Origin of the sequence: Polynucleobacter rarus (assembly GCF_003072505.1) — a bacterium.
Lineage (GTDB): Bacteria > Pseudomonadota > Gammaproteobacteria > Burkholderiales > Burkholderiaceae > Polynucleobacter > Polynucleobacter rarus.
In genome coordinates this window covers 1,743,193-1,784,444 of sequence record NZ_NTGB01000001.1, presented here as the reverse complement: position 1 = coordinate 1,784,444, position 41,252 = coordinate 1,743,193, and the positions used below count along the sequence as shown (strand labels likewise).

The following is a 41,252-nucleotide window of genomic DNA, read 5'->3' as shown; positions in this document are numbered from 1 at the left end:
ATACAAATTCGTTCTTAAAAGAAATTCTACAAATTCTTCCATTAGTAGGTTTAAGAGCTCTTGAGAAACCAAAAACAATATTAGTGAATACAAAGTCTGATATCTCAAATAACTCTACTCTAACTCAAACTTCAACTTACGACACCATCGTTATTCCAGCTTTGGAAGAAGGTTTTGAAAGGGTTTTTATCGGTGAGAATAGATGGTATTCAATCCGAATAGCGGCAGGGTCTATTACTAAAATTAAATATATCGCTGCTTATCGCTCTGCTCCAATTTCAGCAATCACTCATATAGCTGAAGTCGAGAGTATTGAACTTTACGGTGATTCTGGGAAATATTTACTAAACTTTAAAACTCCTGCCCTAGAGATATCACCTGTTAAATACGACGGTATTAAAGGAAATCAATTACAGGGTCTTAGATACACAACACGTGAAAAACTTTTAAAAGCAAAAACAATATCTGATCTTTTACCTTGGGGTTAATATCCTTGATATTATTTCTCTTTATTGAAGTTACAAAAATGAAATCACAAGCGAACTGAGTTCGCTTATACATAACTGACTTAGATTAAAACTTCACTGATTTCTCTTTCACGTTTTGTAAAAATATTGCGCTACAAATATTTACAACTACTAACTGAAATCGGGTAGTTTAAATAGCAACACCTCAAATCCTTTGTATTAAGCGATTTTCTCGCTATGTGAATAAGCAAGCTACAGATCGCTTAAATAACTGCGTGTAGGGCTTGTTATAACTGTGGGTTATTGACTACAACCACATAAGAATATTACGAAAATCCTATCACAGCTCAATATGACTTTGTAAGTCATTGATTATTGGAAACTCTTTTTCTGGCAGATTTAGGTAGGAATTTTACCAATAAGAAAACATACTAATAACAACAAAATCTTATATGGAGGTAGGAAATGGCTCAAGCAAAAACATTAAATCAAGCAGAAATCGATATGGTTTTACGCTACATCAGCACTAAACAGAAATACAAAATCCGAAACAGGGCGATGCTATTGACAAGTTATTGGAGTGGGATGCGAGTAGGGGAGATTGCCGCACTGAGAATATGTGATGTGCGAAACGAGGATGGTTCAGTCAAAAGCGAGATACGTTTATCTGCAAACCAAACCAAGGGAAACAAAGGGCGAGTAGTATTTGTCAATGAGAAACTTCGCATTGAGTTAGCCTCTTACTTGAAGCATTACTCAGTCAAAGACTCTTCATTGCCTTTGTTTGCCACAGAAAAATCCAAGGGTTTTAGTGCGAATACATTGACTCAATGGTTTTTTTGGTTGTATCGCAAGGCTGGGGTTAGTGGTGCGAGTAGTCATAGCGGAAGGAGGACATACGCTACAGTGATCGCAGGTCAGGGAACAAGCTTGCGTGTGCTGATGCGCTTAATGGGACATAAGTCAATATCCACCACAGCTATCTATGTGGATGCTAACGACGATATGCTTCGTAAAGCTGTCGAGTTAGTATAAAAAAAAGCCCGCTTAAGGGAATAAGCGGGCTCGAATGTCAAGCGTCAAATAAATCTACGCTTTGATTTTCTCTAATGCGTTTTACCATACTAAGCATCAATAATCTCGTCTAATGCTTTGTAGTAAGCACGATTGTCGTAATCGTTCTCATATACTGTTTGCAACACTTCATGCAATACACGATCGTCTAACTCAACTCCCTCACTTTGCAAAATCTGCTTAGCGTGAGAAAGAAAACGGTCTGGCGGTGCAGGCAATACTTCAAGTGCTAGTGCCCTACTTAATAAACCACCATCTATCTTTTCAATCTCATTCGTTGTAAAAATAAACAGCTCTCTTTCCGCCATTTTATCCAAACAAACACGCAAGGCACCTTTTGCTTTAGGGTCAAAGTTCACTTCTTCCACCACTGTATAGTTAAGCTTTTGCCCATTAGTAGTAAAGTGCTTGTCAAACTGTGAAGACCGATAAAACTTCTTATGCACCTCATTGGCATTGTTTAAATCTTCAGCGTTAACGTAGTTAACAATCACATTTGTGCCATCGATTGCTTTGGGTATCAAGTCTGCCAACAAACTCTTACCAGTTCCATATCTGCCATACAACACCAAAGGCAACAATGACTTGCCTTGTGTATAGCGTTTTATTTCTGTTTCCAACTCTTGTGTCGCAAAAACAAACTCATTTATTGTTTGCGGACGATACTTGTAAATCGTATTCATTTATAATATCCTTATGTAGTAGGCTAAGTGCGCCAACACTTAGCCTGTTATTAAATCAACTTTTTTAAGTTAAGCAGCCAACAACTCGCCTACTGTCTCCGTAGGCGTTTTGCTTTTTACAACAGACTTTGCGTTAGCAAGTGCTGAAACTTTGCGTTTCGTATTAATGCTCTTTTTAGCAAGTTCCTGCTGTTTGCTAAAATACAACGCTAACTGCTGTTTAGCCCACTTAGTCATAACTGCCGAATACGCAGGCACAGTGCCGAGTGCCTTAATATTTCCCTGCTTGTCAGCTTTGCCAATAACAAAAACAAAGTCTTTGTTATAGGTATCTGCTACAAAACTTTCTGCAACCTTAAAAGTTGCCAGCGGATTTTCTACTGCATTTGCTAATGTTTCTTCTACTACGTCCATGTTGCTTGCAATAGTTGTTTCTTTTGCTACAACCGTCTCCGACTTAGTAAACTGCTTCTTACAAGACTCAACACCACCACAGTCCTCAATAAACTGCGCTAACTGCTTTGCACTTATTTCCTGCTGTATCGCCGCTTGTAAAGTTCTGCTGTAGTTCATACTGCGTTGTCTATCAGTGCGAAAAACATAACGCACAAACAGTGTCAGTGCCAGTGTGTTAGTTTGCACACGAACCTTGTCAGCCTCTAACTTGTGCTTCATTTGTTTCACTGTTTCAGCTAATACAGTTTTATTGCTACTAGCCTGCTCATACATCTCCAAAACTTCTGCTAAAAGTTCATACAAACGCTGATTACTGCGTGCGTATTCATTCTGCTCAAAGCTTTCGCGTTGTTTTACCAACGTGTCAGCTTTGTTAACGATTGTTGTAGCAGATACCACAGATTTACTACCAGTTTGCTTAGCCATAATGTTTCCTTTATATGTAAATGGCGTTAATAAAAATGTGCTCGCACTAATGCTTACACAATGACTACATACAAGCGTCGAAAAAAACCACGCTTGTTTTACTACTAAAAACTTTTCATATTTTTAAAGAGGGATAAACACATAAGTTGTTGTTTATCAATGATTAAAGTATAAGACCAACAACACTTACAACGTAATATGACATAATAGGTTTATATTAAATGTTGGAGTTGTTGTGAATCTTATTAACTCAGTGAGAACTTTTAAATACAAGTCGCCAAGATTTGGCAGGGGTGAGAAGAATAGGCTACCAATCAGCCACAGTAAAGTGTCCCCTTATTATTGGTGGTGGGCATACTTACAGAAAAATGAAGATTATCGACTGTGTTGTCAAAACGGCGGTAAAGGGAAACTGGCTGGTCTCTATGCTGATTTTGGTGACTTGTATGAGTTGGAGTTTAGGCTATGGTGGGGAAGACTAAAACGAGGTGCTTATCTTTTTGGTGAGCAGGAAAGGAATAACTGGATTATTCAAGTCAGTAATATTGAGAAATGTGCCGAAGTCCTTGAAAATCCCACTTTGATATTGGCACGCATACCAATCAATGAAAGCAAGTCTCAGCTGCTTAAATCATTCAAGTTCCTTTTGCTTGACAAGCATCAAACAACAAAAGGAAGAAGAAAGGTAGTCAGCACTGCACTCTATCAGTTCTGCTCGACCCCTATTGTGTTGGCATTAGAGCAGACATTAACCGTTTATGAAGCATGGCAAGAGTCGATCAAATCAAACCAAAAGAAAACTTTGGCTGATATTGGAATCGAACTAAGACTTGTAAGAAAGTTTATGCCGACTTCCAAGGACACACCAAAAGAAATAACGGCAAAACGAAACAAAATGAGTGCCACTGTGAGTCGGTATATTAGAGACGCTGAAGCTATGATTGCGAATACAGCATTAGGTAGGTTTCCCGACAAGACTCGTCCCAAAACCTTAAAAAAGGCGAGCCATGTTGATACACCCAAAATGGACATTTATCGATATTGGAAAAAGCGAGTCAAAGCCAACCCAAAGATAGCCTTGGCAGATATTGGTTTTGAGTTGCAGCTTGGTGACCCAAGTTGGCTTCCATTACCAACCGACTCCAAAGAAACAATCCAAGCAAAACGAAACAAAATGAGTGCCACCGTTAGCCGTTATATAAAAAATGCTGAATCCTTGATTGAAAATGCCTAGCTTACTAACTCAAGCGTAAAAAAAATCTACACTTGAGTTTTTCCAACAACTCATGTGCTATTAACTTGGGTTTCTTATCCCCTAAAACTTTTTTAGCACTGTCATTTATCGAATCAGAATCAAACGAGATATTAGAGGATTAATTAGGAGATAGAAAAGAATTGCTTAGCATTGCCGCGAGCAGGCTCGTTCGCTGTGCGTCATTGGTAGCAGAGAAGAGGTAGATTTCCATCCGACATGAATTTTAGTAAAGCGACAACAACACCTTATAAACGCAAAGCAGGACGACCTTCTGGCACGAAGAATAAGTTATAGTTTTATTTAATAACTTAATAAAAGGGAAATAATGGAAACAAAATATGCGCGACTAAATCTTAAATTAAAAAACGATAAAGTCACAAACGAGGATTTAGAGAAGTGGCAGAAGACTCTTTACGAATCAGCTTTGGAGGGTCTTGCAGATGACGTAGAGGTTTTCTATTTAGAAACAGAAAAGGTGATTGGCGTAAGCGTTCCCTACTACGATGAAGGATTGAGCCTATTAGAAGCAGGTATGGCATTAGGTTACTGTCAGCGAACGATAGAGGATAACTATGTGAATATTTTTAATCAAAGTTGGAACTCTTTACATGAATCTGATGGAACAGTAATAGAATCCACACTTTAAGCGTAGATTTTTTTGACGCTTCCAATGACACATTTTTAGGTAATTTTAATTATTAAAACAATATAAATGTTAAAACTGTTCGCCAGGCAGGTATCTTGTTTTGGACAGAAAATTAACATTTGAAGTGTTTAGGCGAACTTTGGCGCCGAGTGAAGGCACAGGCTTGATAGCTGAGGAAACTATAAAAATTAATTCAGTACATCAAAATCACGTAAGATATTTTTGGTTACATTAGAAATAGAGTTCTTAGCGCATTGTAATTTTGCAATTTGTTTATCGTCTTTCATAACAAATAAATTAGCGCTAGAGTTTTCTCTGATGTCCTGTTTTTTTCCAATATTTACATAATTTCTGACAGTTTCAAAATCAAGGGAGTATGTGAAACTGTTAATTTTGAATTGTAAATTTATGTTTTCATTACGTGTACCATCATCATTGAGTGGCATTGGTTCAACCTCAGCATTTATTAGTCCTTTGGGTTGAATAAGTTGATTTGGATATAAAAGTTCAATCTTATCTAAAGTACCAAATCTATACTGTAAGTATTTGTCGTCACTTGAAGCACAGAACGAAATTATTTTTTTAGAATTTGTTGTACAAGTAAATACTACTCTTTCCTTTTCAGAGCAATGCGAAACTACTTGTGCCAGCACATTGTTAGATATAACTCCTACGAAAAAATAACAAAAAATAATTTAGTCATCAACTTCTCATTTTTCATATTGAATCCCCTGAGTTAATAAACTTATTTCTTTTTAACAATCTCGATTTCCACATCATTTAAATAAAACTGGTAAAGGAAACCATCACCATAATTTGATTGAAATATATTGCCTGAAACCTTTAATACATCACCTTTGTACCATTTTTCCTCTGGCAGCTTAGTTTCTGACCCAAAAGCCAACATTGTTAGCGGACTGCTATCTGTATTGACAGGATGACAGCTATTCGCTGCCGTCTCCCCTTGCTTTGTATTTGCTATACAAATCCAATTCTCAATGCTAGTGTTGGCATCTTCAACTTCGGTTTTGCCCTTTTTTACATTCCACTTTTGTAAAAATTTTATTTTATCTGCTTCAAAAACATCACCTTCTCTCGTACCTCTTAAATTAGCAGGCATTTGGGGAAACTTTTTGAGTGTAGTTTGAAACTCTGTTTGCTCGGCAGGTATTGGAAATTCACTAGCATTAGCATTAACATTAACATTAGCATCAACCTGTGGAGCAAGCAGTACTAACTGTTGCTGATTTGATTTATTGTCGCATGCTGAAATAAATGCCAAGAATGTTACAGAGAGAAGAGCAATTATTTTTCTCATTAAAAAATCCTAGATAAGTGTTTGTTTCATTAATTTCTTTTTTCAGACTCTGTGAGTCTTCGTAAATTTGTCATTTTCACCCAACCTATGACATCACCTTTCATATTCTTAGAAAAATATATCACGCGGGCAAATGAATTATTAAAAGAGAAATCGGTATTTGGATATGTATCAATTATTTGAACAGTATCGCCTTTAACAATAAAAATATCTGTTTTACAAGATTCGTCAGGTAGTGAGTGAAAGTATAGCCTTCCCTTTTCTGTAACTTGTAAGTAGTCTTTGTCGCGTTCGGATTGGTTATTTGCCTCTTCAATTTTCTTTAATGACTGAAGTTCTGTGGAATTTCTATTTTGTTGTGGTACCCAAGAGCATTTGTTTATTAAATTAGTTGTTTCGGCATTTGCTATAAAAGTTGATAGACTTAAAAATATAGTAAAAAAAAGTTTTCATTTTGCTTCTTTCAATGTTTTTTTATGCCAATCACAAATATCACGCGCTAGTTTCTTTCCTTGCTCAGAGCATAATTTACTATTTGAAACAAATTCTTCTATAGGTATAGTGGGTGAGTTAGGCTCAGCCTTTGCGGCGCTATGTATACATTTATTCCTAAATACTCGCCAATTATCTAAATCAGAAATTAAGTCATTACGTTCTTTCCACATAATTTTTTTGTCAAATTTATTCCACTCTTTAATCAAATCAGCTAGTGTTGTTTTGAGCTTAAGCTTTTTTACTCCGACCCCCTTTAGATGCGAAAGCAACCTATCGGAAATAATGCTTTCGCACAATGTTATAGCTTCTAGATAAAAAGCGGCTTTTATTGCTATATTTATTTGCTTAAATGCGTATGTGTAACTTGCCCTCTTTGTTGAATTTGGTATATTTTTCTCCATTTTTATATCTTTCTGATTTGTAAGTAATCGCTACTTAACCAAAATGTTTTTTATTTAGATAATGTATGATAACCCACAAAAAAAATTCAAGCCAACCTTTCTGCTGCCATTGTTGCAGTTAATTTGCTGTAGTGCCGTTCAATCATTGCGGCACTATTGCCCATTTGCTTGGCGAGAGTATGAATGTCAGTGTGGTTTTCCAACAGTTCAAATGTAGCGTAGGTATGTCGCAGGCTGTATAAAGTTCTTGTCTGCCCTTCATTGCTCTTCAACAAACCGCAATCACGCATTAACCTCCTAAAAGTGCCATTTAAACTGGGCGGTTGGTAGTTGTTGCTGATGCGAAACAACTTGTGTTTTACTCTCGTCTTGAATAACTCTTCAAACTCAATATTGCAAATGTCAGTTTGTCTCTTGTGTAATCGCTCTAATACCTCAACTGCTTTGTGCTTGGCTATCAACCAACGACCACCCGTCTTGCCATCTACCCACAAGCGCAAGTAGCGCACTTGTTTGTCTGTATGCCACTCGATGTTGTTCCAACATATGCCCATAGCTTCTGTTCCATGCCTGATGCCTGTGTATAGCAACATTTCTATGTAGTCGCGAAGCAATAATCGCATTTCACTATCTATACCTACTCTGCCACCAACGCACCAAGTTTTCATGTATGTAAGCAAGCTATCAATCTCAGTTCTGTTAAATGCGGGTCGAGGATTACTTTTAATGCCTTGCGTAGTTAGCCGAGGAATGGTTGCGTTCTCACTCAAATAGCCTCTATCAATCGCTGTTTTAATCAATCTATTCCAAGCGCTCGCAAAGTTGTTGAGGGTCGATGCTTTGGGCTGTTTGTTCATTTGTCTGTTGCGCCAGACCTCAAACTCAATAATGTCTTTGTGAACAAGCTCTTCCATGCGCTTGTCAGCGAAGTAGGGTAGAAAATACTTTTCAATACAAGTGACATAGCTATCTAACGCACCTCTGCCACGCTTTAAGTCTATTTGGGCTCGCAGTTCTATCAGCGTCCCGTGCGCTATTTGTGCGAAAGTTTGTGCTTTGTGTGCTAAACCCAGCTTCTGTCTAAACCGTGCTTCGTCATATAGCAAGCAAGCAACGATAACAGCTTTCTCTATGCTTGCTTTGCGTGTTGATTGTCTGTGCCACTGTCCATCAGCTAACTTGTAGCGACATTGATAAAGGGGACTGGCACTACGGCGATACACAACAACTTCGCCATCGCGCAAGTAAATGAGGTTGGGGTTAGATGTATGGTTTAGTGCGGAGTATTGGTTTAACTTTGCGTATGTCATGCAACAAAGTGGGGATAGCGTGAGGTTAAAGTAAGCAAGCGTAAAAATAATTTACGCTCGCTAGAAAAGAAAAAAGCCACAGCATTGACGCTATGGCTCTTGTTTGGTGGGTCGGGCGAGATTCGAACTCGCGACCAACGGATTAAAAGTCCGCTGCTCTACCGGCTGAGCTACCGACCCCAATTTGGGTAAAAGAAGATTATAGCAACTTTTTTCAACAATCGCCTATTTTTTTGAAATAAATTTGTAGCGTTTGAATTAACTTTTTAAAAAAAATATTAAGTTTTTATGATAAATTAACAACTTATAATCAAAATAGAAGACAAACAATGAGCGACTTACACAATTCAACCACTGAGATAAAGAGTACAGCAGAAGATAAAGATGGCTTAATTGAACATGCTATCGAAAAAATTATTTTTGGTAGTAGATGGATTTTGAGTCTGTTTTATCTAATGTTGATATTGACACTAATACTAGTCGCAATAAAGTTCGTTAAAGAATTCGCTGAGTTCGCAACAATATTTTGGTCTATCGGTGAAGCTGAATTTGTTACGGGTGTTCTATCCATTGTAGACAAGACTTTATTGGCAAATTTATTGATCCTAATTATTTTTTCAGGTTACGAGAATTTTGTTTCTGTTATTGGTGTTGCTGAAAAAAGTTTTGATCGTCCAAAATGGATGGGAGAAATTGATTTTGCAGGATTAAAATTAAAATTAATTGGTTCTATTGTTGCCTTATCTGGCGTTCATCTTTTAGCTGCATTTTTAGAGATTGAAAATCTTGATAAAGAAAATCTAGGATGGATGATTGGTTTGCACCTTACCTTTGTAGTTACAGGTGTTTTATTTGCAATTATGGAAAAGATTGGGCATTCTGCAAAAAACCACCATCAATAATATCGATTTTAGTTAGGGGGATTTTTTATTAAAAAGTTCCCCACCCCTTTAAAGACAGCTTGTGAAATTTGAAATTGAAAAGTTTCATTCATTAGTTTCTGCTCTTCTTCGGGATTGCTAATAAAAGCCGTTTCCACCAAGATTGACGGAATATCAGGAGCTTTTAGAACTGCAAAACTCGCCTGTTCCACCTTTTTACTGTGTAAATTTGCGAAACTTCCAATCTCTTGGATGATTGAACTTCCCAGTTTTAGAGAGTCTTTAATCTGAGCTGTAGTTGACATGTCCAATAACAATTTGGCCACTTCAACGTCTTTTGTTTTAATATTTAATCCGCCAATTAAATCAGCAGAATTCTCTTTATTGGCCATCCACCTTGCGGTAGTTGATGAAGCTCCTTGTTGAGATAAAGCAAATACGGATGCGCCCTTAGCATGTGGAAGTAAATAAGCATCTGCATGAATAGATATGAAAAAGTCTGCTTGTACTTTACGTGCTTTTTGAACTCTGGCTCCTAGGGGCAGAAAATAATCTGCATCTCTAGTTAGTAGTGTTCTAAAGTCAGCGGCATCATCAAACAAATCTCTTAATTTCTTGCCAATTGATAAGACAATATCTTTTTCCATGACGCCCGTTGAGCCAACGGCACCTGGGTCTTCACCACCATGACCGGGATCAATGGCAATCGTAATCATGCGTGTAAATCGACGTTTTGTTGATTTAGGTATTGCCACAAAAGTTTCTGGTAATTGATTCTGAGGGATTTGCCTTAACTTATCTTTTGTGATCTGTGCAATTGCGTCATCCTCTTCAAGAGGGTTCATGTTGTCTCTTAAAAAGATGGTCATTAGATCAGGGGGTGATTTAGGAATCAAATCAAATACTAGTCTGTTTTTATAATTGCCAACTGGGTCTAATTTAAAGAGCTGCGGAATAATCTCTTCCTTTAAATCAAAGACTAATCGAACTACTTTGGGTTGGTATTGACCGACTCTAACACTAGCAATATAAGGATCATTTTTTTGAACTTTCGCAACGATATCTTTGATAGTTGAATTTAATTCTAGACCTTGGATATCAACAACGAGACGATTAGGATCGGTAATTAATTGATGTTTAATTTCTAAGATTTCGTCAGTTTCAAGAGTCACTCTTGTATATTCTTCAGCAGGCCAAATACGAATACCCAATAAACTGGCTCCCTTGGCTAATTCTATTGGCCCTAAAACTAAGGCAGTCGGGACAAATGCTGAATAGCTGATTAATTTCAACAGTGAATGACGTTTTTCTTGATTCATTCTTTTAAAGTTGTAAGGCTCTCTAATAAAATGCTGCCGTGCTTACTGCTTGCTGAAATTGTTACTTCTCTGGATGATTCGCTGTGATAGATAAGATTATAAATAAGGTCTGGTTTTGGTAGAGTACCATTGGCTTTTTCTGGCCATTCAATGAGACACACACCAGGATTAGTTAGGATATCTTTAAAGCCTGCTTCTTCCCACTCTCTGGAACTGTTCATTCGATATAAATCAAAGTGATGAAAGTCATAAGGATGATTCTTAATTATTATTTTGTAGGGTTCGCAGAGGTTATACGTCGGACTTTTAACTTTACCCATAAAGCCAAATGATCTTAGTAAGTAACGGACAAAAGTGGTTTTTCCAGTTCCCAAATCACCGATAAGCCAAATATGAGTGATTGGATGGGTTTGAACGTGACTCTGAAGTGATACGCCAAGGTTTAAAGCTGATTTTTCACAATCAGTCTCAGTATTCCAATATAGTGGCGGGGAATTACTTAAAATAGGCATTAATGACATCCGAAAATGAAAATTACACTGAAATCTTACACTGGCTGAAAGGCCAAGCAAAAGAATTGGGTTTTAGCGACGTAAAAATATCCGACCTGGATCTTACCCAAGAGGTACCTTATTTTCAAGAATGGTTGAGAAAAGGTCACCATGGTCAAATGCATTATATGAGTCGGCATGCGAATTTGCGAGCTAACCCTAATGATTTATTACCGGGTGTAGTTCGATCTATTTGTTTTCGAATGGACTATTTACCCAGAGTTAAAGACGATAACAACGTAAATCATTTAACTGAAGATTTTCGTTCCAAAGAGCTTCTTCAATTAAAAGATGCCTCTCAGGCAATCGTTTCAGTCTATGCAAGAGGCCGAGATTACCATAAGGTCTTAAGAAAAAATCTTTTAGTGATTGCTAAGTTATTAGAAGAAAAAATTGCTGACTTAAAGTATCGTGTTTTAGTCGACTCAGCTCCGGTTTTAGAGGTCGCCCTTGCGACTAAATCAGGACTTGGCTGGAGAGGTAAACATACCCTTAATTTAAATCGCCAAGCAGGTTCTATGTATTTTTTAGGGGAAATCTTCGTTGATATCCCATTACCTGTTGATGAACCAGTCTCTAATCATTGTGGCAGCTGCCAAGACTGCATTGATTTGTGCCCAACCAAAGCAATCCTTGCGCCATTTCAAATTGATGCTAATCGATGTATTTCATACCTAACGATTGAACATCCGGGATCTATTCCTTTAGAACTTAGGTCTTTGATGGGAAACCATGTTTATGGTTGTGATGACTGCCAATTGGTTTGTCATTGGAATAAGTTTGCTAAAAATTCTACCTTAGCTGATTTTGACGTGCGAAATCAGTTGGATTGTAGTTCGCTGGAGGAAGTATTTGGCTGGAAGAAAGAAGATTTTGATAGCAAAATGCAAGGTAGTGCAATTTATAGGATTGGGTATGAGCGTTGGATGAGAAATGTATCGGTAGCGCTCGGTAATTATTTGAGAAGTGAGCAAATCTCAGTTAGTCAAAAATCAAAAATTACTGAACTATTAAAAAATCAATATGGTTGTATTTCAGAACTAGTCGATGAGCATATAGCTTGGGCTTTAAATCCTTAAAAGCCATTAAAATACCGACATGGAAGAATTAAAAAACTCAAAAACGGAAAGTTTGTCTACATCCTCTTTTAGAAGTGCATTTTGGTTAGGTGTTAAAAATGGCTTAGTAGGGCCTGCGCCGGTTCTCGTGGCGGGTATGATGGGGTTTGGAGCAATGAGTCATGGTGTTGGCTTAGATCCATTTTTTGCTACGTTTATTTCTCTATCTGTCTTTGCTCTTCCTGGTCAGGTTGTATTTGTGGAGATGGTATCGGTTGGGGCCTCGGCCAGCGCAATAGCCTTTGCAGTCGCCATCACATCAGCTCGTTTTCTGACGATGACTCTAACTTTATTTCCCCAAATCCCAAAAGAATTGAAAGAGCCTCCCAGGCTCTTAACAGTTCATTTAGTTGCAATGAGTGCTTGGACCTATTGTATGTTGGAGTTTCCAAAGCTTAAAAACGAATTGCGATATGGCTATTTTGTCGGCATTGGGACGATTTGTTTATTGATTAGTTTGCCAGCAACACTCATTGGATACTGGCTTTCTGATGCAGTACCAATTTGGGTAACTTATGCATTGTTATTCGTAAATCCGCTTTTTTTTCTGATGTCTTTTACTGAGGTTCCAATTCGCAGTAATCAATTGGCGATTGTGTTTGGAGGGGTATCCAGTATTTATTTTTTTCAATATTACCCTTCTAATGCACTTTTAATTAGTGGAGTAGGGGTTGGTTCATTAATTTATTTAATTGATTTTTTCTTCAGGAAGTTTTCAAGGAGTAAAAATTAATGGATGCTTTTTTTACTGAAAACAAATTGTGGAGCGCATTAATTTTCGTCATTCTAGCAACTTATTTTTGGCGAGGATTGGGAGTCTTAGCCTCAGGAAAAATTGATAAAGACGGTGAAATTTTTAAATGGTTATCGGCTGTTACCTATGCGATTCTTGGCGCTCTCACTTTTAAATTAATTTTGTTACCGGTCGGTTTGTTATCTCAGGTATCAATGTCTTATCGTATTTTTGTCTGTATTGTCTGCTTTTTATTAATGATCAGTAAGAAAGGTCGCTTGGTACCAGCTCTTATTTTGGGCTGTGTATTAATCATGTTGTACGACTTCATTAAGGGCTATTTCTAAAAACCTTAATTTTAAAAGGCCTTTTAAACCTACGTTTAATAAAACACCAATGAGAATCATTCTCATTAATATAGTGTTTTATTCATTCAAAACGAGGTAAAGATGCAAAGTAAAAAGTTAATAAAATCCATCATCATCGGGATGACGATTGTTGGGTTTGCTGTTCACGCGGGAGAAAGTAATTTTGGTTGGGTTTACGGTTTAGATTTACAACCAAAAGGAAAATGGGAGGTTGAACAACGCCTTCAACTTACTAGAGGTCATGCCACTGGTACTTATGATTACTGGCAAGGACGCTCAGAGGTTGAGTATGGTCTCACCGATAATATTCAATTAGCTGGATACTTAAACACTTACTCCATTCAATCTGCAAAAAACTACACTAACCCAGATGCTTGTTCTGAATCCTTGAGTTCCTGTACTGGAGGATATGGCGTATCAGGGGCATTCGTCGAAGATCCAAGTTATAGTTCAAAAGGTATTGACGGTATTTCGCTAGAAGCAATTTGGCGGATTACCAATCCCCTGACATCACCTGTTGGAGTTGGAGTCTACTTTGAACCAACTTTTGGTCGTTTAAAAGACGCAATCGAAACGCGCCTTATAGTCCAATCGAATTTTTTAGATGATCGCTTACAGCTCGTAGGAAATTTAGTTTTTGAAGCAGAAAAACTAAAGTTTGATGAAGAACCAATTGAAGAAATTGTTTTAGACTTCGTTGGCGGTCTTTCCTACCGAGTTGCACCTAATTGGAGTTTAGGTTTTGAATATCGTTTTCATAATGATTATGACGGATTTAGCTTTGCTTCACAAACTCAAAGAGCGCATTTCATAGGACCAAACATCCACTATGCAAATAAAGATTTCTGGGTAACGATGGCCATGAGAACGCAAATCGGTGGTGATTGTTGGGCCCCTGGTGACGCAGAGTGTTCTGATGGCATGGTGTGGGATAGCCACGGAAGAAATGAATATATGTTGAAGGTTGGTGTTCCTTTTTAAAAAGGCGTTTTCATCTTGAGAAATTCATTATTACCGCTCACGATTTCACTCTCCCTGCTTGGGGGAGTGAGTCCCACGGTCATTGCAAAAACATATATGTCAGCTGAAGAAGCAAAACAAGTCATGTTTCCTGGTAAATATTTTTCGAAAGTTCAATTTGAGATATCAGCCGAAATTCGTAAACAACTGAAGAAAATATCTGGAATTCATCATCCACTAACTAATAGTCAATTTTGGTTAGCGGGTGATGGATCTTGGTTCATTGTTGATGAAGTAGTTGGAAAGCATGAAATGATTACTTATGGATTAGGAATCGACCATTTTGGAAATGTTAAAGAAGTTCAAATTCTTCAATATAACGAATCCTACGGGCATCAAATTAGAGAGCTAAGCTGGCGCAAGCAATTTATCGATAAAAATTCAATCCATAAAATTCGGCTCAATGAAGACATTGAAAATATTTCTGGAGCGACATTATCATGCAAGCACGTCACAGATGGCATTAGACGATTAATGGCACTTCATTCACTGTTACTGAAAAAATTAAAATCTCATGATACGTTGTAAACCGTTGTTGGGAACTTTTATCGAAATTCAAATTGATTTTGAATCTGATTCCCCTAAAGATAAAAAAAAATTAAATTTAGAGTCTGTGATTGCGGCTGCATTCAGAGAAATTGAAAGAGTGGATTATCTGATGTCGATTTTTGAACCACGTAGTGATATTTCAATTATCAATCAAACTGTAAGCTTACTTAACAAACCCTCTTTAGAAATACATCCTTGGACATTTGAAGTTCTTCAAACCGCAAAATATCTTCATGAAATAACGAAAGGTGCTTTTGATTGTGGAGTTGGCCATGTATTAAGTAGGTGGGGATTGCGACCTCATATGGAAGAGTTTAGTCACCTCTTAGGTAATTATTCCATCGCAAATATTGAGTTGGAGGGAAATCATTCAATCAGAATTCATCACCCTGTTTTATTGGATTTAGGTGGTATTGCTAAAGGTTATGCAGTTGATCGAGCAATCAATCTTCTTAAAAGTTACGGCGTTGAAAATGCAATTGTGAATGCTGGCGGAGATTTAAGAATTTTAGGAAGTGTGCCAAGGAAAATATTGCTACGTCAGTTAGGTGAAAAAACAGAGTTAATTGATTTTGGAAAACTATCAAATATCGCAGTTGCTAGTTCATCCAGTTTAATCAGAGATGAATCGGCAGTAGTTCAATCTAAACATCTGATTAATCCTTATCAACAAATACCCATCATTGGTGAAAAGGTGTTCACTGTGACGGCTAAAAGTTGTATGTTGGCTGATGCATTAACTAAAGCCTTAGCGGTTGATCAAAATCCGAGTGCTGATTACTTTGAAATATTGGATGCTAAAGGATACCTAGTCCAAAGGAATGCAGACAACTCAAAAGTATATTTAGTATGATGAAAAAATTTCAACGAATTAGTACCTTTTCAGTTGGATTTGTTTGTTGCTTAACAGGCGTTTGGAGTTTTTTTTATCAGGATATTCTTGAACGATTTCCAAGCGAGTATCGCGAGTGGATAGTTATTCACGGTATTACTGGGCAGATACTATTCATTATCTTTGGTATGAGTTTGAATGGTCACGCACTTCATTATTTAAAAGATGGGAAAAAGATGAAGTGGGGATTAATTTTTTTCGTAGCGTTATTACTTAATTTTGTGACTATATTTTTCTTATATTATGGAAATTTAGAAGCAAGAGAAATAATGCATGTTTTACATGTACTGATGGGGTTTTTAATATTCTTTTCTTTCCTATGTCATCTCCATTTTGGAAAAATTTATCGTTCGATGAAAAAACCTAAATATAATCACTAGGAAATACTTTAATTCAGCTTAAATTTAAATGGAGAATCCTAATGCCAGCAAATCGTGTGTATTTAACCCAAGAAGACGTTTCAAAAATTTTACAAGCTTCACAGCAGTTCGCAAAAGATAATAATTGGGCAGTAACCATCTCTGTAGTTGATGATGGGGGCCACTTATTAGGCCTTTTACGTTTGGATGGTGCCGCTCCTGTTACAACTTATATTTCTCAAGAAAAAGCCAAAGCGGCTGCTTTGGGTAGAAGAGAGTCAAAAATATATGAAGACATTATTAATCAAGGCCGTACTGCCTTTTTAGGTGCAACCCCTGTATTACATGGTGTTTTAGAAGGTGGCGTGAATATTGTGATTGACGGAAATACCATTGGTGCGGTTGGTGTTTCAGGTGTTAAATCCTCAGATGACGCTCTCATTGCTAAGGCTGGAATTGCAACTTTAGGTTGAAAAAAGCATTTGCCCTCATAATAGAGGGCTGTGATAGAAAATACACCCCCAAATACTTCAGAAATGAATACTCCAGAGAACGACTTAGCCGTTGTCCCTGGAGTTACTTTCTCTTCTTTCCTTAAGTCAGATTTGATTTTAAAGGCGGTTGAAGAGCAGGGCTATACCATTCCTACCCCTATTCAGGCTCAAGCGATTCCTCATGTTTTAGCCGGCCGAGATGTGATGGGTGCTGCTCAGACTGGCACTGGTAAGACGGCAGCCTTTGTCCTACCTATACTCGAAATGCTCTTGCCAATGGCAAATACGAGCTCCTCACCAGCGCGTCACCCTTTAAGAGCTTTGGTTCTAACCCCTACTCGAGAGCTAAGTGATCAAGTTGCTGAAAATGCTTTTAAATACTCTAAATACACCCCTATTAGGACAGCTGTAGTTTTTGGTGGAGTTGATATTACCCCTCAAACTCAACTGCTGAGAAATGGTGTAGAGCTTCTGATTGCAACGCCTGGCAGACTTTTAGACCATATTAGTCAAAAAACAGCGAATTTAAGCCAAGTCCAATTTTTGATTCTTGATGAAGCAGATCGTATGCTTGATATGGGATTTTTACCTGATTTACAAAAAATTCTTTCCTTGATTCCGAAAAATCGTCAAACATTATTGTTTTCAGCGACCTTTTCCCCAGAAATTAAAAAATTAGCTCAGAGCTACTTAATCGATCCAATTACGATTGAAGTGTCCCGTCAGAATGCGACTGCTGATACGGTAACGCAGGTAGTTCATAAAGTCAGTACTGATAAAAAATTACAAGTTTTAAAAAATGTATTGCTAGCCAGAAAAAGACAAGGTTTGCCAAACCAATGCATCATTTTCTCGAACAGCAAAATTGGCTGTTCAAGATTGGCAAAGTCGCTTGAAAACGCAGGTATTAAAGCTGCCGCGATTCATGGTGATAAAAGTCAATTAGAAAGAATGAGCATATTAGATGGCTTTAAAAAAGGCGATATTGATGCTCTCGTTGCAACAGATGTAGCAGCTCGTGGATTGGATATATCGAGTATGCCCTGTGTGATTAATTATGAACTCCCTTATAGCGCTGAAGATTATGTCCATCGTATCGGTAGAACCGGTAGAGCAGGAGCTAAAGGTGATGCAATTGCTTTAGTAGATCCGTCGGAAATGAAGTTACTGCAAGACATTGAGAAGTTAACTAAAAAACCCTTGATCCAAATTCCAGCCCCTGATGTTTCTGGGGATTTATCAGCGGATCCACTTTTTTATCTTCCTTATCAGGGATCCGTTGCAGGAAGTGCTGATTCAGTCCCCCCGAATTCTAATCCTAAGCCAACTTCAACTGTTCGAACTGTAGGTGCTTTACTCGGCAATAAAAAGAAGAGTTAACTAACCAGTCGGTATGCCTAATCGCTTTTGGTCACGCCAAGCCTTGACTGCATAATGCAGCCAACTAGAAATTGTTTTGGGTTGGTCTAAAGGCAGATTTAAGCCTAAATGCTCGGCTATTCTTGCTAAATTTCCTAATATTGCTTCGGTTGTTTGTGGCCATAGAGGCTCTGCTTTATTTTGTTTTGAAAGTTTATTGCCTGTTGGATCCAGAACTAAAGGGATGTGTCGATAAGTTGGGGTGTGAAACTCTAAAACTTGCTGGAGCCATATTTGTCTAGGTGTATTTGTTGCTAAGTCTGCTCCACGCACAACATGGGTAATATTTTGATAATGATCATCAATGACCACTGCTAACTGGTAACTGAAAACACCATCAGCCCTCTGCAATATAAAATCTCCCACTTCTTTATTGAGCCATTGTTGATTCACTATGGTATTGTCGGGAATTTTTATACGTAATGCCCCTGGAGTTTGATGATTTGGAGGATTACGTCTACAAAATCCTGGATAAACTATTTCTTGGTGGGGGAAGATGATTTCGCCAAGTTCCTCATAGTAGTTCTGTATTTTTTTCCTGGAGCATCCGCAGGTATAAATAACACCTTTTTCTTGAAGAGAGTTTAAGTATTGTTGATAAACAGGTATTCGATTTGACTGAAAGATTACCTTTTCGTCGCTGATCAGTCCAAATCTGGCTAATTGGTTCAGAATTCCTTCGCTGGCATCAGGTTGTGCTCTGGTCGTATCTATATCTTCAATTCTTACTATCCAAACTCCGTTAGATGCTTTGGCATCCAACCAACTTGCGAGCGCAGTTGCCAAAGATCCAATGTGTAAAAGCCCCGTAGGGGAAGGGGCAAATCTGCCACGGTAATTGGTTAAATCCATATTAAAATTGAATGATGTCAGATCCAAAATTTATACATTTACGCCTTCATTCCGAATATTCTATCGTTGATGGAATTGTTCGTTTAGATGATGCAATAAAACAAGCTGTTAATTATCAAATGGGGGCCTTAGCATTAACCGATTTGAGCAATTTATTCGGCCTCATTAAATTTTACTCATCAGCTCGTAAAGAAGGTGTAAAGCCAATTGCTGGTGCGGATGTTTGGATAACGAATCCAACCGATGCTGCGAAACCCTTCAGAGCTTTATTGTTGGTAAAGAACCATACAGGTTATTTGAATTTGTGTGAAATTCTCAGTAAGTCTAGTCTCGAAAATCAAGTGTTGGGAAGACCTGAGGTCCATCCTGATTGGTTTGCACTACATAGTACATCCTCACTTCAAAAGACTGGTCAAGTATTGCTGTCAGAAGGGTTAATTTGTCTTTCAGGTGGAGTTGATGGGGATGTTGGAGTCGCGTTACTCAATGATCAAATTGAGCTAGCCGATCAATCTGCCTTAGCTTGGAGTACCATTTTCCCGAATAATTTTTATTTAGAGGTTCAAAGAACTGGTCAAGCTAAAGAGGAAAAATATATTCATCAAGTCGCAGATTTGGCAAACCGACTAAATTTACCTATCGTTGCTACGCATCCCATTGAGTTCATGCTTGAGGAAGATTTTAGAGCACATGAAACAAGAGTATGTATTGCTGATGGGGATAAGCTAGGCAATCCTAAGCGTAATGTTCGTTTTACTTCTGAGCAATATTTCAAGAGTCCAGATCAGATGCTGGAGTTGTTTGAAGATCTCCCAAGTGCGATAGAAAATACAATCGAAATTGCAAAACGCTGTAATTTATCTTTACAACTAGGTAAACCGAAATTACCCGATTTTCCAACACCAAATAATTTGACTCTTGCAGAGTATCTTGGCTCCTTAGCGAGAGAAGGTCTTGGACAACGGATGTTGCATTTGTATCCTGATGAGGAAAAAAGAAATTCGGTTTACCCAAAATATTCAGATCGCTTAGATTTTGAAATCAACACCATTGTGCAAATGGGATTTCCAGGCTATTTCCTAATTGTGGCTGACTTCATTGCCTGGGCAAAGAATAATGGCGTACCGGTAGGTCCTGGTAGGGGATCAGGCGCAGGATCTCTCGTTGCGTACTCATTGGGTATTACTGATTTAGATCCATTGGAATATAACTTACTCTTCGAACGCTTCTTAAATCCAGAGCGTGTTTCGATGCCCGACTTTGATATCGATTTTTGTCAATTAGGTCGTGATCGAGTCATTCAGTACGTTAAAGATAAATATGGCCATGAATCAGTTAGTCAAATTGCTACCTTTGGTACGATGGCAGCCAGAGGTGCGATTAAAGACGTTGGTCGCGCGATTGAGCAACCGTATTCCTTTGTTGACGCTATTTCAAAATTAATTGAAGCGAAGCCCGGGCAGCAAATTACGATTGCTGAAGCAATCAAGGCAAAGCCTGAATTAGATGATTTGTACAAACAAAACGAAGAAGCGAGACAATTGATTGAACTTGCTCAACAGTTAGAGGGAATTACGCGTAACGTGGGTATGCACGCTGGGGGCGTCTTAATTTCCCCAGGTAAGCTGACTGACTTTTGTCCGCTTTACGTACAATCTGGAAATGAAGAAGGCGCTGGTGTCATCAGTCAATTTGATAAGGATGATGTGGAGGCTGTTGGCTTAGTCAAATTTGACTTTTTGGGTTTAACTACCTTAACGATTTTAGATTTAGCTGAAAAATATATTCATCAACTTTATCCAGAGTTAACGAACTGGCGAGTTGGTAACGTGCCATTAGATGACCCTTTAGCTTTTGAAGTCCTCAAGTCTGCAAATACCGTAGCGATTTTTCAGTTAGAAAGCCGCGGCATGCAAGGCATGCTTAAAGATGCTAAGCCGGATCGATTCGAAGATATTATCGCCTTAGTGGCTTTATATCGTCCTGGTCCAATGGATTTGATTCCATCCTATATCGCCAGAAAACACTTACGTCAAGAAGTTGAATATGCGGATCCTCGAGTAATACCTGTTCTTGAAGAAACCTACGGCATTATGGTTTACCAAGAACAAGTAATGCAAATGGCACAGGTGATTGGTGGTTACTCATTGGGAGGTGCTGATTTATTACGTCGTGCTATGGGTAAGAAAAAGCCAGAGGAGATGGCTGAGCAAAGTAAGATTTTTGCTAAGGGCGCCATCGAAAATGGTTTAACGCAAGAAAAAGCAGATGAGATCTTTAAACTCATGGAAGCTTTTGCTGGATATGGATTTAATAAATCTCATGCAGCAGCTTATGCCTTACTTGCCTACCATACGGCTTGGTTGAAAGCCCATTATGTTGCTGAATTTATGGCAGCTAACTTATCCCTTGCTATGGACGATACGGATAAAGTACGTGTCTTATTTGAGGATGCGCGGGCGAATCAAGTCGAGATATTACCCCCAGATATTAATCAAGGTGAGTATCGATTCGTACCGATTCGCCCTGATCCAAAAGATGCAACCCAAAAAGTAATGCAGGTTAAGTATGGCTTAGGAGCGGTGCGAGGTACTGGCGAAAATGCGATTTTAGAAATCGTTCGAGCTCGACAAGAAAAACCTTTTACACACCTATTTGATTTTTGTATGCGGGTTGACCGCCGAGTCGTTAATCGTCGCTCCATCGAAGCGTTGATACGAGCTGGAGCATTTGATGCCATTGCACCCAATGGTGTGCAAGGTCGCTCGATTTTATTAGAGTCTTTGGCCAATGCCATGACTGCCGCAGAACAAGCGATTGCATCAGCAAATCAAGTTAGTTTATTTGAGATGCCTGGCGAAGAAGAGGGTAGTGAACCTGAATATGTTCAAACCGCCGAGTGGGGTGATAAAAAACGCTTACAAGAAGAAAAACTAGCTCTTGGCTTTTGTATCTCTGGTCACTTATTTGACGCCTACGCTGATGAGGTACGAAAAATTGCTCGCGTTCCTTTAAATAAAGTCAGTATGTATTCTGGTGAAAAACTCGTCGCTGGAATCATTGTTTCGCAAAGAACAAATAAGACTAGAAGTGGAGTGATGTATTCACTGATGATTGATGATGGGACTGATCAGCTTGAACTAACTGTCTTTGAAGATGTATTTGAAAACTATCGTGATTGTTTTAAAGAAGATGAATTACTGATTGCTAAAGTACAAACGAAAGTGCAACCTGCTAATGAGAATTTTTCAGGTAGCATCCGACACATTGTGCAAGCAGGTATGAATATTGCAATGGCCAGATTACGTTATGCCCAGTCCATTCATTTTGCAATGACAACGCAAGTTAATATAAGACAACTCAACGAAAAGTCAGAGAAGTTCTTTCACCAAGTACAAACACTGACACCTATTGGTGGCAAAAAACTCAATGATGGTCTTCGTATGACGGCAGAGCTCACCTCAACAACGGGAGTTTGTGAATTAGAGTTTCCACAAAATTGGCGACTGTATCCTGATGACACAAATATTCAAGTATTTAATAATTTATTACATCAGGTAGGCGTTCGTTCAAACTTAAAAATTATTTATACCAATTAATAAGTGTTCGACAGCTTTTCTAATTAGTTGATATTTAGCTGAAGAATCTTTTGAAGTGCTTGAATGACCCGGGTTGAGTCTAGTTCTTCAAGACATAAACTTCGACTGTTTGCGTGATCATCGCATCCAGCTTTTCTGCAAGGTACGCAAGCATTGGGTCCTTGCAAAATAGTCACATTGCTAACAGTTTGCGAAAGGGCTCTAATTTGGTAGGGTTGTTTACCGCTAAAGCCGTTGGGCCATGGACCAAAATTGGTTGGCGGAGTAGCGCCTAAAAGTGCAACGGTTGGAGTGTTACATGCTGCGGCCAGATGCGTCACAGAGGTATCCACTCCCACGTAAGCCCTTACTTGTCGCAGTAAGGTGGCTAACTCACTGAAACTCACTTTACCAGTCAAATTGATTAGTTGATCCTTTGCTTTTTGACTTAGTCCTTTGATAATCTCTTGTGCCAAGTCGACATCTACTTTAGCAGCACCCCCACTAATCAATACTGGAATATGCTGATCAGAGAGAAATTCAATGACAGATAGCCAGTGGGACAAGGGCCATTTTTTATAGGCATTGAGGGGGCTCGGATGAATAAGAACGCTATTAGGCGCAATTTCGTTTGCTACAAGTGATGGTGATACTTTGCTAGGGGCATCAATCACGATTTCCTGAGTGATTTGTTTACCTTTTGTAAAGGGATCTACTAACCGCAATTTTTCTGTTACAACATGTTGTTCAAAATAATTAATCGGTACTTGATACTGCGTTATCCACTTTTTCCAGCCATGATCTTCCTGTCCAACATGCATTACACCGACTCGTTTGGTGGCAGCAAATAAGCCATATAAGTAGGAGCGATCACTTGGCTGAGTAATAATTGCCAAATCATACTTAAAAAAAACTTTTTTTAATAAGTGTAGGTACTCTTTAATTTTTGGCTTTGGGCTTGAGCCAATAATTTCGTGTAAATGTGGATTACCCTCTAGAATACCAATTGCACTTTTAAACCCTAGGAAATCGATTTGTGCATCTGGCCAAATTTCATGGGTGCGTTTAATCAAGGGTGTTGTAATGAGAGTATCACCTATTTGTCTTGTAGCGATAATCAAAATTTTCTTAAAATGCTGAGTATCGATTGGAGAATTAGGGGAAGTTTTCATTAATTAAGAGTTTAATTGATTAACTTGAGATAATAAGTACTATGAAGCTAGAAAATCAACAAGTTTTTATCCGTGTTCTGAGTTATTTAAAGCCATTTCAATCGATGATTATTTTGGCATTGCTAGCTATGGCAGTCGTAGCAGCCACAGAAACATCCATTCCAGCCTTGATGAAGCCACTTTTAGACCGTGGCTTTACTGGGGGTTTTGATGAGAAATTATGGCAAGTCCCCGTCTTTTTAGTGGGTATTGCATTTATTCGTGGTGCAGCTCAGTTTTTATCTAACTATTGGCTCAATCGAGTCATTAATAATGTTTTGTTAGTTTTACGTGAACAAATGTTCAAAAAACTCTTACAAGCATCTACTGAATTTTTTTTACAAAGTACCGCAGCTAATTTAATCAATACGGTTGTTTTTGAAGTAAACAACGTATTAAGCATTTTAAGTAGTGTAGCTATTAATTTAGTGCGAGATTCCTTGCAAGTCATTGGACTTTTGGCTTATCTGTTTTATTTGAATTGGAAACTTACCCTAGTTGTTTTTATTATTTTTCCAGTGATTGGTTTTATTATGAGCCAGATTAATCGTCGTTTGCGCTTAATCAATCGTAAACAACAAGACTTTACAAGTCGCTTGGCTTACGTAGTTGAAGAGGCTGCAGCGGGTCACAAAGTAGTTAAATTAAATAATGGTCAAGATTATGAAATGCAACGATTTAAGATCATGGCTGAAGAGTTAAGGGCTTTCGCTATTAAAGCTTCAATCGCTGGGGGCTTAAATCAGCCACTTACGCAGTTGATTGCTTCGATAGCACTATCTGTGGTCTTACTGATTGCCATTGTCCAATCGAGCTCCATGGGGACTACGGTTGGCGAATTTGCAGCATTTGTCACCGCTATGCTGTTGATTATTTCTCCCTTAAAACATTTAGCCGACATTAACCAACCTTTACAAAGGGGCTTAATTGCAGCTGAAATGATTTTTGGTTTAATTGATCAACCTGCTGAAGTTGAGCTTTTGGAAGACAACACGATTCCTTTGACTGTAGCAAAAGGTCAAATTGAATTCAAAGATATCGCTTTTGCCTATTCAAGCAATGTCTCGGCTACGATGGATAACCAAACGAGAGAGGTTTTAAGGGATATTCAACTTAGTATTCAACCTGGTGAAGTCATTGCATTTGTTGGACCTTCAGGAAGTGGGAAAACCACTTTAGTGAATCTTGTACCTCGTTTTTTTGAGCCAACAAAAGGAGGTATTTATCTTGATGGAGAACTGATTTCTCACTATCGCTTAAATGATTTACGCAAACAAATTGGCTTTGTGAGTCAAGACGTTATTTTATTTAACGATACGATTGCTGCGAATGTGGCTTATGGGGCGGTTCAAGCCCAAGATATTAACCGCGTGAGAGTTGCTGAGGCGATTGCTGCAGCGAACTTGACCGAGATGATTCGGGATTTGCCAGAAGGTATCGATACCTTAATTGGTGATAACGGTAATCGGTTATCGGGTGGTCAACGTCAACGGATGGCGATTGCAAGGGCCGTCTATAAGAATGCACCGATTTTGATTTTAGACGAAGCAACCTCCGCGCTTGATTCTGAGTCAGAAAGACAGGTTCAAGAAGCTTTAGAGTCTCTCATGCAAGGTCGAACTACGCTTGTCATTGCTCATCGGCTATCGACAATTGAAAATGCGGATCGCATCGTTGTTTTGGAGCACGGCAGAATTGTTGAACTAGGTACCCATCATGAATTGATTGAATTGAATGGCCTTTATTCTAGCTTGCACCGCCTGCAGTTTGCCGGTCGTGACTAACTAGTTTTAGCTAAGGACAATATCGTATTTTTCTTGAGAAAAACTTCCTTCAGCTAAGAGTAAAATAGGCTTGCCCACAAACTCACATAGCTCCGCTAAGTATTGGCTTTGTTCTTCTAGGAAGGTATCAATTACATCTGGGGATGCCACAATCCGAAATTGTTTGGGATTAAATTGTCGATGTTCCCGAATGATTTCCCTTAAGATTTCGTAACAAATAGTTTGTGGTGTTTTGACTTCACCTTTTCCGCTGCAAATTGGACAAGGTTGGCAGAGTTGGTGGGCTAATGATTCTCTGGTTCTTTTACGGGTCATTTCGACTAAACCGAGTGAAGAAAAAGAGCTGACCGAAGTTTTAACGCGGTCTAGTTCTAAGTTTTTCTTTAATTCGTTCAGAACTAATGTTTGATGTTCTTCGATATGCATATCGATAAAATCAACGATGATGATGCCACCTAAATTACGAAGACGTAACTGCCTAGCGATCGCCTTTGCCGCCTCTAAATTTGTTTTATAGATCGTATCAACAAATGTTTTTGCACCAATGTAGCTTCCAGTATTCACATCAATTGTTGTCATCGATTCTGTTTGATCAATCATCAAATATCCACCGGATTTGAGATTGACTCTGCGATTGAGTGCTAAGTTGATTTCGTTTTCTACGTCAAACAAATCAAACAAGGGGCGTTCACCACGATATAGAACAATTTTATCAACGATGTTTGGTATAAATGTATTTGTAAATTCTCGTAATTTTTTAAAATTCTCAGCGGAATCTATACGAATTTGCGTTGTTTTTTCTTCGGCAATATCGCGCATGACTCGTTCTATCAGCGTTAACTCTTGATAGACCATAGAGGTGACTGGTAAACGAAGTGTATTACTGTGAATTTTTTCCCAACTCCGGACCAGGTAATTTAAATCTTCCCTCAGATCTTCATCACTAGCTTCTTCTGCACTCGTGCGAACAATAACACTGCCTTTGAAGCTGCCAGGCAATATCGTTTTGACACGATTTTTGAGAGTTTCACGATTCTCTTCCTCAGTGATTTTTTGTGAAATACCGATTTGCCCATCTTTTTCATCATTTGGCAAATACACTAAGTTTCTTCCAGCGATACTAATGTTCGTTGTTAACCGTGCACCTTTGGTCCCTAAAGGGTCTTTCAAGACCTGAACTAAGATTGTCTGACCATCAAAAACGACTTTTTCAATGGGCTGTTCATGGTTCCCATGAATATCAGCGATATGAATAAACGCAGATTTATCTAGACCAATATCAATAAATGCAGATTGCATCCCTGGTAAAACACGTACTACTTTACCTAGGTAAATATTTCCCACGTACCCTCGATTTTGGGCGCGCTCGATCAAGAGCTCCTGCACCTCGCCCTGACTAATCAGGGCAACTCGAGTTTCTTGAGGGGTAAAGTTGATTAATATTTCTTCGCTCATTATCTAAGAATAAATGGTATTTGCGCATAGTCAAGTAGTTGTGTTGTTTCATGGATCGGCAATCCCATGACTCCACTGTAACTTCCATCAATGCGGTCAATTAAAGCACTGCCTAGTCCTTGTATGCCGTAGGCGCCAGCTTTACCCATGGGCTCATTGGTTTTAACATAAGACTCTAGACGCTCAAGAGAATTATTAGCAAAATGTACTTGGGTAGAAGAGACCTTGATGACGGGCATGCTTTGAGGGTCTGTCTGGATTGCTATAGCCGTGTGAACCCAATGGAACTTACCATTTAAAAGGGTTAATATTTCTAAAGCATGCTGCTCATCTTTAGGTTTACCAAGAATCAAATCTCTGACATTGAGTAAGGATGTTTGCTGGTCACGCATACAAACTGTCGTATCAGCACATAAGATCGGCTTCCAAGAAACCTCTGTACGTTGGGATAGTCGTCTCACTGAGGCGTCTAACTTAGCAAGCGTAACTCTTTTTACATAATCGATGCCCATTTCGTCGGGCTGGACTTCTTCTAAAGACTCTGTATCTTCATTCGCATCTGGATAGAGGATTTCGAATTGGACTCCCAAATCTTGAAGAATTTGAGCGCGTCTGGGACTTTGAGAGGCTAGGTACATTTTATTCACGATGATAGGGGTGTCCTTGCAATATAGTATAAGCACGATATAACTGTTCAATCAAGATCAGCCGTGCCATGGCATGCGGTAAGGTCATACTAGAAAGGCGGATTGAACTCGTGGATTTTTGTTTCACTTCTTGCGAGAGTCCGTCTGCTCCACCGATTAAAAAAACAACATCTTTCCCCTCCTGACGCCAATCCTGCATCAATTGGGTAAGCTGCATTGTTGTTATGTCGCGACCTCTTTCATCCATCGCGACAATCGTGGCATTTTTTGGTAAAGCCTCAAGAATCTTAAGGCCTTCTTTGATCGGAGAGAGATCAGGTTTTAATTCTTTGACTTCAATGGGGAAGTCTTTCGGCATTCTTTTAATGTAGTCATTAGCAGAGGTCTCTACCCAACTAGGCATTTTATGTCCAACTGCAATAATCTGCAGCTTCAATTAGTCCTCGTCGTCGTCAAAATCCATTGGACCACTGGTCGGGCCGGATTGCTTGTTAAGTTTTACACGAACTGGTTTACCACCCCACATCCCTTCCAATTGGTAATACACTCGGATAGCAGGAAGTAAAATATGGACTACGACATCACCACAATCGACGAGTACCCACTCGCCTGTTTCTAGGCCTTCTATCGAGATGACTTCACCACCTTTTTCTTTTACCGCAGTACTAACAGAAAAGGCTAAAGCCCTAGTTTGACGGTTGCTATTACCAGTTGCAATCACGACTCGATCAAACAAGTTAGTGAGTTTGGTAGTGTCAAAAACACGAATATCTGAAGCTTTTACCTCCTCTAGTGCGTCGATTACAGTTCTTTGTAGTTTTCTTAAATCCATACTAAAGGTTGATCCTTTTTTAGTTAAAGCTTGCGTAAATATTTTGAGCGAAGATGCATTCTAGGACATTTGGAGAAAGGGCGCTCATTAAATTTTCCTTCGTCCGGTCACGATGAAGTTGTTCTCTTAATTGAGTTGATGATAAATCAACATGAAAACTTTCATCAAAAAATATTTTGCCAAAGGGTTTTTCCTTGAGATCACGCACATCATGCGTCATCCGTTGATCAAAAATTGCGATAATCTCATCTAGGGTTTCAGGATGCTGAGGGTCAAGGTAGGCCTGACCTTTACTAGGTGAGATCCTTCGACTTGCAACTGCTAGATGGAGAAAATCTGGCAACTTTTGCCAATCATTCCAAGAGGGTAAATTTTGATAAGAATCTGCTCCCATGAGCCAAACAATGGCTTGGTCTTTACCATATATATCACGAAGTTCCCGCGCTGTATCAATTGTGTAACTAGGACCGACTCGGTCTAATTCAAGCCGGCTAACTGAAATTTCTGCTGGACAAGGAGATGCACCATAAAGCGCTTTTAAATCCATTGCGGCGGCGTCAGTCATCTGAAAGCGAAGTTCCGCAGGAGTAATTAAACTACTTTTTTGCCACGGTTGACCCGCTGGAAGCCAAATTAACTGGGTAAGTCCAAGTGCATCAATAAAGTTTTTAGCGAGCCGAATATGCCCCCAATGAGGCGGATCAAAAGTTCCCCCTAGAATTCCGATCATGCCAGCCAGTCTCTAGGTTTCAAAAAGTAATTCATTAAACGATCTTCTGGTGAATTAGGTGGAATTGGGCGCTGATACTGCCACCGAGCGATGGGCGGCAGTGACATCAAAATCGACTCCGTCCGTCCGCCTGATTGCAGACCGAAATGCGTTCCTCGGTCAAATACAAGATTGAATTCAGTATATCGACCACGCCGATATTCCTGAAACTCCTTTTGTTCTGGACTGTAGGGATCTTGATAGTGTTTTTTGGCAATCGGTAAATAAGCATCTAGCAGAGAGTTACCAATGGCCTGGGTCATTTCAAAACTTTTCTCGAAACCAAGTTCCGTAAAGTCATCGAAAAACACGCCACCAATCCCTCTAGGCTCTGCGCGGTGAGGTAGATAAAAGTATTTATCGCATTGCTCTTTAAATTTGGGGTAGTACTTTGGATCAAATTTATCAAGGGTGTTTTTACAAGTTTGATGAAAATGCCTGCAATCTGCTTCATCGCCATAATAAGGCGTTAAATCCATTCCGCCACCAAACCACCAAACCGGATCAACCCCCGCTTTTTTTGCTAAAAATACCCGAATGTTCATGTGGACAGTCGGTATCATTGGATTTAGAGGATGGAAAACGAGAGAAACACCCATGGCTTCGAAGCTTCCACCTGCAATTTCAGGACGAATTGCTGTCGCAGAGGGTGGTAGTTGTTTGCCACTAACATGAGAAAAGGCGACGCCCCCACGCTCGAGAACATTACCGCCTTCAAGAATCATTGAACGCCCATTACCTTGTAATGGACTGTCGGCAGGTTTTACCCATTCGTCACTAATGAATGGCTTACCATCAAAATCCCCAACGGTCTTGGCAATTTTTTCTTGCAGTCCCCGAAAATAATTTTTTAATTCACTGATTTCAATTGTCATGATGTTATTTTTTAATTGCTAAGTGTCCAATATCATTTCTATATTGCGCACCATTGAATTGAATTTCCTTTACAAACTCGTAAGCTCTTGTTTGGGCTGCCTTTACATTGCCATCAAGACCAACCACACATAAAACTCTACCACCACTTGTCCTTAAAACGCCATTTTCTAATGTAGTACCTGCGTGAAAAACGACATGATTAGCATCTTCTTCTGGAATATTGGTGATTTCATCACCCACTCTGGGGGTGTCTGGGTAGTTATAAGACGCCATTACAACGCCAAGTGCAACTCTTGAGTCCCAATCTAAATCTACTTGATCAAGGGTGCCATCCGTTGCATGAAACAATGCATCCAAGAGGTTGCTCTTGAGTCTTGCCATAATTGGTTGGGTTTCTGGATCACCCATACGGCAATTAAATTCAAGCGTTTTAATCGATCCATCGGGATGAATCATGAGGCCAGCATATAAGAATCCTGTGTAAGGAATACCATCTTTAGCCATTCCTGCCACGGTAGGTTTGATGATTTCTCTTAAAGTTTTGGCATATAAAGCTGGAGTCACAACGGGAGCCGGTGAGTATGCACCCATGCCACCTGTGTTAGGCCCTTGGTCATGATCTTTAAGGCGCTTATGGTCTTGGCTAGTAGCTAAAGGAAGAATGTTTTTACCATCAACCATGACGATAAAACTTGCTTCTTCGCCAGTCAAAAACTCTTCGATCACGACTCGAGCTCCTGCATCACCTAGTTTATTGTCAGAAAGCATCATATCTACAGCCTGATGAGCTTCCCCTAGGGTCATAGCAACCACTACACCTTTACCAGCGGCAAGACCATCTGCTTTAATGACGATTGGCGCACCTTTTTTATCGATATATTCGTGGGCAGCTTTCACCTCGGAGAAGGTTTCATATTCAGCTGTCGGAATACCGTGACGTTGCATAAATGCTTTGGCGTAATCTTTTGAAGATTCAAGCTGGGCCGCTTTTTTAGTCGGGCCAAATATTTTTAAACCCCTTGCTCGGAAAAGATCCACAATCCCCTCTGACAAAGGTTTTTCAGGACCAACGACAGTAATCGCTATCTCTTCTTTTTCTGCAAAGTCGGCTAAGGCATTCAAGTCAGTTATCGGCAGGTTTTCAATACCGTGTAATTTCGAGTGGTGTTCTGTACCGCCATTACCAGGCGCTACAAAAACTAACTGCACTTTATCTGATTTAGCTAAATGCCATGCGAGGGCATGTTCTCTGCCACCAGATCCAACAACTAAAATTTTCATATAAGCCTACTAAATTTAACGATTTAAATATATTTTGTGAATGGATTAATCTTCTAAGATGGCGTTTGAGTAGACGTCTTGAACATCATCTAGGTTTTCTAATGCATCAAGCAGTTTTTGCATGCTACTGGCAACATCCCCGGATAATTCAACATCCGTTTCAGCGCGCATCGTCACTTCGGAAAACTCTGGTATCAATCCCATCTTTTGTAATTGATCTTTGACGTTGGATAATTCCCAAGGACTTGTTAATACCTCTTTGGAGCCATCATCATTGATGATGACGTCATCTGCACCTAATTCAAGGGCAGCGTCCATTAGCTGATTCTCATCCACATTCGGACCAAAAGTCATGGTTCCACAATGTTTAAATAAATAGCCGACGCATCCATCGGTTCCTAAATTGCCGCCATTTTTAGAAAAGGCATGACGAACTTCAGCAACAGTTCTGATTTTATTGTCAGTCAAGCTATCAACGATCACCGCTACACCACTTGGTCCATAGCCTTCATAACGAATTTCTTCGTAACTCACGCCTTCTAGTGAGCCAGTTCCTTTTTGGATTGCCCGATTAACGTTATCGCTGGGCATATTGGAATCTTTTGCTTTATCGATGGCAAGTCGCAGTCGTGGATTATTCGCAATATCTCCGCCACCCATTTTGGCAGCAACAGTTATTTCACGAATTAACTTCGTCCATACTTTTCCGCGTTTTTCGTCCTGACGACCCTTGCGGTGTTGAATATTGGCCCATTTGGAATGTCCGGCCATAAAAACTTCCTTTCAATAAAAACAATTTAGAATAGTTAATATTCTAATTTTAGGCACTTTCAATAATAACCCCAAATAAAGGAGATTAATTATGTCAACGATGACTGTTAAAGCAATCAAGATGTTTAAGACAGGCGGTCCAGAGGTCTTAGAGTACGTGGATGTAGAACTCGGCGAACCTGGCCCAGGCGAGATTTTAGTAAAGCATCATGCTATCGGCGTCAATTATCTTGATATTTACTTCAGAGAAGGATTATATCCTCAACCAATGCCAAGTGGTATGGGTCAAGAGGGTGCTGGGGTAGTAGAAAAAATTGGTGCAGGTGTAACCCACTTAGCGGTAGGCGATCGTGTTGCTTATGCTGGCAGACCATCTGGCTCTTATGCACAAGCAAGAATCATGCCAGCTGATATCGTTTTAAAGTTGCCTGACGCAATTAGTTTCGAGACAGGTGCTGCCATGATGTTACAAGGTTTAACAGCGCAATACCTGCTTAACGATACATTTAAAGTACAAAAAGGTGATACTGTCCTTTTCCATGCTATCGCTGGTGGTGTTGGAACGATCGCTTGTCAATGGTTAAAAGCACTTGGTGCGACGGTGATTGGTACTGTGGGTAGTCCAGAAAAAGCAGTCATTGCAAAAGCGCATGGTTGTGACCATACTATTCTTTACAGAGAGGAAGATTTTGTTGCCCGTGTAAAAGAAATTACAGGTGGTAAAGGTGTGCCGGTAGTGTATGACTCAATCGGTAAAGATACTTTTATGAAATCACTTGACTGTTTATCACCAAGGGGCTTAATGGTGACATTTGGTAATGCTTCAGGCCCTGTTCCACCATTAGACGTTGGTATCTTAGCTGGGAAAGGTTCATTGAAAGTAACGCGTCCAACCTTGACGACCTACGTTCTCAATCGTCAACTATTAGAGTCAGGCGCAGCTGATCTTTTCCAAAGGGTAATTTCAGGTCAAATTAAAATTGAAATTACTGATCGCTATCCGCTTGAAAAAGCTGGCCAAGCACAAAAAGATATGGCTGACCGTAAAACCACAGGATCAATTATTTTAGTTCCATAAACCTTCAGCCTTGCTAGCTAAGGGAAACTTAGGTAATTGGAGATACAAATCTCTAATTACCTAGTGGAAGTTCTTTAAATTATTTCACTTTCGTGGCATAATTTCATTCTTTCATGCCGCGGTGGTGAAATTGGTAGACACAGGAGACTCAAAATCTCCCGCCTAATAAGTGTGTCGGTTCGAGTCCGACCCGCGGCACCATGAAATGCATTGGTTATAGTAATAGCAATTACCAACTTAAACCATAAAGTCACGTTGCACAATCGTTGCACAAAATCACGGCTCTTCACCATAATCGGGGAATGAATGTTTATGAGTTTGCGCTAATTCACTTTTGAAAAATTTCTAATCTTCAAAATTAGACTTGAGATCTGTTTCGTAATCTTGACCACCATAAAATATACCAATGATTGATACACGATTAAGTTCAGTTGCAAAAGCTATCAAGGCACGTTTTTTGTAGTGGGTAGTTCGCAGTCCTGGCCGAACATCATCACGCTTGTTGCCTCTTTCTGGAAAATTTTTTAGACTTTCGCAATAATCAACTATTGCATTGACATAATTACTAGCGATTTCGGGTGAGGCAACGTTTGATATGTATTGGTAAAGTAAAACCAATTGCTCTTGAGCTTCGGGTGTAAAAATAACTACCAATTGACTTACTCTTTTAACGTAGCTTTTTCGTGTTCAGCGGCTAGTCTTTTTCTAACTTGGTCAAGCAAAAGTGCCCTTGAAGGATCTTCCTTTAAAGCGTCATAGGCGGGTACGACAGTTTGAAATAACCAACTATCGATGGCTTTATCACGAGCCATCAGAGCACGCATGCCATCTCTTAGGACTTCGCTTTCACTTGCATACTCGCCAGAAGCAACTTTATTTTTTACAATTTCCGCCATTTCATTTGGTAAGGTGATACTAAATTGAAGTGTTGTCCTCATATGGGTTTCCTATAGTTGATAGGATTTAATCCTACTTAGGAAATGTGACTTCGTCAATGGTAATTTAAAAACTTATTTTGGGTAAGGTATTTGTTTTGAGGCAGCATCATCCAGCAATTTTTGCACTTCAACCTTGAAACCGCCAGGGTATAAATAGGTGTATTTCTTAAAAATCAAGTAGAAAGCTGATTTATTTTGTTGATTATTTACATTTTTTACATTTCACAAAACGAAGCACAAAGATTTTAGTTAGCTTTAGAGTCAGCATTTATATAGTACTTTAGTATGTACAGTAAAATCAAAATCTCCCGCCTAATAAGTGTGTCGGTTCGAGTCCGACCCGCGGCACCATGAAATGCATTGGTTATAGTAATAGCATTTACTAACTTAAACCATGAAGTCACGTTGCACAAACGTTGCACAAAATCACTCGCTCTACTGTACCGAAAAGTGTTATATTTTTAAAATTGTTTTAAAAACAGACACTTGTGCCAAAAAAAGCAGAGCATACGATTCACATACACGAAGGTGAAGCAACACTTTACCAAAGAGCTGGCTCACCACATTGGCAACTGCGCTACAAAGCTAACAGCAAGTGGACACGTTCAACTACTAAAAAAACCAAACTAGCTGACGCTAAACGCGAAGCAATGGAAATTATTGTACGTGCTAGGGTTTTGGAACGAGAAGGTCTGCTTGTCACAAGCAAGCGTGTAACAACGGTTGCTAGACTTGCTATAAAGCGTATGCAAGCGGAGTTAGACAGTGGCAATGGCAAAGTTACATACAAGCGTTATATACAAGCTATCAATGGCTACATCATCCCATTACTTGGCAGTCACAACATCGACAAGATTGACTACGCAACATTGGCTGATTTTGACCGACAGCGTAAAGAACGCATGAATCACAATCGCAAAGAACCGATTGAACCTAGCCAAGCTGTAATAAACACACACAATGTGGCTTTTAATAGGGTTTTTGACGAAGCACTATTAAGAGGCTTTATGACAAAAGTCCAAGTGCCACACCTAGAAAACAAAGGTGTCAGCAGTGATAGGCGCCCCAGCTTTTTATTAAAGGAATACAAAACCATATTAAATAAGTTAAGGGATTGGATTCAAACTGCAAGACAAGGCAATGAGATAAAAGTAAGAACAACTTTATATAACTACATCTTGATTTTGGCTAATACTGGCATAAGGGCTGGCACAGAATCAATGAACTTGAAATGGCAACACATTGGTTATGAAAACGTAAATGGTCAAGTGATGTTGACCATGTATGTCAAAGGTAAAACCTCAGGTAGAACCATTTATGTGCCAACTTTAGTAGCCAAATGCCTAACACGCATAAAAGACTTGGACGAAGATTTGCGAAAGTATAGTTTTGAGCAATTAATCAATAAAAAAGTCGATAAGTTCGTCTTTAGGCATGAAGATTTATCACCAGACAGCGCACAGTCCAAGTATGGAAGAATGTTTGCTAGGTTCTTAAGTTTGCCGAATGTGAATTTATTAAAAGACAAAGACTCAAATACCGAAAGAACCTTGTACAGCTTAAGGCACTTTTATGCTACTAAAATGATCGTCAGGGGTGCCGTAACTGAAATACAACTAGCTAAACATATGGGTACTAGTACCACCATGATTAACAAACATTACGAACATTTAAAGCTAAGGGATGTGGCACACAAGTTTGTTGGCAAGTAATCATTTGGTCAAACGAAAAGTATTACTTAAGTAACCTAGCTATACCTGTCTTGTTGCATATTAAAGAACAATAAATTGGCTTTATTTTTAAAGGTTAACCACAATTTTTTGTGATTTTAAGCGTGACTTAGATTAGAAGTGGTGTGGTTAACAACCTCGGATTGCGTGAAATTTGCGCAACAATTTTTTTAGCGATTTAAATTAAAAATCTGCTGTTGTGCTTTGGCCAGCTTCTGTCTATCGCGTTCAGCTTTAAGTTGTTTAGTCGCGTTATCTTTTTGTTTTTTTAAACCATCAATTCTTGCTTGTTGTGGCGTTAGAGGTTTAATGGGTTTAAGAAAGCCTGCAACTTCGTCCAAAATTTCAACGCTTAAATCCTCTTTAGCCACCCTTACAACTGTTCCTAGCACACTGTTAATACCATACAAGTATTCACAAATTAGCTGCGCATATAGGGGGCTTTCCGCAAAGACTGCAGTTTTTAAAATTCTTCCCCTGACACGCAAAGTTAATACATATTTGTTCATACAGTTATTTAGCTAGGGCGCTGATTTTCTCTTGCTTTAATCCAGTCTTCAACGACACTCAAGCGCCACCCAACACAGTTAGCAGATATTTGAAAAGGTCTTGGGAATTCGTTACGTTTTATGTAGCGATAAATTGTGGCATTACTTAACCCAATTAACTTCTTTAATTCTCTCATGCGCACAATGCGATCAAATTGAAGTGGATTCATTTGGCAAATCCCGCCTTAGTTGCTGTACTAACTTCTGCAATTGCATCATCAAGCACACCATTAAGTACATCTAGTTTTATTGCTTTTAATACTGTTATTAACTCATCAACCGAATTAAGCTCAATGCAATTGGCTCGAGTTTTTTTATTCAGCATTAGTGTTTTAGCACCGTACTTGATTGCCAAGTTAATCTTGCCAGCTTCATTTGTCCAAAACCATTCTTTCACACGCTTGACAGTTTCAACAGTCATGCGTTCACCAGTTTGCCGATTTACATAAGTTTTTAATTGCTTGGGTGCGTAAGTCTTGCCAGCTTGTTTAGCTTCGCAAAGTTCCAATTGTTCGTGTAACTTATTTACAAGTTTGTTTCTTCTATGTACAGCAGGACTAGCAGTTAAATGTCGTTTGCCGACTACTAATTTCAATGTGTTTAAGGTACTCATTTCTTTCTCCAAAAAGTTAAATAAGTCTTTACTTTAATTTCTCTTATTTACCTTCGCGACCTTTATTTGCCTGATTCCTAGCCGAATGTAATGTTTTCATAAATAATTATGGAATTGTTATGTTCGGCATAAATAAAGGCATGGAACAGACAATAGAAATAATTAGAGATTTTTTAAATCAGCAACAAAATCACATCACGCACTACTTGGTTGCGCAAAGTTTTTACCGCGCTTATCACAAAGATGCTAAAGATATTGAAAGAATGAAAACGAATTTAGGCAAAGATCTAAGATACGCACTAAATTGTTTTAATAGAGAACTATATGGCAATCGCGCAAAACGAAAGCCACAACTTTATCGACCATTATTCATACCAACACTTGAAGGCACAAAAGAGACAGCGAATCGCCAAAAGTCTTTTCACTACAACATTTATTTAGGTAATATACCCAGCGTACTAACTACTGAAGATATAAAAGTATTATGGAAACACTGCTGGGTTAACAAGGCAAAACAAAAAAACGATATTTACATTACACCAATAAAAACTCAAACAGAAACACATTTATTACATTACGGCACAAAAGAAGGACAAAAAGGGAATATAGATTGTTGGGATTTTGCTAATACACAAATCCCCTTCATCGCACTTAACGCTGACTAAAGTTGCGTTATTTATTAAGGCTAAGCGTTGGGAGATACGCTTAGTTAGATGATTATTGGCTAAAATATTTAAAGTAGTACTCGAGTAAACATTGTCAAGCACTTGAGTGAAGTAATCTAGAATGTGAATCAAACCAAATGGAGCATTGATTAACTAGACTACGTCAAAGTTTAAAGTTAATAAATATTGCTTTGAAATCTAACCAAATGTTAGACTAAGTTGAAAATAATGGATCATGCTATTTTGTTTGAAACGGTAATAGCTCATATGCAAAGCAAGTAATTAAAAATTTTACATAAAATTAAAAAAGGGATTACTTTGGGATTTTTTTCAATATTCAAAACACCAATAAACGAAACATTAGGTGTTATCTGTGGTGCTTATAAAAAAAAATTAAATCTAACAAATGATAGCAAGTTAGCATTTGTTGAATTGGCGAATGAAGCTTATATTCAATTGAGAAAACATCAACGCTCCAATTTCTCTAGTCCATCTGATACCTATAGAATGCTTTCTGGCAAAGAGTTTAATGATTTAAGTAAAAATCATTCTGATAATAAAGAGTACTTACAGTATTACCTTTTTAATATGATGATGTATATCAGACCTGATTACTACAAACCTGAAGACTACAATAAGAATGAAAGACTCAAAGTACTGATTGACACAAATTTAAATTATTAAATGAAAAAAATTACTTTAATTTTCCTTGCCTTGTTTTTTTGTGTAAATGCTTACGCTAATAGCAATTTAGATAATTGCCAATCAATGGCTAAGCAGATGAACGCACAACTACCCAAAAAGATTGATTTCTTAACAACGCTTGAAGCTACCTCTTGCTTAGAAGACAAAGGTAAAGTTTATTTTCAATATGTTCATGTCATTAATGATCCATCTTCTCTACCAAAAGATATCCAGAAAAAAGCAAAGTCGCTAGCAAAATCTCAATATTGTGCTAACTCCGAATTTGTAAAAGCACTTAACTACTTTACTTTTGATTTTTATTATGTCGACAGCAGGCGCAAGCCTTTGTATGCGATTACTTTAGCAAAAAGTGACTGTTAATTTATGAGGAACTTAATGGGTATTTTTAATGTACGGTTATTTTTAGTTTTGTCTTTGATATTAAGCGTTTTCTTTTTAAAAGGTTGTGGACAAGAATGTTATACAAGCGTTTCAGAGGTAAAAGCAAAGTATGAAAGATGTGCTGATTTAGGCACTCAATATGCCAGCATTATTAATAAAGAAGTCTGGACGTTTGCTTGTACTACATCAGGAAATGATAAGTTCATAGATTTTATTGCTAAAGATGGGAAATACTGCCGTACCTCTCAAATTGAGGCACGTAATCCTTAATTAACTCACTCATTAGATAAGTCAATTTAGTAGTAATAAACAAAAACGAACTAAATATCAACGCAGCTTAGGGCTTTTCAAACAGCTTGAAGTAGCTTTACGCAAGTCTAATAAATTCTGCAATTAAGAATTAATTACCTCAACTATTATCAAAATGTATGAAAATACATATTTTCTTATATTTGACTATTGGAGACTTAAGTCATTGAAAACGAATAGAAAAAAATCAGCCACAAATCAACAAAATCAGGTAGGAAAAATACAAATAAGAAAACATACTAAACACTTACAAAACATTATATTTGAGGGAGATAGTATGACAAAGCAAGCAAAGACATTAAATAATGATGAACTTCGTAAAGTACTAGACCACGTAGCAACACGTAAGCACGCGATTCGTAATCGCGCTCTCGTAACAATGAGTTTTTATTCTGGCTGTCGAGTTGGAGAGATAGCCAGTTTGACTTATGAAGACGTAGTTGATGAACAAGATAAAGTGCGAGACGAAATAAGACTCAGGGCTGAAAATACAAAAACTAATGACGCTAGGATAGTCTTTGTGAGCACAAAACTAAAAAAAGAACTACAAAAATACGTAGACTTTTATAAACCCTCAAACAAACAACTCAAGTTCTTCTATAGTCAAAAGAAGACTAGCGATGGATTCACTGCGAACACTTTGACCCAGTTCTTCCATTTTCTCTACTCTCGGTGTTTTCTACAGGGAGCCTCGAGTCACAGTGGTAGACGTACTTTTATAACTAACTTGGCAAATAAAGGGGTAGGGGTTCGCGTGATAATGGGAATCAGCGGACACCGTAACCTCAGCGTCGTTCAAAAATATATAGATGTAAATGACGATATGAAGCGTAGGGCAGTGGAGTTAGCTTAGTTGTTTTAAACAACATCAAGGAAAGATTCCCTTACCGACATTTTCTATTCTTCTTTCGGTTTGCTTTATATACCTACTGACAGTAGCCGCTAGGCGATTTCTTTTAAGCAGTTTTTCACCGTTGTCATCACTAGGATGCGGCATAGAATCTGCTAATATTCGCTTTTCAACTCCAATCTCCCATAACTTCATTTTTTCATCCCCCTCTCTGGTACTTTTGTACAAATCATAGATCTCCAATCCAATGCGAAGGTTATCAATAGTGAAGTTTTGATTGATTGGGTATTTCGCAGTGCTTTTTCCAAACTTTTGTGCTGGTCGACCCCGCTTTGTTGAGTGCCTCTTTTTTAATATTTGATTGAATATCTTTTTGATGGATTTCTTATCCATTTCTAAAGAAATCTTAAGAATCATCACATCACGATAAAGCCCTCAAGGACAGAATCCATCCTCAAACTTAACGGCGTTCCTGGAACGCATGGATTGATACACTGAAACAGACAATCGCCCAAAAAACAGGATATTCATATCCGCCAAAGTTCCAAAGCCAACCAAATCCTTTAACAACCTGCAAGGCGTATACAGCAATCAACAAGGTGAAGCCGGCACCAAGTGCGGCAAATCGAGTACATATCCCCAAGATAAGGGCAATACCACATACCATCTCCGCTAGAAATGCTAATGTCACCCAAAATTCTGGCGGGTGAAATCCGGCCTTATCAAAAAAACCAACAATCCCTGGATTAAGAGCACCATTCACTACCTTACTTAGTGCATGAGGTATAAAAAATGCGCCTGCAATTAATCGTAATATATTCCATGGATTTTGTAGTTGGAAGTTTTTTCTTTGCAGGACAAAATCTTTTTTTGTAATGCTAAGCATGATATCTCCTTGTTGTTTTTTTAATTCTATCAAACACCCAATTACCCCTCCTTAATCCGCTATGAAATAACAAGTGGGAAATCTAAGAGAAGGATAAGAATCCAGAGAATTGGTGTGTGAGCCTCTCCCACCTACTAAAAAAAATGTCCTGCCTAAAGCAGGACATTCTTTCTATCTGTGCACAAATCGCCTTGATCGACGAAGTTGCAGACTAGCGACTTAACTTGAATGGAGCCAAGTAATGATCCAAAAATTAAAC

General features: G+C 38.7%; 47 protein-coding genes, 2 tRNA genes and 1 pseudogene. 24 read left to right on the top strand and 26 right to left on the bottom strand.

Features of this window, described 5'->3' with window-relative positions; genetic code table 11:
- Positions 1–488: pseudogene (locus AOC35_RS08480) on the top strand (GIY-YIG nuclease family protein); the annotation flags it as partial.
- Between the two features lie 444 nt (positions 489–932).
- Positions 933–1,502: a tyrosine-type recombinase/integrase gene (locus AOC35_RS08475; protein ID WP_108646669.1), complete on the top strand. Its 570-nt coding sequence runs from the start codon at positions 933–935 to the stop codon at positions 1,500–1,502.
- An 89-nt stretch (positions 1,503–1,591) separates the two neighbouring features.
- Here AOC35_RS08475 and AOC35_RS08470 read toward each other — a convergent pair whose 3' ends face one another.
- Both AOC35_RS08470 and AOC35_RS08465 read right to left on the bottom strand, forming a co-directional pair.
- Positions 1,592–2,224, bottom strand: a complete 633-nt coding sequence (locus tag AOC35_RS08470) for a hypothetical protein (RefSeq protein ID WP_108646668.1) — start codon at positions 2,222–2,224, stop codon at positions 1,592–1,594.
- Between the two features lie 69 nt (positions 2,225–2,293).
- Positions 2,294–3,106: a hypothetical protein gene (locus AOC35_RS08465; protein ID WP_108646667.1), complete on the bottom strand. Its 813-nt coding sequence runs from the start codon at positions 3,104–3,106 to the stop codon at positions 2,294–2,296.
- A 235-nt stretch (positions 3,107–3,341) separates the two neighbouring features.
- On the opposite strand from AOC35_RS08465, the gene AOC35_RS08460 reads away from it, so the two are divergent.
- The gene (locus AOC35_RS08460) at positions 3,342–4,340 is read left to right on the top strand and encodes a hypothetical protein (RefSeq protein ID WP_108646666.1); all 999 of its coding nucleotides are present in this window, start codon (positions 3,342–3,344) and stop codon (positions 4,338–4,340) included.
- Between the two features lie 346 nt (positions 4,341–4,686).
- Complete coding sequence (locus AOC35_RS08455; protein ID WP_108646665.1) at positions 4,687–5,007, top strand: hypothetical protein; 321 nt, start codon at positions 4,687–4,689, stop codon at positions 5,005–5,007.
- A gap of 188 nt (positions 5,008–5,195) precedes the next feature.
- Here AOC35_RS08455 and AOC35_RS08450 read toward each other — a convergent pair whose 3' ends face one another.
- The 5 genes from AOC35_RS08450 to AOC35_RS08430 all read right to left on the bottom strand — a co-directional run bounded on the left by AOC35_RS08450 (position 5,196) and on the right by AOC35_RS08430 (position 8,711).
- On the bottom strand, positions 5,196–5,660 hold the full coding sequence (locus AOC35_RS08450) for a hypothetical protein (RefSeq protein ID WP_108646664.1): 465 nt from the start codon (positions 5,658–5,660) through the stop codon (positions 5,196–5,198).
- 92 nt (positions 5,661–5,752) lie between these two features.
- Positions 5,753–6,325: a hypothetical protein gene (locus AOC35_RS08445; RefSeq protein WP_108646663.1), complete on the bottom strand. Its 573-nt coding sequence runs from the start codon at positions 6,323–6,325 to the stop codon at positions 5,753–5,755.
- A 449-nt stretch (positions 6,326–6,774) separates the two neighbouring features.
- Positions 6,775–7,221: a hypothetical protein gene (locus AOC35_RS08440; protein WP_108646662.1), complete on the bottom strand. Its 447-nt coding sequence runs from the start codon at positions 7,219–7,221 to the stop codon at positions 6,775–6,777.
- 86 nt (positions 7,222–7,307) lie between these two features.
- Positions 7,308–8,531, bottom strand: coding sequence for a tyrosine-type recombinase/integrase (locus tag AOC35_RS08435; RefSeq protein ID WP_108646661.1), 1,224 nt, complete (start codon positions 8,529–8,531; stop codon positions 7,308–7,310).
- Between the two features lie 104 nt (positions 8,532–8,635).
- Positions 8,636–8,711: transfer RNA gene (locus tag AOC35_RS08430), tRNA-Lys, on the bottom strand.
- A gap of 149 nt (positions 8,712–8,860) precedes the next feature.
- On the opposite strand from AOC35_RS08430, the gene AOC35_RS08425 reads away from it, so the two are divergent.
- The gene (locus AOC35_RS08425; RefSeq protein ID WP_108646660.1) at positions 8,861–9,433 is read left to right on the top strand and encodes a YqhA family protein; all 573 of its coding nucleotides are present in this window, start codon (positions 8,861–8,863) and stop codon (positions 9,431–9,433) included.
- Positions 9,434–9,441: 8 nt separating this feature from the next.
- Here AOC35_RS08425 and AOC35_RS08420 read toward each other — a convergent pair whose 3' ends face one another.
- A complete protein-coding gene (locus AOC35_RS08420; RefSeq protein WP_108646659.1) occupies positions 9,442–10,731 on the bottom strand; it encodes an N-acetylmuramoyl-L-alanine amidase in 1,290 nt (429 codons plus the stop codon).
- Complete coding sequence (gene tsaE, locus AOC35_RS08415; protein WP_108646658.1) at positions 10,728–11,243, bottom strand: tRNA (adenosine(37)-N6)-threonylcarbamoyltransferase complex ATPase subunit type 1 TsaE; 516 nt, start codon at positions 11,241–11,243, stop codon at positions 10,728–10,730. The genes AOC35_RS08420 and tsaE overlap by 4 nt, the downstream gene beginning before the upstream one ends.
- Before the next feature lie 2 nt (positions 11,244–11,245).
- Here tsaE and queG point away from each other — a divergent pair, with 2 nt between their 5' ends.
- The 9 genes from queG (at position 11,246) to AOC35_RS08370 (ending at position 18,195) form a co-directional block, all read left to right on the top strand.
- Positions 11,246–12,361, top strand: coding sequence for a tRNA epoxyqueuosine(34) reductase QueG (gene queG / locus AOC35_RS08410; protein ID WP_108646657.1), 1,116 nt, complete (start codon positions 11,246–11,248; stop codon positions 12,359–12,361).
- 19 nt (positions 12,362–12,380) lie between these two features.
- Positions 12,381–13,133, top strand: a complete 753-nt coding sequence (locus tag AOC35_RS08405; protein ID WP_108646656.1) for an AzlC family ABC transporter permease — start codon at positions 12,381–12,383, stop codon at positions 13,131–13,133.
- A complete protein-coding gene (locus tag AOC35_RS08400) occupies positions 13,133–13,480 on the top strand; it encodes an AzlD domain-containing protein (RefSeq protein WP_108646655.1) in 348 nt (115 codons plus the stop codon). Before AOC35_RS08405 ends, AOC35_RS08400 begins: the two co-directional genes overlap by 1 nt.
- 102 nt (positions 13,481–13,582) lie before the next feature.
- Positions 13,583–14,482, top strand: coding sequence for a DUF6662 family protein (locus tag AOC35_RS08395; RefSeq protein ID WP_211307494.1), 900 nt, complete (start codon positions 13,583–13,585; stop codon positions 14,480–14,482).
- A gap of 15 nt (positions 14,483–14,497) precedes the next feature.
- Positions 14,498–15,049: an FMN-binding protein gene (locus AOC35_RS08390; RefSeq protein WP_159077526.1), complete on the top strand. Its 552-nt coding sequence runs from the start codon at positions 14,498–14,500 to the stop codon at positions 15,047–15,049.
- Entirely contained in the window at positions 15,036–15,923 is an 888-nt protein-coding gene (locus tag AOC35_RS08385) for an FAD:protein FMN transferase (RefSeq protein WP_108646653.1), read from the top strand. Before AOC35_RS08390 ends, AOC35_RS08385 begins: the two co-directional genes overlap by 14 nt.
- A complete protein-coding gene (locus AOC35_RS08380; protein WP_108646652.1) occupies positions 15,920–16,342 on the top strand; it encodes a hypothetical protein in 423 nt (140 codons plus the stop codon). The genes AOC35_RS08385 and AOC35_RS08380 overlap by 4 nt, the downstream gene beginning before the upstream one ends.
- A gap of 41 nt (positions 16,343–16,383) precedes the next feature.
- Positions 16,384–16,794 carry a heme-binding protein gene (locus AOC35_RS08375; RefSeq protein ID WP_108646651.1) on the top strand — a complete coding sequence of 137 codons (411 nt, stop codon included), beginning with the start codon at positions 16,384–16,386 and terminating at the stop codon, positions 16,792–16,794.
- A 63-nt stretch (positions 16,795–16,857) separates the two neighbouring features.
- Positions 16,858–18,195, top strand: a complete 1,338-nt coding sequence (locus tag AOC35_RS08370) for a DEAD/DEAH box helicase (protein WP_108646650.1) — start codon at positions 16,858–16,860, stop codon at positions 18,193–18,195.
- Here AOC35_RS08370 and gluQRS read toward each other — a convergent pair whose 3' ends face one another.
- On the bottom strand, positions 18,196–19,086 hold the full coding sequence (gene gluQRS / locus AOC35_RS08365; protein ID WP_108646649.1) for a tRNA glutamyl-Q(34) synthetase GluQRS: 891 nt from the start codon (positions 19,084–19,086) through the stop codon (positions 18,196–18,198).
- Positions 19,087–19,100: 14 nt separating this feature from the next.
- On the opposite strand from gluQRS, the gene dnaE reads away from it, so the two are divergent.
- Positions 19,101–22,685 carry a DNA polymerase III subunit alpha gene (gene dnaE, locus AOC35_RS08360; RefSeq protein WP_108648775.1) on the top strand — a complete coding sequence of 1,195 codons (3,585 nt, stop codon included), beginning with the start codon at positions 19,101–19,103 and terminating at the stop codon, positions 22,683–22,685.
- 23 nt (positions 22,686–22,708) lie between these two features.
- Here dnaE and AOC35_RS08355 read toward each other — a convergent pair whose 3' ends face one another.
- On the bottom strand, positions 22,709–23,836 hold the full coding sequence (locus tag AOC35_RS08355; RefSeq protein ID WP_108646648.1) for a glycosyltransferase family 9 protein: 1,128 nt from the start codon (positions 23,834–23,836) through the stop codon (positions 22,709–22,711).
- A gap of 41 nt (positions 23,837–23,877) precedes the next feature.
- Here AOC35_RS08355 and msbA point away from each other — a divergent pair, with 41 nt between their 5' ends.
- Positions 23,878–25,659, top strand: coding sequence for a lipid A export permease/ATP-binding protein MsbA (gene msbA / locus AOC35_RS08350; RefSeq protein WP_108646647.1), 1,782 nt, complete (start codon positions 23,878–23,880; stop codon positions 25,657–25,659).
- Between the two features lie 6 nt (positions 25,660–25,665).
- On the opposite strand, the gene rng is transcribed toward msbA, so the two are convergent.
- Genes rng through AOC35_RS08310 form a run of 8 tightly spaced genes read right to left on the bottom strand, consistent with a single transcriptional unit; the run spans position 25,666 to position 32,290 of the window.
- Positions 25,666–27,114 carry a ribonuclease G gene (rng, locus tag AOC35_RS08345; protein WP_108646646.1) on the bottom strand — a complete coding sequence of 483 codons (1,449 nt, stop codon included), beginning with the start codon at positions 27,112–27,114 and terminating at the stop codon, positions 25,666–25,668.
- Positions 27,114–27,752 (bottom strand): Maf family protein, encoded by a 639-nt coding sequence (locus tag AOC35_RS08340; protein ID WP_245898464.1) that lies wholly within the window; start codon positions 27,750–27,752, stop codon positions 27,114–27,116. Before AOC35_RS08340 ends, rng begins: the two co-directional genes overlap by 1 nt.
- Before the next feature lies 1 nt (position 27,753).
- Positions 27,754–28,197, bottom strand: coding sequence for a 23S rRNA (pseudouridine(1915)-N(3))-methyltransferase RlmH (rlmH, locus tag AOC35_RS08335; protein WP_108646645.1), 444 nt, complete (start codon positions 28,195–28,197; stop codon positions 27,754–27,756).
- Positions 28,198–28,593 (bottom strand): ribosome silencing factor, encoded by a 396-nt coding sequence (gene rsfS, locus AOC35_RS08330; protein WP_108646644.1) that lies wholly within the window; start codon positions 28,591–28,593, stop codon positions 28,198–28,200. It lies immediately after the preceding gene.
- Between the two features lie 19 nt (positions 28,594–28,612).
- A complete protein-coding gene (locus AOC35_RS08325) occupies positions 28,613–29,323 on the bottom strand; it encodes an adenylyltransferase/cytidyltransferase family protein (protein WP_108646643.1) in 711 nt (236 codons plus the stop codon).
- Complete coding sequence (gene hemF, locus AOC35_RS08320; protein ID WP_108646642.1) at positions 29,320–30,237, bottom strand: oxygen-dependent coproporphyrinogen oxidase; 918 nt, start codon at positions 30,235–30,237, stop codon at positions 29,320–29,322. Before hemF ends, AOC35_RS08325 begins: the two co-directional genes overlap by 4 nt.
- A 4-nt stretch (positions 30,238–30,241) precedes the next feature.
- Entirely contained in the window at positions 30,242–31,519 is a 1,278-nt protein-coding gene (purD, locus tag AOC35_RS08315) for a phosphoribosylamine--glycine ligase (RefSeq protein ID WP_108646641.1), read from the bottom strand.
- A gap of 45 nt (positions 31,520–31,564) precedes the next feature.
- Positions 31,565–32,290, bottom strand: coding sequence for a YebC/PmpR family DNA-binding transcriptional regulator (locus AOC35_RS08310; RefSeq protein WP_108646640.1), 726 nt, complete (start codon positions 32,288–32,290; stop codon positions 31,565–31,567).
- Positions 32,291–32,390: 100 nt separating this feature from the next.
- On the opposite strand from AOC35_RS08310, the gene AOC35_RS08305 reads away from it, so the two are divergent.
- Positions 32,391–33,368, top strand: a complete 978-nt coding sequence (locus AOC35_RS08305) for a quinone oxidoreductase family protein (RefSeq protein ID WP_108648773.1) — start codon at positions 32,391–32,393, stop codon at positions 33,366–33,368.
- A gap of 115 nt (positions 33,369–33,483) precedes the next feature.
- Positions 33,484–33,569, top strand: a tRNA-Leu gene (locus AOC35_RS08300).
- A 144-nt stretch (positions 33,570–33,713) separates the two neighbouring features.
- On the opposite strand, the gene AOC35_RS08295 is transcribed toward AOC35_RS08300, so the two are convergent.
- Entirely contained in the window at positions 33,714–34,022 is a 309-nt protein-coding gene (locus tag AOC35_RS08295) for a type II toxin-antitoxin system RelE/ParE family toxin (protein ID WP_245898463.1), read from the bottom strand.
- A gap of 5 nt (positions 34,023–34,027) precedes the next feature.
- On the bottom strand, positions 34,028–34,306 hold the full coding sequence (locus AOC35_RS08290) for a ribbon-helix-helix domain-containing protein (protein ID WP_108646639.1): 279 nt from the start codon (positions 34,304–34,306) through the stop codon (positions 34,028–34,030).
- 488 nt (positions 34,307–34,794) lie between these two features.
- Here AOC35_RS08290 and AOC35_RS08285 point away from each other — a divergent pair, with 488 nt between their 5' ends.
- Positions 34,795–36,018, top strand: a complete 1,224-nt coding sequence (locus tag AOC35_RS08285) for a site-specific integrase (RefSeq protein ID WP_108646638.1) — start codon at positions 34,795–34,797, stop codon at positions 36,016–36,018.
- A 188-nt stretch (positions 36,019–36,206) separates the two neighbouring features.
- On the opposite strand, the gene AOC35_RS08280 is transcribed toward AOC35_RS08285, so the two are convergent.
- Genes AOC35_RS08280 through AOC35_RS08270 form a run of 3 tightly spaced genes read right to left on the bottom strand, consistent with a single transcriptional unit; the run spans position 36,207 to position 37,197 of the window.
- Positions 36,207–36,545 carry a hypothetical protein gene (locus tag AOC35_RS08280; RefSeq protein WP_108646637.1) on the bottom strand — a complete coding sequence of 113 codons (339 nt, stop codon included), beginning with the start codon at positions 36,543–36,545 and terminating at the stop codon, positions 36,207–36,209.
- Positions 36,546–36,553: 8 nt separating this feature from the next.
- The gene (locus AOC35_RS08275) at positions 36,554–36,754 is read right to left on the bottom strand and encodes a helix-turn-helix transcriptional regulator (protein ID WP_108646636.1); all 201 of its coding nucleotides are present in this window, start codon (positions 36,752–36,754) and stop codon (positions 36,554–36,556) included.
- A complete protein-coding gene (locus AOC35_RS08270; RefSeq protein ID WP_108646635.1) occupies positions 36,751–37,197 on the bottom strand; it encodes a hypothetical protein in 447 nt (148 codons plus the stop codon). The genes AOC35_RS08275 and AOC35_RS08270 overlap by 4 nt, the downstream gene beginning before the upstream one ends.
- Positions 37,198–37,316: 119 nt before the next feature.
- Between AOC35_RS08270 and AOC35_RS08265 the strand changes: the two genes are divergently transcribed.
- The 5 genes from AOC35_RS08265 to AOC35_RS08245 all read left to right on the top strand — a co-directional run bounded on the left by AOC35_RS08265 (position 37,317) and on the right by AOC35_RS08245 (position 40,110).
- A complete protein-coding gene (locus AOC35_RS08265) occupies positions 37,317–37,862 on the top strand; it encodes a hypothetical protein (protein ID WP_108646634.1) in 546 nt (181 codons plus the stop codon).
- A gap of 318 nt (positions 37,863–38,180) precedes the next feature.
- Positions 38,181–38,546 carry a hypothetical protein gene (locus tag AOC35_RS08260; RefSeq protein ID WP_108646633.1) on the top strand — a complete coding sequence of 122 codons (366 nt, stop codon included), beginning with the start codon at positions 38,181–38,183 and terminating at the stop codon, positions 38,544–38,546.
- Positions 38,547–38,927, top strand: coding sequence for a hypothetical protein (locus AOC35_RS08255; RefSeq protein ID WP_108646632.1), 381 nt, complete (start codon positions 38,547–38,549; stop codon positions 38,925–38,927).
- A gap of 15 nt (positions 38,928–38,942) precedes the next feature.
- The gene (locus tag AOC35_RS08250; protein WP_108646631.1) at positions 38,943–39,218 is read left to right on the top strand and encodes a hypothetical protein; all 276 of its coding nucleotides are present in this window, start codon (positions 38,943–38,945) and stop codon (positions 39,216–39,218) included.
- Between the two features lie 316 nt (positions 39,219–39,534).
- Positions 39,535–40,110 (top strand): tyrosine-type recombinase/integrase, encoded by a 576-nt coding sequence (locus AOC35_RS08245; RefSeq protein WP_108648771.1) that lies wholly within the window; start codon positions 39,535–39,537, stop codon positions 40,108–40,110.
- Between the two features lie 15 nt (positions 40,111–40,125).
- On the opposite strand, the gene AOC35_RS08240 is transcribed toward AOC35_RS08245, so the two are convergent.
- Together AOC35_RS08240 and AOC35_RS08235 are read right to left on the bottom strand one after the other, a co-directional pair.
- Positions 40,126–40,524 (bottom strand): hypothetical protein, encoded by a 399-nt coding sequence (locus tag AOC35_RS08240; RefSeq protein ID WP_108646630.1) that lies wholly within the window; start codon positions 40,522–40,524, stop codon positions 40,126–40,128.
- Positions 40,525–40,567: 43 nt separating this feature from the next.
- Complete coding sequence (locus AOC35_RS08235; RefSeq protein ID WP_245898462.1) at positions 40,568–41,026, bottom strand: DoxX family protein; 459 nt, start codon at positions 41,024–41,026, stop codon at positions 40,568–40,570.
- Positions 41,027–41,252: the final 226 nt, after the last annotated feature.

What these genes read in the sequence shown, in the direction of transcription:
- AOC35_RS08420 (WP_108646659.1), bottom strand. Translation starts at nt 10,731, where the DNA reads ATGAATCAAGAAAAACGTCATTCACTGTTGAAATTAATCAGCTATTCA.
- AOC35_RS08270 (WP_108646635.1), bottom strand. Translation starts at nt 37,197, where the DNA reads ATGAGTACCTTAAACACATTGAAATTAGTAGTCGGCAAACGACATTTA.
- AOC35_RS08435 (WP_108646661.1), bottom strand. Translation starts at nt 8,531, where the DNA reads ATGACATACGCAAAGTTAAACCAATACTCCGCACTAAACCATACATCT.
- purD (WP_108646641.1), bottom strand. Translation starts at nt 31,519, where the DNA reads ATGAAAATTTTAGTTGTTGGATCTGGTGGCAGAGAACATGCCCTCGCA.
- AOC35_RS08290 (WP_108646639.1), bottom strand. Translation starts at nt 34,306, where the DNA reads ATGAGGACAACACTTCAATTTAGTATCACCTTACCAAATGAAATGGCG.
- dnaE (WP_108648775.1), top strand. Translation starts at nt 19,101, where the DNA reads ATGTCAGATCCAAAATTTATACATTTACGCCTTCATTCCGAATATTCT.
- AOC35_RS08275 (WP_108646636.1), bottom strand. Translation starts at nt 36,754, where the DNA reads ATGAATCCACTTCAATTTGATCGCATTGTGCGCATGAGAGAATTAAAG.
- AOC35_RS08375 (WP_108646651.1), top strand. Translation starts at nt 16,384, where the DNA reads ATGCCAGCAAATCGTGTGTATTTAACCCAAGAAGACGTTTCAAAAATT.
- AOC35_RS08355 (WP_108646648.1), bottom strand. Translation starts at nt 23,836, where the DNA reads ATGAAAACTTCCCCTAATTCTCCAATCGATACTCAGCATTTTAAGAAA.
- AOC35_RS08280 (WP_108646637.1), bottom strand. Translation starts at nt 36,545, where the DNA reads ATGAACAAATATGTATTAACTTTGCGTGTCAGGGGAAGAATTTTAAAA.
- AOC35_RS08370 (WP_108646650.1), top strand. Translation starts at nt 16,858, where the DNA reads ATGAATACTCCAGAGAACGACTTAGCCGTTGTCCCTGGAGTTACTTTC.
- AOC35_RS08240 (WP_108646630.1), bottom strand. Translation starts at nt 40,524, where the DNA reads ATGATTCTTAAGATTTCTTTAGAAATGGATAAGAAATCCATCAAAAAG.
- AOC35_RS08245 (WP_108648771.1), top strand. Translation starts at nt 39,535, where the DNA reads ATGACAAAGCAAGCAAAGACATTAAATAATGATGAACTTCGTAAAGTA.
- AOC35_RS08405 (WP_108646656.1), top strand. Translation starts at nt 12,381, where the DNA reads ATGGAAGAATTAAAAAACTCAAAAACGGAAAGTTTGTCTACATCCTCT.
- AOC35_RS08310 (WP_108646640.1), bottom strand. Translation starts at nt 32,290, where the DNA reads ATGGCCGGACATTCCAAATGGGCCAATATTCAACACCGCAAGGGTCGT.
- AOC35_RS08380 (WP_108646652.1), top strand. Translation starts at nt 15,920, where the DNA reads ATGATGAAAAAATTTCAACGAATTAGTACCTTTTCAGTTGGATTTGTT.
- queG (WP_108646657.1), top strand. Translation starts at nt 11,246, where the DNA reads ATGACATCCGAAAATGAAAATTACACTGAAATCTTACACTGGCTGAAA.
- hemF (WP_108646642.1), bottom strand. Translation starts at nt 30,237, where the DNA reads ATGACAATTGAAATCAGTGAATTAAAAAATTATTTTCGGGGACTGCAA.
- AOC35_RS08440 (WP_108646662.1), bottom strand. Translation starts at nt 7,221, where the DNA reads ATGGAGAAAAATATACCAAATTCAACAAAGAGGGCAAGTTACACATAC.
- AOC35_RS08340 (WP_245898464.1), bottom strand. Translation starts at nt 27,752, where the DNA reads ATGTACCTAGCCTCTCAAAGTCCCAGACGCGCTCAAATTCTTCAAGAT.
- rng (WP_108646646.1), bottom strand. Translation starts at nt 27,114, where the DNA reads ATGAGCGAAGAAATATTAATCAACTTTACCCCTCAAGAAACTCGAGTT.
- AOC35_RS08465 (WP_108646667.1), bottom strand. Translation starts at nt 3,106, where the DNA reads ATGGCTAAGCAAACTGGTAGTAAATCTGTGGTATCTGCTACAACAATC.
- gluQRS (WP_108646649.1), bottom strand. Translation starts at nt 19,086, where the DNA reads ATGGATTTAACCAATTACCGTGGCAGATTTGCCCCTTCCCCTACGGGG.
- tsaE (WP_108646658.1), bottom strand. Translation starts at nt 11,243, where the DNA reads ATGCCTATTTTAAGTAATTCCCCGCCACTATATTGGAATACTGAGACT.
- AOC35_RS08470 (WP_108646668.1), bottom strand. Translation starts at nt 2,224, where the DNA reads ATGAATACGATTTACAAGTATCGTCCGCAAACAATAAATGAGTTTGTT.
- AOC35_RS08250 (WP_108646631.1), top strand. Translation starts at nt 38,943, where the DNA reads ATGGGTATTTTTAATGTACGGTTATTTTTAGTTTTGTCTTTGATATTA.
- AOC35_RS08395 (WP_211307494.1), top strand. Translation starts at nt 13,583, where the DNA reads ATGCAAAGTAAAAAGTTAATAAAATCCATCATCATCGGGATGACGATT.
- AOC35_RS08325 (WP_108646643.1), bottom strand. Translation starts at nt 29,323, where the DNA reads ATGATCGGAATTCTAGGGGGAACTTTTGATCCGCCTCATTGGGGGCAT.
- AOC35_RS08400 (WP_108646655.1), top strand. Translation starts at nt 13,133, where the DNA reads ATGGATGCTTTTTTTACTGAAAACAAATTGTGGAGCGCATTAATTTTC.
- AOC35_RS08445 (WP_108646663.1), bottom strand. Translation starts at nt 6,325, where the DNA reads ATGAGAAAAATAATTGCTCTTCTCTCTGTAACATTCTTGGCATTTATT.
- AOC35_RS08265 (WP_108646634.1), top strand. Translation starts at nt 37,317, where the DNA reads ATGTTCGGCATAAATAAAGGCATGGAACAGACAATAGAAATAATTAGA.
- msbA (WP_108646647.1), top strand. Translation starts at nt 23,878, where the DNA reads ATGAAGCTAGAAAATCAACAAGTTTTTATCCGTGTTCTGAGTTATTTA.
- AOC35_RS08425 (WP_108646660.1), top strand. Translation starts at nt 8,861, where the DNA reads ATGAGCGACTTACACAATTCAACCACTGAGATAAAGAGTACAGCAGAA.
- AOC35_RS08455 (WP_108646665.1), top strand. Translation starts at nt 4,687, where the DNA reads ATGGAAACAAAATATGCGCGACTAAATCTTAAATTAAAAAACGATAAA.
- AOC35_RS08475 (WP_108646669.1), top strand. Translation starts at nt 933, where the DNA reads ATGGCTCAAGCAAAAACATTAAATCAAGCAGAAATCGATATGGTTTTA.
- AOC35_RS08255 (WP_108646632.1), top strand. Translation starts at nt 38,547, where the DNA reads ATGAAAAAAATTACTTTAATTTTCCTTGCCTTGTTTTTTTGTGTAAAT.
- rsfS (WP_108646644.1), bottom strand. Translation starts at nt 28,593, where the DNA reads ATGGATTTAAGAAAACTACAAAGAACTGTAATCGACGCACTAGAGGAG.
- AOC35_RS08305 (WP_108648773.1), top strand. Translation starts at nt 32,391, where the DNA reads ATGACTGTTAAAGCAATCAAGATGTTTAAGACAGGCGGTCCAGAGGTC.
- AOC35_RS08385 (WP_108646653.1), top strand. Translation starts at nt 15,036, where the DNA reads ATGATACGTTGTAAACCGTTGTTGGGAACTTTTATCGAAATTCAAATT.